This window comes from Pseudomonas sp. S2_H10, from assembly GCF_054668285.1.
Genome location: NZ_CP162754.1, coordinates 5,119,440 through 5,176,935 on the forward strand (window position 1 = coordinate 5,119,440; position 57,496 = coordinate 5,176,935).

Annotated in this window: 50 protein-coding genes and 1 pseudogene (1 of these 51 running past the window's edge); 27 read left to right on the plus strand and 24 right to left on the minus strand. The window is 61.0% G+C overall.

The genetic code is table 11. The annotated features are described in order from the left end of the window. Positions 1-7 precede the first annotated feature (7 nt). On the plus strand, positions 8-1,105 hold the full coding sequence (locus AB4O16_RS22925) for a PLP-dependent cysteine synthase family protein (protein ID WP_371925999.1): 1,098 nt from the start codon (positions 8-10) through the stop codon (positions 1,103-1,105). A 68-nt stretch (positions 1,106-1,173) separates the two neighbouring features. Here AB4O16_RS22925 and AB4O16_RS22930 read toward each other — a convergent pair whose 3' ends face one another. From AB4O16_RS22930 to AB4O16_RS22940, 3 genes are all read right to left on the minus strand, one after another. Then, positions 1,174-2,787 (minus strand): NAD(P)/FAD-dependent oxidoreductase, encoded by a 1,614-nt coding sequence (locus AB4O16_RS22930; RefSeq protein ID WP_460155877.1) that lies wholly within the window; start codon positions 2,785-2,787, stop codon positions 1,174-1,176. A gap of 95 nt (positions 2,788-2,882) precedes the next feature. Next, positions 2,883-3,551 (minus strand): COG3650 family protein, encoded by a 669-nt coding sequence (locus tag AB4O16_RS22935; RefSeq protein ID WP_460155878.1) that lies wholly within the window; start codon positions 3,549-3,551, stop codon positions 2,883-2,885. Between the two features lie 110 nt (positions 3,552-3,661). Further along, positions 3,662-4,258: a short chain dehydrogenase gene (locus AB4O16_RS22940; RefSeq protein WP_160389051.1), complete on the minus strand. Its 597-nt coding sequence runs from the start codon at positions 4,256-4,258 to the stop codon at positions 3,662-3,664. 106 nt (positions 4,259-4,364) lie between these two features. Here AB4O16_RS22940 and AB4O16_RS22945 point away from each other — a divergent pair, with 106 nt between their 5' ends. After that, entirely contained in the window at positions 4,365-5,273 is a 909-nt protein-coding gene (locus tag AB4O16_RS22945; RefSeq protein ID WP_460155879.1) for a LysR family transcriptional regulator, read from the plus strand. Between the two features lie 167 nt (positions 5,274-5,440). On the opposite strand, the gene AB4O16_RS22950 is transcribed toward AB4O16_RS22945, so the two are convergent. The 5 genes from AB4O16_RS22950 to AB4O16_RS22970 all read right to left on the minus strand — a co-directional run bounded on the left by AB4O16_RS22950 (position 5,441) and on the right by AB4O16_RS22970 (position 10,444). Then, positions 5,441-6,142, minus strand: coding sequence for an ABC transporter ATP-binding protein (locus AB4O16_RS22950; protein ID WP_034146751.1), 702 nt, complete (start codon positions 6,140-6,142; stop codon positions 5,441-5,443). Beyond that, positions 6,143-6,910 (minus strand): high-affinity branched-chain amino acid ABC transporter ATP-binding protein LivG, encoded by a 768-nt coding sequence (gene livG, locus AB4O16_RS22955; RefSeq protein ID WP_150718601.1) that lies wholly within the window; start codon positions 6,908-6,910, stop codon positions 6,143-6,145. Beyond that, positions 6,907-8,163 carry a high-affinity branched-chain amino acid ABC transporter permease LivM gene (locus tag AB4O16_RS22960; RefSeq protein ID WP_460155880.1) on the minus strand — a complete coding sequence of 419 codons (1,257 nt, stop codon included), beginning with the start codon at positions 8,161-8,163 and terminating at the stop codon, positions 6,907-6,909. The genes livG and AB4O16_RS22960 overlap by 4 nt, the downstream gene beginning before the upstream one ends. Beyond that, a complete protein-coding gene (gene livH / locus AB4O16_RS22965) occupies positions 8,160-9,083 on the minus strand; it encodes a high-affinity branched-chain amino acid ABC transporter permease LivH (protein ID WP_007947264.1) in 924 nt (307 codons plus the stop codon). Before livH ends, AB4O16_RS22960 begins: the two co-directional genes overlap by 4 nt. 233 nt (positions 9,084-9,316) lie before the next feature. Further along, positions 9,317-10,444 carry a branched-chain amino acid ABC transporter substrate-binding protein gene (locus tag AB4O16_RS22970; protein ID WP_160389056.1) on the minus strand — a complete coding sequence of 376 codons (1,128 nt, stop codon included), beginning with the start codon at positions 10,442-10,444 and terminating at the stop codon, positions 9,317-9,319. Positions 10,445-10,796: 352 nt separating this feature from the next. Between AB4O16_RS22970 and AB4O16_RS22975 the strand changes: the two genes are divergently transcribed. Continuing rightward, complete coding sequence (locus AB4O16_RS22975) at positions 10,797-11,102, plus strand: DUF2288 domain-containing protein (protein WP_460155881.1); 306 nt, start codon at positions 10,797-10,799, stop codon at positions 11,100-11,102. Positions 11,103-11,409: 307 nt separating this feature from the next. On the opposite strand, the gene AB4O16_RS22980 is transcribed toward AB4O16_RS22975, so the two are convergent. Then, complete coding sequence (locus AB4O16_RS22980; RefSeq protein ID WP_460155882.1) at positions 11,410-13,611, minus strand: hypothetical protein; 2,202 nt, start codon at positions 13,609-13,611, stop codon at positions 11,410-11,412. Positions 13,612-13,807: 196 nt separating this feature from the next. Here AB4O16_RS22980 and AB4O16_RS22985 point away from each other — a divergent pair, with 196 nt between their 5' ends. Further along, on the plus strand, positions 13,808-14,704 hold the full coding sequence (locus AB4O16_RS22985; RefSeq protein WP_460155883.1) for an NAD(P)-dependent oxidoreductase: 897 nt from the start codon (positions 13,808-13,810) through the stop codon (positions 14,702-14,704). On the opposite strand, the gene AB4O16_RS22990 is transcribed toward AB4O16_RS22985, so the two are convergent. Further along, positions 14,661-16,877, minus strand: coding sequence for a putative bifunctional diguanylate cyclase/phosphodiesterase (locus AB4O16_RS22990; protein ID WP_460155884.1), 2,217 nt, complete (start codon positions 16,875-16,877; stop codon positions 14,661-14,663). The genes AB4O16_RS22985 and AB4O16_RS22990 overlap by 44 nt on opposite strands. Before the next feature lie 146 nt (positions 16,878-17,023). After that, positions 17,024-17,388 (minus strand): annotated as a pseudogene (locus AB4O16_RS22995) (YkgJ family cysteine cluster protein). Between the two features lie 253 nt (positions 17,389-17,641). On the opposite strand from AB4O16_RS22995, the gene AB4O16_RS23000 reads away from it, so the two are divergent. Next, on the plus strand, positions 17,642-18,991 hold the full coding sequence (locus AB4O16_RS23000; RefSeq protein ID WP_160389061.1) for a spinster family MFS transporter: 1,350 nt from the start codon (positions 17,642-17,644) through the stop codon (positions 18,989-18,991). A gap of 211 nt (positions 18,992-19,202) precedes the next feature. On the opposite strand, the gene rapA is transcribed toward AB4O16_RS23000, so the two are convergent. Beyond that, on the minus strand, positions 19,203-22,049 hold the full coding sequence (gene rapA / locus AB4O16_RS23005) for an RNA polymerase-associated protein RapA (RefSeq protein ID WP_160389062.1): 2,847 nt from the start codon (positions 22,047-22,049) through the stop codon (positions 19,203-19,205). Between the two features lie 218 nt (positions 22,050-22,267). On the opposite strand from rapA, the gene AB4O16_RS23010 reads away from it, so the two are divergent. The 3 genes from AB4O16_RS23010 (at position 22,268) to ccoM (ending at position 23,125) form a co-directional block, all read left to right on the plus strand. Next, positions 22,268-22,609: a hypothetical protein gene (locus AB4O16_RS23010; RefSeq protein ID WP_008054180.1), complete on the plus strand. Its 342-nt coding sequence runs from the start codon at positions 22,268-22,270 to the stop codon at positions 22,607-22,609. A gap of 99 nt (positions 22,610-22,708) precedes the next feature. Next, positions 22,709-22,870 carry a hypothetical protein gene (locus tag AB4O16_RS23015; RefSeq protein ID WP_008016476.1) on the plus strand — a complete coding sequence of 54 codons (162 nt, stop codon included), beginning with the start codon at positions 22,709-22,711 and terminating at the stop codon, positions 22,868-22,870. Positions 22,871-23,014: 144 nt separating this feature from the next. Then, positions 23,015-23,125, plus strand: a complete 111-nt coding sequence (ccoM, locus tag AB4O16_RS23020; protein WP_007976669.1) for a cytochrome c oxidase subunit CcoM — start codon at positions 23,015-23,017, stop codon at positions 23,123-23,125. A gap of 275 nt (positions 23,126-23,400) precedes the next feature. Here ccoM and AB4O16_RS23025 read toward each other — a convergent pair whose 3' ends face one another. Beyond that, positions 23,401-24,876, minus strand: a complete 1,476-nt coding sequence (locus tag AB4O16_RS23025) for an inorganic phosphate transporter (RefSeq protein WP_160389063.1) — start codon at positions 24,874-24,876, stop codon at positions 23,401-23,403. 375 nt (positions 24,877-25,251) lie between these two features. Further along, on the minus strand, positions 25,252-25,452 hold the full coding sequence (locus AB4O16_RS23030; protein ID WP_007986337.1) for a hypothetical protein: 201 nt from the start codon (positions 25,450-25,452) through the stop codon (positions 25,252-25,254). 676 nt (positions 25,453-26,128) lie between these two features. Here AB4O16_RS23030 and pcaR point away from each other — a divergent pair. The 11 genes from pcaR to pcaC all read left to right on the plus strand — a co-directional run bounded on the left by pcaR (position 26,129) and on the right by pcaC (position 36,943). Then, entirely contained in the window at positions 26,129-26,971 is an 843-nt protein-coding gene (pcaR, locus tag AB4O16_RS23035; protein WP_095945396.1) for a pca regulon transcriptional regulator PcaR, read from the plus strand. A gap of 124 nt (positions 26,972-27,095) precedes the next feature. Then, positions 27,096-28,442, plus strand: a complete 1,347-nt coding sequence (locus AB4O16_RS23040; RefSeq protein WP_460155885.1) for an aromatic acid/H+ symport family MFS transporter — start codon at positions 27,096-27,098, stop codon at positions 28,440-28,442. 267 nt (positions 28,443-28,709) lie between these two features. After that, complete coding sequence (locus AB4O16_RS23045) at positions 28,710-29,567, plus strand: CoA transferase subunit A (protein ID WP_020798340.1); 858 nt, start codon at positions 28,710-28,712, stop codon at positions 29,565-29,567. Continuing rightward, positions 29,567-30,346, plus strand: a complete 780-nt coding sequence (locus AB4O16_RS23050) for a CoA-transferase subunit beta (RefSeq protein ID WP_460155886.1) — start codon at positions 29,567-29,569, stop codon at positions 30,344-30,346. Before AB4O16_RS23045 ends, AB4O16_RS23050 begins: the two co-directional genes overlap by 1 nt. Continuing rightward, the gene (pcaF, locus tag AB4O16_RS23055; protein WP_460155887.1) at positions 30,343-31,548 is read left to right on the plus strand and encodes a 3-oxoadipyl-CoA thiolase; all 1,206 of its coding nucleotides are present in this window, start codon (positions 30,343-30,345) and stop codon (positions 31,546-31,548) included. The genes AB4O16_RS23050 and pcaF overlap by 4 nt, the downstream gene beginning before the upstream one ends. Positions 31,549-31,577: 29 nt before the next feature. Beyond that, a complete protein-coding gene (pcaH, locus tag AB4O16_RS23060) occupies positions 31,578-32,282 on the plus strand; it encodes a protocatechuate 3,4-dioxygenase subunit beta (RefSeq protein ID WP_160389066.1) in 705 nt (234 codons plus the stop codon). A 1-nt stretch (position 32,283) separates the two neighbouring features. Beyond that, complete coding sequence (pcaG, locus tag AB4O16_RS23065) at positions 32,284-32,850, plus strand: protocatechuate 3,4-dioxygenase subunit alpha (RefSeq protein ID WP_160389067.1); 567 nt, start codon at positions 32,284-32,286, stop codon at positions 32,848-32,850. A 173-nt stretch (positions 32,851-33,023) separates the two neighbouring features. After that, on the plus strand, positions 33,024-34,328 hold the full coding sequence (locus AB4O16_RS23070; protein WP_160389068.1) for an MFS family transporter: 1,305 nt from the start codon (positions 33,024-33,026) through the stop codon (positions 34,326-34,328). A 43-nt stretch (positions 34,329-34,371) separates the two neighbouring features. After that, positions 34,372-35,736 carry a 3-carboxy-cis,cis-muconate cycloisomerase gene (locus AB4O16_RS23075; RefSeq protein ID WP_460155888.1) on the plus strand — a complete coding sequence of 455 codons (1,365 nt, stop codon included), beginning with the start codon at positions 34,372-34,374 and terminating at the stop codon, positions 35,734-35,736. 12 nt (positions 35,737-35,748) lie between these two features. After that, on the plus strand, positions 35,749-36,540 hold the full coding sequence (gene pcaD, locus AB4O16_RS23080) for a 3-oxoadipate enol-lactonase (protein WP_460155889.1): 792 nt from the start codon (positions 35,749-35,751) through the stop codon (positions 36,538-36,540). 10 nt (positions 36,541-36,550) lie between these two features. Further along, the gene (gene pcaC, locus AB4O16_RS23085) at positions 36,551-36,943 is read left to right on the plus strand and encodes a 4-carboxymuconolactone decarboxylase (protein WP_034146727.1); all 393 of its coding nucleotides are present in this window, start codon (positions 36,551-36,553) and stop codon (positions 36,941-36,943) included. Positions 36,944-37,080: 137 nt separating this feature from the next. Here the strand turns inward: pcaC and AB4O16_RS23090 are convergent, their stop codons facing one another. Further along, on the minus strand, positions 37,081-38,340 hold the full coding sequence (locus tag AB4O16_RS23090; protein WP_460155890.1) for an OprD family porin: 1,260 nt from the start codon (positions 38,338-38,340) through the stop codon (positions 37,081-37,083). A gap of 418 nt (positions 38,341-38,758) precedes the next feature. On the opposite strand from AB4O16_RS23090, the gene AB4O16_RS23095 reads away from it, so the two are divergent. After that, a complete protein-coding gene (locus tag AB4O16_RS23095) occupies positions 38,759-39,280 on the plus strand; it encodes a hypothetical protein (RefSeq protein ID WP_460155891.1) in 522 nt (173 codons plus the stop codon). Between the two features lie 130 nt (positions 39,281-39,410). On the opposite strand, the gene emhC is transcribed toward AB4O16_RS23095, so the two are convergent. From emhC to AB4O16_RS23110, 3 genes are read right to left on the minus strand one after another with little or no spacing between them, the layout of a single operon-like run. Continuing rightward, positions 39,411-40,871, minus strand: coding sequence for an efflux RND transporter outer membrane subunit EmhC (emhC, locus tag AB4O16_RS23100; RefSeq protein WP_160389072.1), 1,461 nt, complete (start codon positions 40,869-40,871; stop codon positions 39,411-39,413). Beyond that, a complete protein-coding gene (gene emhB / locus AB4O16_RS23105) occupies positions 40,868-44,032 on the minus strand; it encodes an efflux RND transporter permease subunit EmhB (RefSeq protein ID WP_160389073.1) in 3,165 nt (1,054 codons plus the stop codon). Before emhB ends, emhC begins: the two co-directional genes overlap by 4 nt. Before the next feature lie 3 nt (positions 44,033-44,035). After that, complete coding sequence (locus AB4O16_RS23110; RefSeq protein WP_160389074.1) at positions 44,036-45,193, minus strand: efflux RND transporter periplasmic adaptor subunit; 1,158 nt, start codon at positions 45,191-45,193, stop codon at positions 44,036-44,038. A gap of 265 nt (positions 45,194-45,458) precedes the next feature. Here AB4O16_RS23110 and emhR point away from each other — a divergent pair, with 265 nt between their 5' ends. Next, the gene (emhR, locus tag AB4O16_RS23115) at positions 45,459-46,091 is read left to right on the plus strand and encodes an efflux system transcriptional repressor EmhR (RefSeq protein ID WP_460155892.1); all 633 of its coding nucleotides are present in this window, start codon (positions 45,459-45,461) and stop codon (positions 46,089-46,091) included. 250 nt (positions 46,092-46,341) lie between these two features. On the opposite strand, the gene AB4O16_RS23120 is transcribed toward emhR, so the two are convergent. From AB4O16_RS23120 to AB4O16_RS23130, 3 genes are read right to left on the minus strand one after another with little or no spacing between them, the layout of a single operon-like run. Then, complete coding sequence (locus tag AB4O16_RS23120; protein WP_460155893.1) at positions 46,342-47,391, minus strand: alkene reductase; 1,050 nt, start codon at positions 47,389-47,391, stop codon at positions 46,342-46,344. Positions 47,392-47,421: 30 nt separating this feature from the next. After that, complete coding sequence (locus AB4O16_RS23125; protein ID WP_460155894.1) at positions 47,422-48,588, minus strand: MFS transporter; 1,167 nt, start codon at positions 48,586-48,588, stop codon at positions 47,422-47,424. Between the two features lie 20 nt (positions 48,589-48,608). Continuing rightward, positions 48,609-48,911 (minus strand): ArsR/SmtB family transcription factor, encoded by a 303-nt coding sequence (locus AB4O16_RS23130; protein ID WP_116262187.1) that lies wholly within the window; start codon positions 48,909-48,911, stop codon positions 48,609-48,611. Positions 48,912-49,081: 170 nt separating this feature from the next. Here AB4O16_RS23130 and AB4O16_RS23135 point away from each other — a divergent pair, with 170 nt between their 5' ends. After that, positions 49,082-49,660, plus strand: a complete 579-nt coding sequence (locus tag AB4O16_RS23135; protein ID WP_160389078.1) for an acyl carrier protein phosphodiesterase — start codon at positions 49,082-49,084, stop codon at positions 49,658-49,660. A gap of 106 nt (positions 49,661-49,766) precedes the next feature. On the opposite strand, the gene AB4O16_RS23140 is transcribed toward AB4O16_RS23135, so the two are convergent. After that, positions 49,767-50,558: a lysophospholipid acyltransferase family protein gene (locus AB4O16_RS23140; protein WP_460155895.1), complete on the minus strand. Its 792-nt coding sequence runs from the start codon at positions 50,556-50,558 to the stop codon at positions 49,767-49,769. Further along, positions 50,558-51,313: an L-ornithine N(alpha)-acyltransferase gene (olsB, locus tag AB4O16_RS23145; protein ID WP_103394524.1), complete on the minus strand. Its 756-nt coding sequence runs from the start codon at positions 51,311-51,313 to the stop codon at positions 50,558-50,560. Before olsB ends, AB4O16_RS23140 begins: the two co-directional genes overlap by 1 nt. Positions 51,314-51,468: 155 nt before the next feature. Between olsB and AB4O16_RS23150 the strand changes: the two genes are divergently transcribed. From AB4O16_RS23150 to AB4O16_RS23170, 5 genes are all read left to right on the plus strand, one after another. Continuing rightward, a complete protein-coding gene (locus tag AB4O16_RS23150) occupies positions 51,469-52,356 on the plus strand; it encodes an acyl-CoA dehydrogenase family protein (protein WP_160389080.1) in 888 nt (295 codons plus the stop codon). Between the two features lie 165 nt (positions 52,357-52,521). Continuing rightward, positions 52,522-53,616, plus strand: coding sequence for a serine hydrolase domain-containing protein (locus AB4O16_RS23155; protein WP_460155896.1), 1,095 nt, complete (start codon positions 52,522-52,524; stop codon positions 53,614-53,616). After that, positions 53,613-53,936 carry an amidase gene (locus tag AB4O16_RS23160; RefSeq protein WP_460155897.1) on the plus strand — a complete coding sequence of 108 codons (324 nt, stop codon included), beginning with the start codon at positions 53,613-53,615 and terminating at the stop codon, positions 53,934-53,936. The genes AB4O16_RS23155 and AB4O16_RS23160 overlap by 4 nt, the downstream gene beginning before the upstream one ends. Positions 53,937-54,054: 118 nt before the next feature. Then, the gene (locus tag AB4O16_RS23165; RefSeq protein WP_160389086.1) at positions 54,055-54,645 is read left to right on the plus strand and encodes a YceI family protein; all 591 of its coding nucleotides are present in this window, start codon (positions 54,055-54,057) and stop codon (positions 54,643-54,645) included. Position 54,646: 1 nt separating this feature from the next. Beyond that, positions 54,647-55,804 (plus strand): phospholipase D-like domain-containing protein, encoded by a 1,158-nt coding sequence (locus AB4O16_RS23170; RefSeq protein WP_460155898.1) that lies wholly within the window; start codon positions 54,647-54,649, stop codon positions 55,802-55,804. Between the two features lie 140 nt (positions 55,805-55,944). On the opposite strand, the gene bglX is transcribed toward AB4O16_RS23170, so the two are convergent. Next, positions 55,945-57,496, minus strand: partial view of a beta-glucosidase BglX gene (gene bglX / locus AB4O16_RS23175; protein ID WP_460155899.1) — the 3' portion only. The gene runs 740 nt beyond the window's last position; the window shows 1,552 of its 2,292 coding nt (coding positions 741-2,292); the start codon falls outside the window, past its right edge — the gene reads right to left on this strand; it ends in the stop codon at positions 55,945-55,947.

Genomic DNA, 57,496 nt, shown 5'->3' on the forward strand with positions numbered 1-57,496 from the left:
GAAAACCATCATGAGCGACAACCGACAGTGGTCCCGCGAAGCGATCCGGATCATCGAAGCCGATTTCCAGCGCAGCGCCGATACCCATCTGATCCCCTTGCCGCTACCGGGTTTTCCGGGCATCGAGTTGTATTTCAAGGATGAGTCCAGCCACCCCACGGGCAGCCTCAAGCACCGCCTGGCCCGTTCGCTGTTTCTGTATGCACTGTGCAACGGCTGGCTCAAGCCTGGCGCGCCGGTCATTGAAGCTTCCAGTGGTTCCACGGCGATTTCCGAGGCGTACTTCGCGCGCATGCTGGGCTTGCCGTTCATTGCGGTGATGCCGGCGACTACCTCAAAGGAGAAGATCGCGCAGATCGCCTTCTACGGTGGCCAAAGTCATCTGGTGGACGACCCGACCCAGATCTACGCCGAGTCCGAGCGCCTGGCTCGCGAACACGACGGGCACTTCATCGATCAGTTCACCTACGCCGAGCGCGCCACCGACTGGCGGGCGAACAACAACATCGCCGAGTCGATTTTCCAGCAGATGCGATTCGAGCGGCATCCCGAACCGAGCTGGCTGATTTCCAGCCCCGGTACCGGTGGCACCACGGCCACCCTGGGCCGATACGTGCGGTATCGCCAGCATTGCACCCGTGTGCTATGTGCCGATGCCGAGCGATCGGTGTTCTTTGATTATTACCAGACCGGCGATGCCAGCCTGCGCCTGGATCATGGCTCGCGCATTGAAGGCATCGGCCGGCCGCGTGTGGAAGCGTCGTTTCTGCCCAAGGTGATTGACGCGATGGTCAAGGTGCCCGATGCCTTGTCGCTGGCGGCCATGCACTACCTGGCGGAGCATCTGGGACGCCATGTAGGCGGGTCGAGCGGGACCAACCTGATCGGCGCACTGATGGCCGCCCTGCACATGAAAGCGGCGGGGGAGACGGGGTCGATGGTGGCGATTCTGTGTGACAGCGGCGAGCGTTATGCCACGACCTATTACGATCAGGACTGGCTCAAGGCTCAGGGGTATGACTTGGGTGACTTGATGGCTGCGGTAGCGGCGACGGTGGAGCGCGGTGAGGCGCTGCCGGCGAGCGTGCTGCGCGCCAATATCTAAGGCGCTGAATACCAATGTGGGAGCAAGCTCGCTCCCACAGGGTTTTGCATTGTTTCCGGGATCGCGTATCAGGCTTCCAGGCCAAGGATATCCCGAGCCACAGCCTCTGCAATGCGAATCCCGTCAACACCCGCCGACAGAATCCCGCCCGCATAACCGGCACCTTCGCCGGCCGGGAACAAGCCTTTCACGTTCAGGCTCTGCATCGACTCGTTACGGGTAATGCGCAGCGGCGAGGAAGTGCGGGTTTCGATCCCGGTCAACACCGCATCGTGCAGCGAATAACCACGAATCTGCTTTTCGAACGCCGGCAAGGCTTCGCGAATCGCTTCGATGGCGAACGCCGGCAGTGCCAGCGCCAGATCGCCCAAGGCAACGCCCGGCTTGTAGGATGGCTCGACGCTGCCCAGTTCGGTGGACGGTTTGCCTGCGATAAAGTCGCCGACCAGTTGCGCCGGGGCTTCGTAGTTGCTGCCACCGAGCACGAATGCGTGGGATTCCAGGCGTTCCTGCAGCTCGATACCGGCCAGCGGGCCGCCCGGATAATCGACTTCCGGGGTGATGCCGACGACGATCCCGGAGTTGGCGTTGCGCTCGTTACGCGAATACTGGCTCATGCCGTTGGTCACGACACGGTTCGGCTCGGATGTCGCCGCGACCACCGTACCGCCCGGGCACATGCAGAAGCTGTAGACCGAACGGCCGTTCTTGGCGTGGTGCACCAGTTTGTAGTCGGCGGCGCCCAGTTTCGGGTGGCCGGCGTACTTGCCCAGGCGCGCACGGTCGATCAGCGACTGTGGGTGTTCGATGCGGAAACCCACCGAGAACGGCTTGGCTTCCATGAACACGCCACGGCCGTGAAGCATGCGGAAGGTGTCGCGGGCGCTGTGGCCGAGGGCCAGGACCACGTGTTTCGAGTGAATCTGCTCGCCGCCATTGAGTTCGACGCCGACCAGTTGGCCGTCCTCGATCAACACGTCGGTGACACGCTGCTGGAAGCGCACTTCACCGCCGAGGGCGCGAATCTGCTCACGCATGTTTTCCACCACACCGGTCAGACGGAACGTACCGATGTGCGGTTTGCTGACGTAGAGGATTTCTTCCGGCGCGCCGGCCTTTACGAACTCGTGCAGGACCTTGCGACCGATGAACTTCGGGTCCTTGATCTGGCTGTAGAGCTTGCCGTCGGAGAATGTCCCCGCGCCGCCTTCGCCGAACTGTACGTTGGACTCGGGGTTGAGCACGCTTTTACGCCACAGGCCCCAGGTGTCCTTGGTGCGCTGGCGTACTTCGGTGCCGCGCTCGAGGATGATCGGCTTGAAGCCCATTTGCGCCAGCAGCAGTCCGGCAAAAATCCCGCACGGACCGAACCCGACGACAATCGGCCGCGCGCTCAGGTCGGTCGGTGCCTGGCCTACCGCTTTGTAGCTGACATCCGGCGCCACGTTGACGTTACGGTCATCGGCGAACTTGTGCAGCACCGCCGCCTCGTCGCGAACTTCGAGGTCGATGGTGTAGATGAAACACAGTTCGGAGGACTTTTTACGCGCATCGTAGCTGCGCTTGAACAAGGTGAAATCGAGCAGGTCATCGCTGGCTAGCCCTAAGCGCTGCACGATGGCAGGGCGCAGGTCTTCATCGGGATGGTCGATCGGCAACTTGAGTTCGGTGATTCGTAACATGGCGGGATCCGGTTCGCGGGGCGCACAACTGCGCCAGGGCGTTTGAAGCCCGCGATTATAAGCCCCAAAGGCGCAGGCCTGTGAGGCTTAAACGATCAGTCGTCGCGCGAGCCGCCGAAATACCCGCATCCACGCTGGACCTGACCGTCAACCCGCAGCTCGGCACTCATGTGCTGGATGCTGCCGGTGCTGCTGTCGACGCAGCGTTGCGGTGCAACCCACAGTTCGATGTGCTGGTTGTTGGCTTCGGTGCTGAGGTTGAAACGGCCGTCGCCCAGTTGTTCCTCGACGTACGGCACGGCGAGGGCCGGCTGGCTGGCGCGCTCGATGACCATGCCTTTGCCGCTGACTTTCACGTTCCATTCCGGGGAGTGGCCGGCGGCGCGCAAAATCAGCAGCTTGAAGTTCGGATCATCGCACGCGCTGCCCGAGCGCTCGACGCGGTACAGCTGCTCCAGATCGAGCTGGCCGTCACCACCGCTACCGGCCACAACCCGTCCGCGCACGTCGGCAAACAGCTTGCCCTGCTTGTCCGCCAGGCTCGCAGCCTGCTGCAGGACGCTGGTGCCGCCCGTGTCGTTGACCACGTAGCGGGCAGGCTGGTTGCACGGCTGGAACAGCAGTTTGCCGTCCACCGCGGTCAACTGGCCTTGCATGCGTGTCTGGCCGACATGGGAGGCGCTCTGCCGTTCACCGTCGAACAACTGGCAAGCGGCGAACAGCGGAAGCAAGGCAACGAGGACTAGGGAACGGGCAACACGCATCTTGGGGTCTCCTGACAAGTGCCGCCACGTTACTCAGCCTGACCGTTCATCACAACCCGTTATCGTCTGCGCTTTGTATTGGCGCTGACGCAGGCTGCGTTTTTTCATCTTCAGATGTGAAAGGTCTGACCTGTTTGCAGGCCTTCCACACTCTTGGCGTAGGCCAACGCCACATCCGCCGCAGGAACCGGCTTGAAGCCACGGAAGTACGGTGCGTATTTGCCCATGGCTTCGACCAGGACGTTCGGGCTGATCGAGTTCACCCGCAGGCCGCGCGGCAGTTCGATGGCGGCGGCGCGGACAAAGCTGTCCAGTGCACCGTTGACCAACGCTGCCGAGGCGCCGCTGTAGATCGGATCGTGGCTGAGCACGCCAGTGGTGAAGGTGAACGAAGCGCCGTCGTTGGCGAACTCGCGGCCGATCAACAGCAGGTTGACCTGGCCCATGAGTTTGTCTTTCAGGCCCAGGGCAAAACTCTCTTCGGTCATCTCGTTGAGCGGGGCGAAGGTCACGTTGCCCGCGGCGCACACCAGCGCATCGAATTTGCCGGTCTGCTCGAACAGTTTGCGAATCGAGGCGCTGTCACTGATGTCCACGTGGAAGTCGCCGCTGGTGCGACCGATGCGGATGATTTCGTGGCGTGGCGACAGCTCTTTGTCGACGGCCGAACCGATGGTGCCGTTTGCGCCGATCAAAAGAATTTTCATGGAGGCTGATCTCGTGGTGGGTTGAACGAGGTATCAGTCTAGGGTGGTTTTTTCTGTAGATAAGCGCACTAATAGGCAACCTTTGGTTTTCAAATGGAAACAATCAATGAGCGAAATGGATGACCTTGCCGCGTTCGCCGTATTGATCGAAGCGGGAAGTTTCACCCTGGCGGCACAGCAGCTCGGTTGCAGCAAAGGCCAGCTGTCCAAGCGCATCAGCCAGTTGGAAGCGCAGTTTTCCGTGGTGCTGCTGCAGCGCACCACCCGCCGCTTGAGCCTGACCGCCGCCGGTGCTGCGTTGTTGCCGCAGGCCCAGGCGCTGGTGGTGCAAGTCGAGCGGGCGCGTCAGGCGCTGGCGAGATTGAAGGACGACATGGTCGGCCCGGTGCGGATGACGGTGCCGGTGTCGCTCGGCGAAACCTTCTTCGATGGCCTGCTGCTGGAGTTCTCCGCCAAGTATCCCCAGGTACAGATCGAGCTGGAGCTCAACAACAGCTACCGCGAACTGTCCCGCGACGGCTTCGACCTGGCGATTCGCTCGGAGGTGGCCGTTGACCAGCGACTGGTGGCGCGCCCGCTGCTGGCGTGGCAAGAGCTGACCTGTGCCAGCCCGGCTTACCTGGAGCAATACGGTGAACCGCAAACGCCCCAGGCGCTGGCCGGGCATCGCTGCCTGCTCAACAGCCACTACAGCGGCCGCGAAGAGTGGCTGTATCACCAGCAGCACGAGTTGTTGCGTGTGCGGGTGTCGGGGCCGTTTGCCAGTAATCACTACAACCTGCTGAAGAAAGCCGCGCTGGCCGGCGCGGGTATCGCACGATTGCCGTCCTATTGCTTGTCGGCGGAATTGGCTGACGGGCGTTTGCGATGGCTCCTGCGCGATTATCAGACCCGGACCATGCCGATGTACCTGGTGCACCCGTATCAGGGCGGATTGCCCAAGCGCACGCAGGTGCTGGCGGATTATTTGATGGGGTGGTTCAAGCGCAGTGGGGAGGCGCTGGACAGGCTATAGGCCAGAACACGACCCTTTGTAGGAGCCGGCTTGCTGGCGATGGCGGTGTAACCTTCAAAAGAGATGTTGACTGATACGCCGCTATCGCCAGCAAGCCGGCTCCTACAGGGGTTGATGGCATAAAAAAAACGGCCCGCGAAGGCCGTTTTTTTATTTACCGCAATGGCTTAGCCGCCGAGGTACGCTTCGCGCACTTTCGGGTCGGTCAGCAGGGCTTCACCGGTGCCTTGCATCACCACCCGGCCGTTCTCCAGAACGTAGGCGCGGTCGGCGATTTTCAGTGCCTGGTTGGCGTTCTGCTCAACCAGGAACACCGTTACACCGTCCTTGCGCAGTTGTTCGATGATGTCGAAGATCTGCTGGATGATGATCGGTGCCAGGCCCAGGGAGGGCTCGTCGAGCAGCAACAGCTTGGGCTTGCTCATCAGCGCACGGCCGATGGCGAGCATTTGCTGTTCGCCACCGGACATGGTGCCGCCACGCTGGCTGAAGCGCTCTTTCAGGCGTGGGAAAAGTCCGAGGACCTTGTCCATCTGTTCCTGATAGTCACCCTTGGCCGTGAAGAATCCGCCCATGGACAGGTTTTCTTCCACGGTCAGGCGGGAAAACACCCGACGACCTTCCGGCACCACGGCAATGCTCTTGCGCATGATCTGCGAAGAGTCCTGGCCGACCAGTTCCTCACCCATGTAGCGGATGCTGCCGCTGTGGGCGCGCGGCGAACCGCAAAGCGTCATCAGCAGCGTGGACTTGCCGGCACCGTTGGCGCCGATCAGGGTCACGATCTCGCCCTGGCGGACTTCGACGTTGACGCTGTGCAGGGCCTGGATCTTGCCATAGAAGGTGGAAACGTTTTCGAACTGCAGCATTTACGCTTCCCCCAGGTAGGCTTTGATCACTTCAGGATTGTCGCGGATCTGTTCCGGCGTGCCGTCGGCCAGGGGCGTGCCCTGGTTGATCACGACGATGTGGTCGGAAATGCTCATGACCAGCTTCATGTCGTGTTCGATCAGCAGAACGGTGACGTTGTGCTCTTCACGCAGCATGCTGATCAGCGCCTTGAGGTCCTCGGTTTCCTTCGGGTTCAGGCCTGCGGCCGGTTCGTCGAGCATGAGGATCCGCGGGCGGGTCATCATGCAGCGGGCGATTTCCAGGCGACGTTGCTGACCGTAGGCCAGGGTGCCGGCCGGGCGGTTGGCGAACTCTTTCAGGTTGACCTTTTCCAGCCAGAACTCGGCGAAGTCCATGGCCTCGCGCTCGCTTTTGCGGAACGACGGGGTCTTGAACAGGCCGGACAGGAAGTTGGTGTTCAGGTGACGGTGCTGGGCGATCAAGAGGTTCTCGACCGCGGTCATGTCCTTGAACAACCGTACGTTCTGGAAGGTACGCACCACGCCCTTGAGGGCGATCTTGTGGCCGGGCAGGCCTTCGATCGGCTCGCCGTCCAGCAGGATGCTGCCGCCGCTCGGCTTGTAGAAGCCGGTCAGGCAGTTGAACACGGTGGTCTTGCCGGCGCCGTTGGGGCCGATCAGTGCAACCACTTGTTTCTCTTTCACGCTCAAGGCAACGCCGTTGACCGCCAGCAAACCGCCGAAGCGCATGCTCAGGTTTTCTACTTTAAGGATCTCGCGGCTCATTTGCGCAGCTCCATGTGAGGACGTTGCATGGGCAGCAGACCCTGAGGGCGCCAGATCATCATCAGTACCATCAAGGCACCGAACATCAACATGCGGTACTCACTGAACTCACGCATCATTTCCGGCAGCAGGATCATCACCACGGCAGCGAGGATCACACCCAGCTGCGAGCCCATGCCACCCAGCACCACGATGGCGAGGATGATCGCCGACTCGATGAAGGTGAAGGACTCCGGCGTCACCAGGCCTTGGCGGGCAGCGAAGAAACTACCGGCGAAACCGGCGAAGCTCGCGCCCAGGGTGAAGGCCGACAGCTTGATGATGGTCGGGTTCAGGCCCAGCGCGCGGCAGGCGATTTCGTCCTCACGCAGCGCTTCCCAGGCACGGCCCAACGGCATGCGCAGCAAACGGTTGATGACGAACAGCGCACCCAACGCAAGCAACAGCGCAACCAGGTACAGGAAAATCACCTTGTTGATCGAGTTGTATTCCAGGCCGAAATACTCATGGAAGGTTTGCAGGCCTTCCGCGGCCTTGCGTTCGAAGCTCAGGCCGAAGAACGTCGGTTTCTCGATGTTGCTGATGCCGTTCGGACCGCCAGTGAGGCCGGTCAGGTTACGCAGGAACAGACGGATGATTTCACCGAAGCCCAGGGTCACGATCGCCAGGTAGTCACCACGCAAACGCAGCACCGGGAAGCCCAGCAGGAAGCCGAAGGTGGCCGCCATCAGGCCGGCGATCGGCAGGCAGATCCAGAAGCTCAGGCCGTAGTAGTGCGACAGCAGCGCGTAGCTGTAGGCGCCGACGGCGTAGAAGCCGACGTAACCGAGGTCGAGCAGACCGGCCAGACCGACCACGATGTTCAGGCCCAGGCCGAGCATCACGTAGATCAGCACCAGGGTGGCGATATCCACCGCACCGCGGGAGCCGAAGAACGGCCAGACCAGCGCACCGGCGATCAGCGCGATGATGATCCAGCGTTGTGTGGTCGGCAGGGTCAGGAAGTTGCTGGCCTTGGCCGGAATCAGCGGCATGCTTGGCGAAGAACGCCAGGCCGAGCTGATCTGCTGGTCGAACAAGACACGCAGGAACATCAGCACCGAGCACACCGCGATGGTGATCAGGGTGGTGTCGCTGGTGCCATGAACTTCGAGGTTGATGCCGACGATGGTCAGCTTCAGACCGAGTACCGGGTAGGCCACGGCCCACACCAGCAAGGCGCTGAACAGCGCCTGTTTAAGATTCCTAGTCATACCTTCTCAACCTCCGGACGGCCCAGCAGGCCGGTTGGCCGGAACAACAGCACCAGAACCAGCAGGCCGAACGCCACGACGTCCTTGTACTGGTCGCCGAAGATATCGGCACCAAAGGCTTCCGCCACTCCCAATACGAGCCCGCCGAGCATGGCGCCCGGAATGCTGCCGATACCGCCCAGTACCGCTGCGGTGAAGGCCTTGAGGCCGACCAGGAAACCGGCGTTCGGGTTGATCACGCCGTATTGCATGCTCAGCAGCACGGCCGCGATGGCCGCCAGCGCAGCACCGATGACGAAGGTCAGGGCGATGATGTTGTTGGTGTTGATACCCAGCAGGTTGGCCATCTTGATGTCTTCGGCGCAGGCGCGGCAGGCGCGGCCCAGGCGGGAGCGGGAGATGAACAGGGTCAGGCCGAGCATGGCGACCAGGGTCACCACGAACACCACGATTTGCATGTAGGAAATCAGCACTTCATGTGCGCCACCTGGCCCGAAGGCAAAGTTGCCCGGAATCAGGTTGGGGATGGATTTGTCCTTGGAGTCTTGCGCCAGCAGAACGGTGTTCTGCAGGAAGATCGACATGCCGATGGCGGAGATCAGCGGGATCAGACGGTTGCTGCCGCGCAAGGGGCGGTAGGCGATCCGTTCGATGCTGTAGCCGTAGGCACTGGTGACGACGATGGTTGCCAGGAAAGCGGCGGTCATCAACAGCGGAACGCTGTCGAGTCCCAGCATGGCCAGCCCGGCGATGGCGATGAACGCCACGTAGGAGCCGATCATGTACACCTCGCCGTGGGCGAAGTTGATCATTCCAATGATGCCGTAAACCATCGTATAGCCGATGGCGATCAGGGCATACGTGCTGCCAATGGTCAGGCCATTAACCAGCTGTTGGAAAAAGTGATAGATGTCAGGCATTACAGCGCTCCTAAAAACCTGATACGCATTTCACTGGTGGAGTCATTTTCCCGCCCGGGCCCCGTGGATCTGCATCCACTTCGAATCCGGGGTTTGCCAGCGAACCGCTGATGACGGTTTTGAGATTTTCAGGTGGGGAGACTGGCGGATCACGCCAGCGCGGCCCAAATACGTTCGTAAAACAAAGCCCACGGCACGCCGTGGGCTTTGTTGGCAGTCAGTCAGGCAACGCCTTACTGAGGCTTGGCTTCAGTTTTTGGTTTGCCGAAGTGCCACTCGTAAACCACGAATTTGAAGTCTTTCAGGTCGCCTTTCTCGTCGAAGCTCAGGTCGCCGGTCGGGGTCTTGAAGGTGCCTTTGTGGATAGCTTCAGCCACTTTGGCGGAGTCTTCGGACTTGGCAGCCTTGATACCTTCGGCGATCACTTCCACAGCCGAGTAGGCCGGGAACACGAACGGACCGCTTGGATCTTCTTTCTTGGCCTTGAACGCGTCAGCCAGGGCGATGTTGGCCGGATCCTGGTCGAAGGATTTCGGCAGGGTCACTAGCAGGCCTTCGGATGCGTCCTTGGCGATCTGCGAAATGGAGTCGTTACCCACGCCTTCCGGACCCATGAACTTGGCTTTCAGGCCTTTCTCCTGGGATTGACGCAGGATCAGGCCCAGTTCCGGGTGGTAGCCGCCGTAGTAGACGAAGTCGACGTTGGCTTGCTTGAGCTTGGCGATCATCGAGGAGAAGTCCTTGTCGCCGGCGTTGACGCCTTCGAACACGGCAACCTTGACGCCTTTGCCTTCCAGGGTTTTCTTCACGGCGGTGGCGATGCCTTCACCGTATTGTTGCTTGTCGTGCAGGACAGCAACGATCTTCGGCTTGACGAAGTCGGCGATGTAGTTACCGGCGGCAGGGCCCTGGGCGCTGTCCAGGCCGATGGTGCGGAACACCATTTTGTAACCACGGGCGGTGATGTCCGGGCTGGTGGCAGCCGGGGTGATCATGATCACGCCTTCGTCTTCGTAGATGTCCGAAGCCGGTTGAGTGGAGCTGGAGCACAGGTGACCGACCACGAACTTGACGCCGTCGTTGACGACCTTGTTCGCTACAGCCACGGCTTGTTTCGGATCACAGGCGTCATCGTATTCAACGGCTTCGAGTTTCTTGCCGTCTACGCCGCCTTTGGCGTTGATCTGTTCGATGGCCATTTTGGCGCCACTGAACTGCATGTCGCCGTATTGGGCTACAGGGCCGGTTTTAGGGCCGGCGATGCCGATCTTGATGGTGTCAGCTGCGAACGAATGGCTGGCAACCCCGGCCAGAACCATAGCGGCAAACAGTTTGGAAATCTGCTTAGTAGCCTTAGTCATAGTGCTCCACTCTTACTGTTGTAGTTTTTATAGTCCTGGCGCCGAAAGCAGCAGAACCGGGTCAGATATCTGCGACATTCCCCGGAAAAGTCCCTCGGCAACTGTACCGGTACAGTGTAGAGCGCCGATTGTCAGCCTGGGAAGGCAGCGCCGGGGGACAAAACCTGCAAGTGTCGCTTTATTGAAAGTAAAAGACAGAATTGCGGCGGGGGCGTTGAGGGGCTTATAGCCGGATTCGGTGCATTCCCTGGCTTTCCTGCGCTTTTCATTTCGGTCACTCAATTGCATCCGGGTTTTTCTGCCAGACCACCGACGTTATCATTCGCCGTCGATTTCTTTTCCGGACAGTCCCATGAATCAAGAACCTAGCACCCTCTATGCCAAGCTGCTTGGTGAAACCGCATCTATTACCTGGAAAGAGCTGGAACCGTTCTTCGCCAAGGGTGCCCTATTGTGGGTCGATCCCGGCCTGGATTTGATCGCTGCCGCCGAGGCCGTGGCCCAGGATGAGGGGGAGAAAGTGGCTGCCTGGCTGGTCGCTGACAAACTCGCCAAGCTCTCTGAAACGCGGGCGCTGGATCTTTTTGAGCGTAATCCGCCGTTGTGGGCCGTGGTGGTTTCGCCGTGGATTCTGATCCAGGAAAGGGCGCAGGCTTAAAGGTCGCACCTTATTGGTGCGCGCCTTTCAAAGGGAAAAGTGTGTAGCCGAGTAGCGTGATGGCAGGTTGCCGTAGAGAAAGGCCACAGCCTCACGGTGACGTAAACGTAACGGGAACAGTTGGGAGGGTAGTTGAACGGCTGCTCAATTGTTTCTGGATGTTGGGATGGCTGAACTCCTCAGCGAATTTCAGGGCCTTATCGCTGGCAAGCCAGCTCCCACAATGTCCGGGACGTTCACAATTAATGTGTCCGCCACGAACCTGTGGGAGCTGGCTTGCCAGCGATTGGAGCAACTCGGTTCTGGATCAGACCGAGAAAGTCTTGCCTGTGTGGTTATTCAACGAAATCACCTTGGTCTTGCCGATGCGGTGACGGTAGATCTCGCGCAGGTACTTGATCGCTTTCTTCACGCAATCGCGGGACAAGCGGATGTCGTTGATCGAGACGAACTTTTCCTTGTCGTTGATCAGCTCGCGGTACTTCTTCTCGTACATCGGTTTGATCGCGTACCAGTTGGTATCGAGGATCTTCGCCGGGTTCTCGAATTCGTTGAGCAAGTCGTCGATACGGTCTTCGTCGAATTCTTCCTGGACGATGAAGTCCAGGATCGAGTTGTCCAGGGTTTCGTCGAAACGGTACGGCGTCTTCGCGAAGCAGCGCTTGATGAAGGCCACGATCAGCGTCAGGAAATCGTCCGACAGGCACGGGCTCTTGGCGATCAGGGTGGTCAACGACAGGTTGGCCGAAGCACCGATCACCAGCGCGTAACGCTTGAGCGTGGTGTTGGGGAACAGGCTGTTGAGGTGAGTCTTCAACCGGTTCAGGTCCATGTAGGACAGCTTGTAGTCCTTGGGCAGGGACACGATCGACACCACCGACGAGCAGTTCTTGAAGAAGTGCAGGTCGTGCAGCGCGGCCGCGTCGTAGCCCGAATTCTTGTATTGCTCCAGCGACGCGCGATAGCGCTTGGACTCGATCGGCAGCAGGCTGATGCCTTCGATGGCCTGGGTGACCTTGTTGAAGTGCGGCAGGTCGATCGAGCGGAAGAACAGGTCGTCGATGTTCAGGCGCTGCGGCTCTTTCTCGAACACTTTGAACTTGTCACTGCTCGGCGGCGGGGTTTCCGGCACCACGGACTCGGCGTAGGCAATCGCCACCGGGCCGGCCAGGCTCATGAACAGATCGTTGGCGTCCAGGCGGATGGTTTCGCCGATGTCGATGCCGGCGCGACGGAAATAGTTCTGGTCGTAGTCGGTGGTCACCGCCTGGGCCGTCAGAATGTTGAAGATCTGCTGCGAGATGTATTGGTTGGCATGCTTCTCCATGGCATTGACATCAATGTTCTGGATGTTGCCGTCATCGTTCTCTTCGGCGTAACGCATGATGTCGTTGGATATCAGCATCATCGCGTTCCACGGGCGGATGCGGCCCATGACGCTGGCTTCGCTGCTGTCTTCGTTGGCGAAGTTGTAGGAAAAATCCCACTCTTCCGACAGGTATTTGCACAGCAGGCGGCCGGCGTTGATGTGCAGCGCCTCGGACATTTCACTGCGGTGGTCGGAAATGTTCGGCAGCACGCAGATGCCACTGGTGAAGATCGGTTCGAAGACGAAGGAGTGACCGCTCTTGCTGTCGTGCTCGTCCATCGGTTTGGTGTCGAACGTCTTGTTCATGTACGAGTGCTGCTGGGCCAGGCCGAACTCCGAGGCCATGCCCGAGCCGGTACCGCCGCCGGCACTGAAGATCGAGAAATACAGGCGCGACTGGTTGGCCTTGATGCCGCAGCTGTCGATCAGGTACGAGTGAATCATCTTCCAGTCAGGGCTGGAGAAACGCTGGGTGTCCTTGTTCAGGATGATCTTGGCCAGGTACTGGCCGAGGATCGGCGCGTTACCGGCGCCACCGGCGTGGACTTCCGACAAATCCATGATTTTCATCTTGCTGTAGTCGCGCAGGAAGCCGCTTTTTTCGCCCTTGCGCGAGAAGCGGATGCGTCCGGCGATGTCCTTGTCCAGGTCGCCGAGCATCACCAGCGGCTCGACCAGGAACACCGGCTTGGTGTTCTTGTTCTGGCCCAGGCGCAGGTTGTTGCGGATCCATCGGGCCGGGCTGTAGCCCTTTTCGGCAAAACGCTTGTCCGGCGACAGGCGATCTTCGTTGTTGAATTCGTTGAGGTAGAACTTGCGGGCGTTGTACACCAGTTCCGCCACGTCCAGCGCGATGTTCGAGCCGCAACGGCCCAGGCCGATCAGGCACACCGACGGGAATTCCTGATCGTTGTGCTGTTCGCTGTCGCCTTCCAGATGCGGTGCGCGCGGGAACACCATGTCGCGCAGGCCGTCGAGGTTGTCGAGGATACGGTCGGTGTTGGTTTCGGTGAAGTACAGGTATTGCTGGGTCGCCAGCGGGCGCGATTGAATCAATGGCTTCGGTGATGACGGGCTGTTGGCCGCTGGGCTCAACGTCAGATCGGTTACCGCAGTGGCCGGGTTGTTTTTAGAAGTCATTGTTCGCCATCTACCTGGGCTGATTGGTTGGCCGACTCACTGTCGTCGAACCGTCACGGAATACAATCGCGTCTTTTTTCAGCGCGTACTTGGACCTTGCCTTGGTCTTTGACCTGAGCATTGCTCGGGGTGAATCCTTTCCTAAGTCATGATGAATCGGCCAATATTTGGCGATCTTTAATCAAAAGGAGGCTAAATGATGTCAACGCTACCTTCGTTGGGGTTTGCCGGGATCGGCCTGATGGGGTTGCCGATGTGCCGCCGCCTGCTGGCCGCGGGTTATCAGCTGGCGGTATGGAATCGCAATCCGGACAAGTGCAAGCCGCTGGTGGAGGCGGGTGCACGCCAGGTCTCCAGCCCGGCAGAACTGTGCCGGCACGCTGATGTGGTGATGTTGTGTCTGGCGGATACGTCGGTGGTGCGCGAGGTGGTGTTTGCTCCGACAGGCATTGTCGAGGGGGCAAAAAAGGGCCAGTTGCTGGTGGATTTTTCCAGTCTGGAACCCAACGCCACGCGGGAAATGGCCGCGGAGCTTGCCGCTAAAACCGGCATGGGCTGGCTCGACACGCCGGTCTCCGGTGGAGTGGTCGGCGCCGAGGCTGGAAGCCTGGCGATCATGGTCGGCGGTGAAGCGCAGGACCTGGAACGGGTCCGGCCTGTCCTGTTGCGCCTGGGGCAGCGCGTGACGCACATGGGCGGCGTCGGGGCAGGGCAGGTGACCAAGGCGTGCAACCAGATGATCGTCGCCTGCAATGCCTTGGTGATTGCCGAAGTGGTCGCGTTGGCGGAACGTTCCGGGGTAGATGCCAGCCGGATCGCCGAAGCGCTGGCCGGTGGTTTTGCCGATTCGAAACCCTTGCAGTTCCTTGCCCCGCAGATGGCGGAAAACCGTTTCGAACCGGTCAAGTGGCACGTGCGCACGTTGCTCAAGGATCTGGACGCGGCGGTGAAGTTTTCCCGCGAGCAAGGCTCGGCGACACCGATCAGCGGGCTGGCCGCGCAGCTGATGCGCCTGCACGGGAGTCAGGGTTTCCTCGAAAAAGACCCGTCTACATTAGTGCAGATGTACCGTGAGCCAGGCTCAGCGTCGTGACGGTGTAGGCGTGCTTGCGCTGGTTGATTTCGTCTAGCACCGGAAGCAGTTCGGTCAGCGGCACCGGCCGGCTGAGCAGATAGCCCTGGACGAAGTCACAGCCATGGTCTTCCAGGAACTGGTATTGCTCGAAGGTTTCGACCCCTTCGGTGACCACTTGCAGTTGCAGGGTGTGGGCCATGACGATAATCGCCTGGACAATCTCCATGTCCTGGGTCGCCTTGGGGATGTCCTGGATGAACGAGCGGTCGATTTTCAGTGTGTTGAGCGGCAAGCGCTTGAGGTAGGCCAGGGATGAATAGCCGGTGCCGAAGTCGTCGATGGACAGCGATACGCCGAGGGCGCGTATCTGTCGCAGCAACACCAGTGTGTTGGCGATATTGCCCATCAAGGCATTTTCCGTGACTTCCAGTTCCAGCCGCTGGGGGGCCACCCCGGCCACCCGCAATGCGAACTCGATTTCATCGGCCAGTTCTTCGCGCGCCAGGTTCAGGGGCGAGCAATTCACGGCGATCTTCAGGTCTTCACAGCCCTGGCGCGACAACTCGGCCAGATCCTCGCAGGCCTTGCGCAGCACCCAGTTGTCCAGCTCGGCGATCAGGCCGTTGGCCTCGGCGATGGCGATAAAACGATCCGGTACAAGGAAACCGTGGACCGGGTGCTGCCAGCGGATCAAGGCTTCGAGCTTGCTGACCTGACCGGTCTTGAGGTCGTATATCGGTTGGTAGTAGAGCATCAGGCCGGAGTCTTCACGCAGGGCGTGGCGCAACTCTTCTTCCAGTTGCAGCTCCAGCGTGGCACGGGTTTTCAGGTTGGCGCTGAAAAAATTCAGGCCGTTGCGGCCGCTGCCCTTGGACTGATACAGCGCCAGGTCGGCGTTCTTCAGCAGTTCTTCACAGGTCTTGCCGTCTTCCGGAAACAGGCTGATGCCGATGCTGGTGGTCATCACCATGCGCCGTCCGGCCAGCTCGATGGGATCCTTCATTTTAAGCATGATCCGTTGCGCCAGCTGGCGCGCCTCGTCACGGTCATGCAGGTCGATGAGCAGGCAGAACTCGTCGCCGCCGAAGCGTGCGACCACATCTTCGTGACTGCGAACCGAGCTCTTGATGTGCCCGGCAAGCACTTTGAGCAACTCGTCGCCGGCATCGTGGCCAAGGCTGTCGTTGATCCGCTTGAAATGGTCGATGTCCAGGAACAGGACCGCCAGCATTCCGCCTTCGTTGGTTTTCTCGATGAGTTTTTCGGCGAAGATCTGATTGAACCCTCGGCGGTTGATCAGGTTGGTCAGCGCGTCGTAGTGCGCCACCTGTTGCAGCGACATGCGCGCCTGATCCAGCTGGCTGAGCAGGGAGTTGACCCGTTGCAGGTCGTGGTCCTTGTGTTGCAGTTTCTTGTCCGCCAGTGCAGCGCTGATGCTGCTGCCGATGATCAGCAGCGTCATGACCGTCACGGTCAGCGCCAGTTGCAGGTGACTGTGCTCGCCGTTCTGCGCAGGCAGGCTGCCTTCGGGCAGCACCAGGTTGAAGGCGGCCATGGCCGTGAGGTGCATGCCGAGGATGCCCGCCCCGAGCAACAGGCTGGCGCAGTATTTGAAGAGCTGATGCAGCATGCCGGCGCCGTTGCGCAGATACCAGGCCAGCAACAAGGCTGCCAGCGCGGCGCCGATCGCGATCGCGATGGACAGGGCAAACAGGCCTGGGTGGTAATAGACCGAAGCACTGGAGTGCATGGCCGTCATGCCCACGTAATGCATGGTCGCGATACCCAGGCCAACCCCGATGGATGCCTTCAGGCACCGTTGAAAACTCAAATCAGGACGACTGAGGGTCTGCATGGCCAGCCACGCGGCGAGCAGCGCGATGGTCAGCGAGAACACCGTGACAGGCAGTTGATAGTGCAGGTCGACGGGCGCCTGGAATGCCAGCATCCCGACGAAGTGCATGGCCCAGATACCGCCGGCCAGGCACCCGCTGCCCACCCAGCGCCAGCGCGTCTGGGATGCGGATTTTTCAGCGTGAGCAACCCGCTCGGCCATGTCCAGCGTCGCGAAACAGCCGACACAGGCGACCAGATAAGCCAGCAGCACCAGAAAAGGGTCATGTGTGCAATTGAGTATGACCTGTCCACTCTCTGGTAGCTCGGCAATGAAATGCGCACCAAGCCACTCCATAGCATGCCCCATCGTTATCCCTCAGGCCGGCGCAAGAGCGCCGACGAATGTCTTGGAGTATAGAGGGCATGGGTGGAGCGCAAGCGGTAGTGGCACATTGGTGCCAATCATTTTTACATTAGCCTAATAGCGATTGGTGCTAATACTCAGGCGATTTGCTTCTGAGGCGTCTCGAACGCGGGTTGCAGGGCCGGCAAGCCGAAGGCGGCGCGGGCGGCGTCGCAATCGGGGTTGGCCAGGCCATCGACCCAGGACGCATCGAACTCCCGACAGGTGCTGGAGCGTTTTTCGTAGATCGAGCACTGCACCGTACTGCCGACATCTCCCACCAGACTGGTGCAGCGCACGGGTTTGCAGCCGGTGCCGATCATCGCGACCCGGCTGGGGCTGATTTGCTCGACAAGCTCATCGGGTACCGTCCCCCCGGACGAGCGCACTCACCCCAGAAAAATGACACGCGAAAATGAGAACAGCAGGCACCGCAATTCAGACACGGACTGGCTTCGGACATGGGCGATTATCGTAAGGAGGAGTGGAGACACAGGGGGGGGAATCAAGGCCGCTATTCTAGGCTTCGCCATCGGCTTGGGAAGGGGGGGCGAGAGGTATTTTTCATCAACCGGACGGGCTGCGAAATACCCTGTGAGTGTGCGCCATGGGCAGGTATCAGCCTGGCGAATAATGAAAGACAGTTGTGCCTGGCCTGTCTAGATTGCAAAGTCCGGGGGCAGTGACGCCCCAATAACAATAAAAGAGACGGATCCATGCAGAACTCGACCCAAGCGGCCAATGCCTGGCGCATCCTGTTCCTGTTGTTCCTGGCCAACCTGTTCAATTTTTTCGACCGCACCATCCCGGCCATCATCATCGAGCCCATTCGCATGGAGTGGCACCTCAGTGATTTCCAGTTGGGGATCATCGGGACGGCATTCACCCTCGTCTACGCCATTGCCGGCTTGCCGCTCGGACGCATGGCCGATACCGGCTCGCGCAGCAAACTGATGGGGTGGGGGTTGGCGGTGTGGAGCGGGTTGACCGCCGTCAACGGCATGGTGGGCAGTTTCTGGAGTTTCCTGATCGTGCGCATGGGCGTGGGCATTGGCGAGGCCAGTTACGCGCCAGCCGCCAACTCGCTGATCGGCGACTTGTTCCCGGCGCACCGCCGGGCCCGGGCCATGGGTATCTTCATGCTCGGGCTGCCATTGGGGCTGTTGCTGGCGTTCTTCACCATCGGCGCGATGGTCAAGGCCTTCGACAGCTGGCGCGCACCGTTCTTTATCGCGGCGGTGCCCGGGCTGATCCTTGCGATCTTCATGTTTTTCATCAAGGAACCGAAGCGCGGCGCCGCCGAGAGCGTTCAGGTCTCGCAGGAAAAGATCGATCGGCCGATCCGACGGGTATTGGCGGTGCCGACCTTCCTGTGGCTGGTGATGGCCGGCCTGTGTTTCAACTTCGCCACCTATGCCTGCAACTCGTTCCTGGTGCCGATGCTGCAGCGTTATTTCCTGATGCCATTGCAGGAAGCGGCGGTCGCTACCGGGGTTATCGTCGGCGTGACCGGGTTGGTCGGCCTGACCCTGGGCGGCTGGATCGCGGACAAGATTCACCAGCGAGTCGCCAACGGTCGACTGTTGTTTGCGGCGTTCAGCCTGGTGATTTCGACGGTGTGCACCGCGTGGGCGCTGCATTCCGGGCGGATCGAGATCGGCGTTTTTGTCGCCGTGTTCAGTCTGGGCTGGCTGTTTGCCTACAACTTCTATACCTGCGTCTATACGGCGATTCAGGATGTAGTCGAGCCGCGTCTGCGGGCGACGGCCATGGCGTTGTTCTTCGCCGGACTGTATCTGTTGGGCGGTGGTCTTGGCCCGGTAGTGGTCGGCGCGTTGTCCGATCACTTCGCCCACACGGCGATGCTCGCGGCGGGTGCCGAACAGATGACCGAGGCCTTCAAGGCGGTCGGCCTGCATGACGCGATGTACCTGATTCCGGTGGCGCTGCTGTTCACCGTGGTGTTTCTGTTCCTGGCTTCGCGGTGTTTCGTGCGGGATGCCAAGCGGATGAAGGAAGGGTTGGTGGCGGTGGTTGAGCCTGATGGTTCTGCAGTGACTGCCTAGCCGCCATCGCGGGCAAGTCGGATCGCCGCACCGCCGCTCCCACAGTGGTTAGTGTTGTTCACAAGTTATGTGGTCAATTCTAAACCTGTGGGAGCGGCGGTGCGGCGATCCGACTTGCCCGCGATGAGGCCATCGGCATCACCACAAAAATCAGATAAAAAAAGGCCCGCATCACTGCGGGCCTTCTTTTTAGCAGGGTAGAGCAGGGGACTTAACCCGCCACCAACACCCGAATCGCTTCCAGTCGCAGCGCAGCCTTGTCGAGCATGGCCAGGCCTTGCTCGCGTTGTTTGCGCAGGGCCACCAGTTCGCTGTCACGCACGGTCGGGTTGACCGCTTGCAAGGCGGTCAGGCGCGCCAGTTCTTCGTCGGTATCGGCTGCCAGGCGACGCTGCGCCTCGGCGACACGTTCGGTGTGGCGAGGCAGGATCTTCGCTTCACCGGCGTTGATCCGCGGCGTCAACTGGTCGCGCTGGGCCTGGATGAACTTGTTGGCGCTGGCACGCGGCACGCTTTCGAGCTGGTCGTTCAAGGTTTCGAACGCCACGCGGGCCGACAGGTCGTTGCCGTTGGTATCGAGCAGGCAGCGCAGGGCGGCCGGCGGCAGGTAGCGGCCCAGTTGCAGCGAGCGCGGGGCAACCACTTCGCTGACATACAGCAGTTCCAGCAACACGGTGCCCGGCTTGAGCGCCTTGTTCTTGATCAGCGCCACGGCGGTGTTGCCCATCGAGCCGGACAGCACCAGATCCATGCCGCCCTGCACCATCGGGTGTTCCCAGGTGATGAACTGCATGTCTTCGCGAGACAGCGCCTGGTTACGGTCGTACGTGATGGTCACGCCTTCGTCGTCGCCCAGCGGGAAGCTGGCGTCGAGCATTTTTTCGCTCGGCTTGAGGATCAGCGCGTTTTCCGAATGGTCTTCGCTGTCGATGCCGAAGGCGTCGAACAGGGTTTCCATGTAGATCGGCAGGGCGAACTGATCGTCTTGCTCGAGGATATCTTCCACCAGCGCAACGCCTTCGCCCGCGCCACCGGAGTTCAGCTCCAGCAAACGGTCACGGCCGGTGTGCAACTCGGCTTCCAGGCGCTCGCGTTCGGTGCGGGCTTCGTCGATCAGCGCTTGCCACTCGCCGTCGTCGGCTTCTTCGAGCAGCGGCAGCAGGCGCGGGCCGAACTGGTGCTGCAGGGCGTTGCCGGTCGGGCAGGTGTTGAGGAAGGCGTTCAGCGCTTCGTGGTACCACTGGAACAGGCGCTCTTGCGGGCTGGTTTCCAGGTACGGCACGTGCAGTTCGATGATGTGCTTCTGGCCGATCCGGTCCAGACGCCCGATACGTTGCTCAAGCAGGTCCGGGTGGGACGGCAGGTCGAACAGCACCAGGTGATGGGAGAACTGGAAGTTGCGGCCTTCACTGCCGATTTCCGAGCAGATCAGCACTTGCGCGCCAAATTCTTCGTCGGCGAAGTAGGCGGCGGCGCGGTCACGCTCGAGGATGTTCATGCCCTCGTGGAACACCGTGGCCGGGATGCCGGAACGCACGCGCAGGGCGTCTTCCAGGTCCATGGCGGTTTCGGCGTGGGCGCAGATCACCAGCACTTTGGTGCGCTTGAGCATCTTCAACTGGTCGATCAGCCATTCGACGCGCGGGTCGAATTTCCACCAGCGTTCTTCTTCGTTGGCATCCGGCTGGGCCTGGAAGCTGACTTCCGGGTACAGCTCGGCGTGATCGCCCAGGGGCAGTTCGAGGTATTCGTCCGGGCACGGCAACGGATACGGGTGCAGCTTGCGCTCCGGGAAACCCTGCACAGCGGCGCGGGTGTTGCGGAACAGCACGCGGCCGGTGCCGTGGCGGTCGAGCAGTTCGCGCACCAGGCGCGCGCTGGCTTCGGTGTCGCCATCGTTGACGGCGGCCAGCAGGGCTTCGCCTTCGTTGCCGAGGAAACCGTGGATGGTCTTGTGCGCTTGCGGCGACAGGCGACCCTGGTCCAGCAACTCCTGAACGGCTTCGGCCACCGGGCGATAGTTTTCGCTTTCGGCACGGAAGGCGTGCAGGTCATGGAAACGGTTCGGGTCGAGCAGGCGCAGACGGGCGAAGTGGCTGTCCTGGCCGAGTTGTTCCGGGGTGGCGGTCAACAGCAGTACGCCGGGAATGGTTTCAGCGAGTTGCTCGACCAAGGTGTATTCAGGGCTGGCCTGATCTTCGTGCCACACCAGGTGGTGAGCTTCGTCGACCACCAGCAAGTCCCAGCCGGCGGCGAACAGCGCGTCCTGGGCTTTTTCGTCGTCCACCAGCCATTCGAGCGCGACCAGCGCGAGCTGGGTGTCTTCGAACGGGTTGCTGGCATCGCTTTCGATGAAGCGCTCTTCGTCGAACAGCGCGACCTGCAGGTTGAAGCGGCGGCGCATTTCTACCAGCCACTGGTGCTGCAGGTTTTCCGGAACCAGGATCAGCACACGGCTGGCGCGGCCCGAGAGCAATTGGCGATGGATCACCAGGCCGGCTTCGATGGTTTTGCCCAGGCCCACTTCGTCGGCCAGCAGAACCCGTGGTGCGATACGGTCGGCGACTTCGCGGGCGATGTGCAACTGGTGCGCGATGGGTTGCGCACGCACGCCGCCCAGGCCCCAAAGGGAGGACTGCAACTGGCGGCTGGTGTGTTCCAGGGTGTGGTAACGCAGGGAGAACCAGGCCAGCGGGTCGATCTGGCCGGCGAACAGACGGTCGCTGGCCAGGCGGAACTGGATGAAGTTCGACAGTTGGGTTTCCGGCAGGGTGACCACTTCGTTCTGCGCGTTGAGGCCGTGGTAAACCAGCAGGCCATCAATGTCGTCGACTTCGCGAACGGTCAGTTTCCAGCCTTCGAAATGAGTGATGGAGTCACCCGGCGAAAACCGCACGCGGGTAAGGGGCGCATTCCGTAGCGCGTACTGGCGAGTGTCGCCAGTGGCCGGGTAGAGCACGGTCAACAAGCGGCCGTCCTGTGCCAGAACGGTGCCTAAACCCAGCTCGGCTTCGCTGTCACTGATCCAGCGTTGCCCCGGTTGATACTGCTGCGCCATGCTGCCTGACTCCCACCTTGAAAAAGCGGGCTATCTTAACGGAATGAGGGCTTCAGGGCCAAAGGACTCTCAGAAAAACTCACAGTCATACGTTAGACCACCTGTGCATGACGCGCCGCCCGGTCCACTAATGAGTGCCGATTGGGTCACAGTTTGCGACCGATGGCTCAAGTCGCCATCGCCGCAGCCGACAGCCTGCTGACAGGAGACCGAAAACCATGCTGCCACCGATGCTCCCCTTGAGTGCCGTGCCGATCACTTCACAGACGGATCCGATCCGCCAGCGTCCGGATATTCCCCCGGTGGTGCCGGTGCAGGAAAGCTCCAGCGAAAGCACCATCGACCTGCAAAAACGCAATCCCGAAGAGGACGGCCTGGTGCTGCGCGAGGAACAGCGCCGCAGACAGGAGCAGGAGCGCCGTCGCCACGAAGCCGACAATGACCCTGAGGCTCACCTGGCGATTCCCGGCGACGAACTCAATGCCGACAACACCGTACCGGTGGCGCCGCTGATGGAAGATCAGCCGCGGCAGGGGTTGTGGGTCGATATCGAGATTTGAGCGCAGGCTGGTCAGCGCGGCCGTCAGGCCGCATTATTGGCGCAGGGTTGCCGAACGCCACGGCGGCCGAATTTCATTTCAAGCGATGCACTGACTGCCATGAGCCAAGACGACAAGCTGATTGACCTCAACGCCGAACGCGCCAAGCGTGTTCATGACCTCAATGACAAACGGCTCAATGAAGTTCGCCAGGCGTTCGAACAGGCCATGCCGTTGGGCAAGGCCAAGAAGAAGCCGAAAAACAAACCGAAAAAGCGCTGAACCTCCCCCGCATTCATTGATGCGGGTCAAACTTCTCCCTTCCTCTTGCCCAGCCTCGGGCGACATTGATCCCGGTCAATATTCTCTCCTGCCCGTTTGGTTAACTTAGCCCTATCGCAACAGGGCAAGTTCAGGAGACGCGTCATGTTTTTCGACAACGTGGTGATCGCCGGAGTGCTGACTGTCAGCCTCATGTTTGTGTTTTTTGCAGGGTTCGGACTTTTTATCTGGAAGGATTCGCACAAGCGCAAGTAACCGTAGTTCCTTCTGGATGTAATGAGCACGCAAGGCATTTTGGGCAACTTCGGTTGCCCTTTTTTTGCCTGCGAAAAACTATCGGTAAACACGTAACCCTGTAGGAGCGAGCTCTGCTCGCGATGGACGCCAACGTTGACGCGGGCTGCCTGAATGTACGCGTTGTCCTTGCGGTCTTCGCGAGCAGAGCTCGCTCCTACAGTGATTTTTTGCGATTGGCGGCAATAAAAAAGGCGCGGTCCTCACGGAACGCGCCTTTTTCGTTTGGCTGCCTGTCAGCTGCCAAGTGCCTTCGAAGCGAGCCAGAACAACCCGGCCGACAGGGCCACCGTGGCTGGCAGGGTCAATACCCAGGCCAGCAGGATGGTTTTGACGGTGCCGCCTTGCAGGCCGCTTTTGTTGGCGACCATGGTGCCCGCCACGCCGGAAGACAGCACGTGGGTAGTGGAAACCGGCAGGCTGAAGATGTTCGCCAGGCCGATCAGGCTGGCGGTGGTGATCTGCGCCGACATGCCTTGGGAGTAAGTCATGCCTTGCTTGCCGATCTTCTCGCCAATGGTCAGGACCACGCGTTTCCAGCCGACCATGGTGCCCAGGCCCAAGGCCAGTGCAACCGCGAGGATCACCCAGAACGGGGCGTACTCAGTGGTGGTGGTCAGGTCTTTGCGCAGCTTGTCCAGGTCAGCCTTTTCACGGGCGCCGAGCGTTGGCAGCTTGCTGACTTTCTTCGCGGTGTCGTCCAGGCAGAGCAGGTAGCGACGGACTTCGATGCGGCTTTCCGACGACAGCGAGTGGTAGTCCGCTACACCCTTGAGGGTGCCGAGCAGGGCGGCGATGGTCGGTTCGGTCTGTTGCGGGTTGCAACGGAATTTCTCCGGCAGATCGCCTTCCACGCTCTTGCCCAGGGCCAGGAACTCGCCCAGGGTTTCCGAGTTGCGCTGGTAGAACTGGCTCAGGTGCAGCGTGGCGTCGCGGGTCCGCTCGATCTGATAGGTCGTGCTGTTCAGGTCGAGGACGAACTGCGCCGGCACGATACCGATCAGGACCAGCATGATCAGGCCGATACCTTTCTGGCCATCGTTGGAACCGTGCACGAAACTCACGGCCATGGCCGAAATCACCAATACCAGGCGATTCCAGAACGGCGGGTGTTTCTTGTCGTCGATCTTGCGGCGCTGCTCCGGTGTCTTGTGCATCTTCGACAGCGGACGCCACCATTTAAGACCGATCAGGATCAGCGCGGCGATCAGGAAACCGGCCATTGGCGAGAACACCAGCGACATGCCGATATCGATCGCCTTCTGCCAGTTCACGCCATCGGCCAACGGAATTTCGTTGATCAAGGCGTTCGCCAGGCCCACGCCGAGGATCGAACCGATCAAGGTATGGGAGCTGGAGGCGGGGATACCGAAGTACCAGGTGCCCAGGTTCCAGGTGATGGCTGCGGCGAGCAACGAGAACACCATCGCCAGGCCATGGCCGGTGTTCACATTGATCAGCAGCTCCACCGGCAGCAGGTGAACGATGGCATACGCCACGCCAACGCCGCCCAGCAGCACGCCGAGGAAGTTGAACACACCGGAGAAGAACACCGCCAGGTGAGGCGGCATGGCTTTGGTGTAGATAACGGTGGCCACCGCGTTAGCGGTGTCATGAAAGCCGTTGATGAACTCGAAGGCGAGGACAAAGGCCAGGGCGAGCAAGAGGCTCACAAGCACCCAAGCATCCAGTCCGCTGAATAAATCGATCATGAAGGTTTTCTGACCCGGTCATAAGGGGGCGCGATTATGCCAGAAAAGAGTGTCAATCAATGCACTAGCTGCTCGTCGGTAACATTCTTCAATGATTTTTTTGGTCGCAACACCCAAAACCCAAGGGTTTTGCTGCGTTTTTTAAGTTATTGATTTTCTTCGAAAAAATCGCAATCGTTAGCCATTCGAGCCGCAGGGGCGGGGGCTTGAAAGCTTGTATGAAAAATCTGAGAAATAGGTCAGATATCAAAAAACCGCCTGATTCGACGACGGTGGGGCCGCTGCCCGCTCGTAGCGGGCGCGCAAGGCGACATCCATACATCCCGCTTTTAACAGGTGTACAGGCAGGCCCTTGTAAGGATCGGGCCGAAGCAGTCACGGCTCTTCGGCTTTGAGTTCCTTTTCCATTTTCTGAAGTTCTTGCTGGAAAACCTGATCCTGAACGGTGGCGCGCTTACGCCAGGGTTTGCGTTCCGGTTCGGGTTGAGCGGCGTAAGTGGTGACTTCTCCGCCGTAAACTTCCTTGTAACGTTGTTCCTGGCGCTCTAGTTCCGCGCGCAGTTCGTCTTTCGTCACAGTGCTACCTGTTTGAGTTGGGATAAATTCTGGTGAAAACGCGCTGCATCAAATCGATTGATCACATTTGTCGAATGGGCAATGCCGGCAAAGGCATCGTTTTGGCAACAACGTGAGCAATACTTCCATGTCACAGGCGGCCACGACACCAGAGATAAACAGCTGACGCAGCTTCAGTTTCCTGTTCTGCAAGCGCACTGGCAAGGCAGTGCAATGCGGATCTTGCGCTTGCAACGGGCAATGGCGATGGAACATCGCATTGCCGGGTAGCGGGTCCGGCAAGTAAAAAAACCGGGGCGCTACTGAATTGTATTATAGCGGCCGATTTGCAGAACACTATCACCAAAGAGTTAAAAGCGGGTCTTGAGGGGTGACAGTTTTGTTGCCCGCTACTTTGCGATCAATTAGAACGTCGACTGATAGCAGATTGCGGCGATGCCTTTCTGACGCCATTAAGTCGAACAAGTTACGGTATTTGTATTGCTCCATTAAGTCCTGTGTCGAATGGCTGGGTGAGCGAAAAAAACCGTGCATCAACGGATCGGGTGATTGATACAACGGATTGCGATTATCGGTCGAGCGTTCGATAATCGCCCGGAGTTGGCAGGTCGGGCTTGAGCCTCAGGCGGTAGACCTTTGTAATAGTCGCTGAACCGATTGGGTAAAAGGACCTTGTATGAACGATCAATTGCGCAATTCCTTCGCTTCAGTGGCTCCACCCATCGTTGCCTCACCGGCCAAACGGATCCAGGCACTGACCGGCGACCCGGACTTCATGACGTCCCTGGCCCGTGGCCTTGCCGTGGTGCAGGCGTTCCAGGAGCGCAAACGGCACCTGACCATTGCCCAGATCAGCCACCGCACGGAAATTCCCCGCGCCGCCGTGCGCCGTTGCCTGCACACCCTGATCAAACTCGGCTACGCCACCACCGACGGCCGCACCTATTCGTTGCTGCCCAAAGTGCTGACCCTCGGCCATGCCTATGTGTCATCGACGCCGCTGGCGGTTTCCGCGCAGCCTTACCTTGACCGCATGAGCGAACAACTGCACGAGGCCTGCAACATGGCCACGCTGGAAGGCGACGACATTCTCTACATCGCCCGCTCCGCGACTACCCAGCGCCTGATTTCGGTGGACCTGTCAGTGGGCGGGCGCCTGCCGGCCTATTGCACGTCGATGGGACGGATTCTGCTGGCCGCGCTGGATGACACTTCGCTGGGCGAATACCTCGATCACGCCGAATTGCAGGCCAAGACCAGCCGTACGATCCACACCCCCGAGGCATTGCTCGAATGCCTGCAAGAGGTGCGACAGCAAGGCTGGTGCATCGTCGACCAGGAACTCGAGCAAGGGCTGCGCTCGATTGCGGTACCGGTGTACGACGCGTCCGGCCAGGTGGTCGCGGCCCTCAACGTCAGCACCCACGCCGGGCGAGTCAGCCGCAACGAGCTGGAACAACGTTTCCTGCCCGGCCTGCTCAGTGCCAGCCGCGACCTCAGTACCCAGTTGTTCACCTAAGGTGTTCGATAAACGCACAGAGTTACGTTTGGCGAATTGACGCTGTTTCCTGTGGATCATTAATGTCGCGACTGCGTCAGCCCTGGCTGGCCCCTTCTCGACTGTGATCCATGGAATAAAAATAATGAACCAGCCCCAGTCTGCTGTCGGCAACTGCCTCGACGTGCAGTCCTTCATCAATGCTCAGCCCATTTCGCGCTACCAGTGGCGGGTAGTGATCCTGTGTTTCCTGATTGTCTTTCTCGATGGCCTCGATACCGCGGCCATGGGGTTCATCGCGCCGGCCCTTTCCCAGGATTGGGGTATCGATCGCGCCAGCCTCGGCCCGGTGATGAGTGCCGCCCTGATCGGCATGGTCTTTGGTGCACTGGGCTCCGGGCCATTGGCTGACCGCTTCGGGCGAAAAGTCGTACTGGTCGGGGCGGTGTTGTTGTTCGGCGCCTTCAGCCTGGCTTCGGCCTACAGCACCAATGTCGAGCAATTGTTGGTATTGCGCTTCCTGACCGGCCTGGGTCTGGGCGCCGGCATGCCGAACGCCACGACGCTGCTGTCGGAGTACACCCCGGAGCGCAAGAAGTCCTTGCTGGTGACCAGCATGTTCTGCGGTTTCAACCTCGGCATGGCCGGCGGCGGGTTTATCTCGGCCAAGCTCATTCCGGCTTTTGGCTGGCACAGCCTGCTGTTGATCGGCGGAATCCTGCCGCTGATCCTCGCCGTCGTTTTGCTGTTCTGGCTGCCGGAGTCGGCGCGTTACCTGGTGGTGCGCAACCGCGGCACCGACAAAGTGCGCAAGGCCCTGGCGCCGATCGACCCGACGGTGGTGGCCCAGGCGTCCGGTTTCAGTGTGCCGGAACAGAAAACCGTGAAGGCGCGCAATGTGTTCGCGGTGATCTTCTCCGGCACCTATAGCACCGGCACCTTGCTGTTGTGGCTGACTTACTTCATGGGCCTGGTCATCGTCTACCTGCTGACCAGTTGGTTGCCGACGCTGATGCGTGACAGTGGCGCGAGCATGGAGCAGGCCGCCTTCATCGGCGCGCTGTTCCAGTTCGGCGGGGTGTTGAGTGCGGTGGGCGTGGGCTGGGCGATGGACCGGTTCAATCCGCACAAGGTCATCGGCACTTTCTACCTGCTGGCCGGGGTGTTTGCCTACGCGGTAGGGCAGAGCCTGGGCAACATTACGCTGTTGGCGACGCTGGTGCTGGTCGCCGGGATGTGTGTCAACGGTGCGCAATCGGCGATGCCGTCGCTGGCGGCGCGGTTTTATCCGACTCAAGGGCGGGCCACCGGGGTGTCGTGGATGCTCGGGATCGGCCGCTTCGGCGCCATCCTGGGTGCCTGGATGGGCGCGACTCTGCTGGGGTTGGGCTGGAACTTCGAGCAGGTGCTGACGGCGCTGGTGATTCCGGCGGCGCTGGCAACCACGGCGGTGGTGATCAAGGGCATGGTCAGTCATGCGGATGCGACCTGAGGGCACCATTCAGACTCTTTAGTGAATGTGCGGGCCTCTTCGCGAGCAGGCTCGCTCCCACAGGTGATCACATTCCTCTGTGGGAGCGAGCCTGCTCGCGAAGCTTTTGGAGATCGGTAGTCAAGCAACAATGTGTTCGATAATCGAACGCTCAGTCGATTATCGGATTGTTTGGCGTTAGGCGCGGGCTTAACCTTCAGTCATTCCGGCGCTGCGCATCGGCGCCTTCTTCCACTGTCGGTTAACAACAAACGGGAGCCTGCCCCAATGGCTGAAATCCTTTCGCTGCACGACGCGGTGAAGCAATTCGTAAACGACGGCGATACGGTCGCGCTCGAAGGCTTTACCCACCTGATCCCAACGGCGGCGGGTCACGAAATCATTCGCCAGGGCAAGAAAGACCTGACCCTGGTGCGGATGACCCCTGACCTGATCTACGACCAGTTGATCGGTGCCGGTTGTGCCCGCAAGCTGATTTTCTCCTGGGGTGGCAACCCGGGCGTCGGTTCCCTGCATCGCCTGCGTGACGCTGTCGAGAAGCAGTGGCCGCACCCGCTGGAAATCGAAGAACACAGCCACGCCGACCTGGCCAATGCCTACGTCGCCGGCGCTTCCGGCCTACCGTTCGCGGTGCTGCGTGCCTACGCCGGTTCCGACCTGCCGAAGGTCAACCCATTGATCAAGTCCGTTACCTGCCCGTTCACGGGTGAAGTGCTGGCCGCCGTGCCTTCGGTGCGCCCGGACATCACCGTGATCCATGCGCAGAAAGCCGACCGCAAGGGCAACGTATTGCTCTGGGGCATTCTCGGTGTGCAGAAAGAAGCCGCACTGGCCGCCAAGCGCTGCATCGTCACCGTTGAAGAAATCGTCGACGACCTCAACGCACCGATGAATTCCTGTGTATTGCCAACCTGGGCCTTGAGCGCGGTTTGCCACGTACCTGGCGGTGCGCATCCGTCCTACGCCCACGGTTACAACGAGCGCGACAACCGCTTCTACCAGGCCTGGGACCCGATTGCCCGCGACCGTGAAACTTTCACCGCGTGGATCAACGAATACATCCACGGCAGCGCTGACTTCAGCGAGTTCCAGGCCAAACTGGCCGCCGCTTCGGAGGCGAAGTAATGACTTACACCACCAATGAAATGATGACCGTCGCCGCCGCTCGCCGCCTGAAGAACGGATCGGTGTGCTTCGTCGGTATCGGCCTGCCGTCGAAAGCGGCCAACCTGGCGCGCCTGACGTCTTCGCCCGATGTGGTGCTGATCTACGAGTCGGGTCCGATCGGTGCCAAGCCGAGCGTACTGCCACTGTCGATTGGTGACGGTGAGTTGGCGGAAACGGCCGACACCGTGGTGCCGACCGGCGAGATTTTCCGCTACTGGCTGCAGGGCGGGCGCATCGACGTCGGCTTCCTCGGCGCGGCGCAGGTCGACCGCTTCGGCAACATCAACACCACAGTGGTCGGCGATTACCACTCGCCGAAAGTCCGTCTGCCGGGCGCCGGTGGCGCACCGGAGATTGCCGGTTCGGCCAAGAGCGTGCTGATCATCCTCAAGCAATCGTCGCGTTCCTTCGTCGACAAACTCGACTTCATTACCTCGGTCGGCCACGGTGAAGGCGGCGACTCGCGCAAGCGCCTCGGCCTGCCGGGCGCCGGTCCGGTCGGGATCATCACCGACCTGTGCATCATGGAGCCGGAAGCCGGCACCCATGAGTTCGTGGTCACCGCGCTGCACCCGGGCGTGTCCCGCGAGCAAGTGGTTGCCGCCACCGGCTGGGCCATTCGCTTTGCCGATCATGTAGAGCAAACTGCGGAGCCAACGGACGTCGAGTTGACCGCGCTGCGTGACCTCGAAGCCCGCACTGCGGCCGCCCACGGCCAGGCCCCCGGAGAAGCGTGATGCGTGACGTTTATATCTGCGACGCGATTCGTACCCCCATCGGCCGTTTCGGCGGCGGCCTGTCGACGGTACGTGCCGACGACCTGGCTGCCGTGCCGATCAAGGCCTTGATGGAACGCAACCCGTCGGTCGACTGGAACGCCGTGGACGAGGTGTTCCTCGGCTGTGCGAACCAGGCCGGTGAAGACAACCGCAACGTGGCGCGCATGGCGCTGCTGCTGGCGGGGCTGCCGGAAAGCATTCCCGGCGTGACCCTCAACCGCCTCTGCGCTTCGGGCATGGACGCCATCGGCACCGCGTTCCGCGCCATCGCCAGCGGCGAGATGGAGCTGGCGATTGCCGGCGGCGTCGAATCGATGTCCCGCGCGCCGTTCGTGATGGGCAAGGCCGACGCTGCTTTCTCGCGCAACATGAAACTGGAAGACACCACCATCGGCTGGCGCTTCATCAACCCGTTGATGAAGGCGCAGTACGGCGTGGACGCGATGCCGCAGACCGCCGACAACGTCGCCGACGACTACAAGGTCTCTCGCGAAGATCAGGACGCGTTCGCCCTGCGCAGCCAGCAACGCACCGCCGCCGCGCAAGCCGCAGGCTTTTTCGCCGAGGAAATCGTCGAGGTGCGCATTGCCCACAAGAAGGGTGAAACCGTGGTCAGCCAGGACGAGCATCCTCGCGCCGACACCACGCTCGAAGCGCTGACCAAACTCAAGCCGGTCAACGGTCCCGACAAAACCGTCACCGCCGGCAACGCCTCCGGTGTGAACGATGGCGCCGCCGCGTTGATTCTGGCTTCGGCTGAAGCGGTGAAGAAACACGGCCTGACCGCTCGCGCCAAAGTGCTGGGCATGGCCAGCGCCGGCGTTGCCCCTCGGGTGATGGGCATCGGCCCGGTGCCGGCAGTGCGCAAACTGATCGAGCGCCTCGGTGTGGCGGTCAGCGATTTCGACGTGATCGAACTCAACGAAGCCTTCGCCAGCCAGGGCCTGGCGGTGCTGCGTGAACTGGGGATCGCCGACGACGCGGCCCAGGTCAACCCGAACGGTGGCGCGATTGCCTTGGGCCATCCCTTGGGCATGAGCGGCGCGCGACTGGTGTTGACCGCGTTGCATCAGCTGGAAAAAACAGGTGGCAAGAAAGGTCTGGCGACCATGTGTGTAGGCGTCGGCCAGGGCCTGGCCCTGGCAATCGAACGCGTCTGACACAGCCAACAAGAACTGAGGAAAGCGTAATGACTGACAAGCCTGGATACCGTCGCCCGCAGGCGGGCACTCAGCCGGAATACCTGCACCCGACCTATCAATCCACCAACCTGCGCTCGCCATCCAAGCCGTTGGTGTTTCTGCCGCATTCGTTGTCGGAGATCACCGGTCCGACCATCGGCGCCGACCGCGTCAACGAGAAGGACAACGACCTGACGGCCCAACATGACGCGCAACCTCAGGGTGAACGCATCATCATCCACGGCCGCGTACTGGACGAAAACGGCTCGCCGGTGCCCGGGATTCTGGTAGAGATCTGGCAGGCCAATGCCGCCGGTCGCTACGCCCATGCCCGTGACCTGCACGACGCACCGCTGGACCCGAACTTCACCGGCACCGGCCGCACCGTGACCGACGCCGATGGCTGGTATCAGTTCCAGACCATCAAGCCCGGCGCCTATCCGTGGGGCAACCACCACAACGCCTGGCGCCCGGCGCACATTCACTTCTCGTTGTTCGGGCCGAGCATCCTGACGCGCCTGGTGACGCAGATGTATTTCCCGGGCGACCCGCTGCTGGCATACGACCCGATCTACAACTGCGTACCCGATACCGGTGCCAAAGAGCGTTTGATCGCCACGTTCGATCTGGAAAAAACCATCCCTTCCTATGCCCTCGGTTATCGCTGGGACATCGTATTGCGCGGCCGCGACGCCACGCCGATGGAGAAATAAGATGACGCTGACTGCGACCACGTCCCACACCGTCGGGCCGTACTACCACATCGGCCTGACCTGGCTGAACCGCGAAAACCTGACCGTCGAACAAACCCTGGGCGAGCGCGTGGCGATCACCGGGCAAGTGGTCGACGGCAACGGCGATGTCGTCAACGACGCGATGCTGGAAGTCTGGCAGGCCAACGCCGCCGGCAAGTACGATCACCCCGAAGACGACCAGGACAAACCCCTGGACCCGAACTTCGAAGGTTTTGGCCGGGTGCCGGTGGATGCCGAAGGGCGCTTCCGTTTCACTACCATCAAGCCGGGCACGGTCGAAGGCCTCAAGGGCACGACCCAGGCGCCGCACTTGGTGGTGCTGGTGTTTGCCCGCGGCCTGGTGAAGCACCTGCTGACGCGTATCTACTTTGATGGCGAGCCGGCCAACGTCGACGATCCGCTGCTCGAGTGCGTGCCGGCCGAGCGCCGCGCTACGTTGCTGGCCAAGCAGGATGCGTCGGGCGTGTACCAGTGGAATGTGATCCTGCAGGGCACCGATGCCGAGACGGTGTTCTTCGACTACTAGCAAATCACTGTAGGAGCCGGCTTGCTGGCGATTGCGGTGTGTCAGCGTCATCAATGTTGAATGACACACCGTAAATCGCCAGCAAGCCGGCTCCTACAGAGCTGATGTATCTGCGGAACGGGACTGTTGCAAAGTGTGTCTAGACTCTCACTGTCCCCATTGAGTGAAAAACAATGACAACTGACACCGCTACACAACCGCTATACACCGGTGAGGAGCGCAGCAAGCGGATCTTCGCCATCGTCGGTGCCTCGTCCGGCAACCTGGTCGAATGGTTCGACTTCTACGTCTACGCCTTCTGCGCGATCTATTTCGCCCCGGCGTTTTTCCCGTCCGACAACCCGACCGTGCAGTTGGTCAACACCGCAGGCGTGTTCGCCGCCGGGTTCCTGATGCGGCCGATCGGCGGCTGGATTTTCGGGCGGTTGGCGGACAAGCACGGGCGCAAGAACTCGATGCTGATCTCGATTCTGATGATGTGCTTCGGCTCGTTGCTCATCGCCTGCCTGCCGACCTACAACAGCATCGGGGTCTGGGCGCCGATCCTGTTGCTCTTCGCCCGTTTGCTGCAAGGCTTGTCGGTGGGCGGTGAGTACGGCACCACCGCGACCTACATGAGCGAAGTGGCGCTCAAGGGCCAGCGCGGCTTCTTCGCTTCATTCCAGTACGTGACCCTGATCGGTGGCCAACTGCTCGCGGTGTCGCTGGTGGTGATCCTGCAACAGTTCCTCAACGAAGACGAATTGCGTGCCTACGGCTGGCGGATTCCCTTTGTGGTCGGTGCCATGGCGGCGCTGGTTTCGCTGTATCTGCGTCGTTCGCTGAAAGAAACCTCCAGCAAGGAAATGCGCGAAAACAAGGACGCCGGCAGCATCAGCGCGCTGTTTCGTGACCATAAAGCCGCGTTCATCACCGTGCTGGGCTACACCGCCGGTGGCTCGCTGATTTTCTACACCTTCACCACTTACATGCAGAAGTACCTGGTGAACACCGCCGGCATGCCGGCCAAGACCGCCAGCTACATCATGACCGGCGCGCTGTTCTTCTATATGTGCATGCAGCCGATCTTCGGCATGCTCGCCGACAAGATCGGCCGGCGTAACTCGATGCTCTGGTTCGGCGCACTGGGCACGTTGTGCACCGTGCCGATCTTGCTGAGCCTGAAAAGCGTGAGCAGTCCATTTCTGGCTTTCGTGCTGATCACCCTGGCGCTGGCGATTGTCAGTTTCTACACGTCCATCAGTGGTTTGGTGAAAGCCGAGATGTTTCCGCCGGAGGTACGTGCCCTGGGTGTTGGCCTGGCGTATGCGGTGGCGAATGCAATCTTCGGCGGTTCGGCAGAGTATGTTGCCTTGAGCCTCAAGGCCGTGGGCATGGAGAACTCCTTCTACTGGTACGTGACGGTCATGATGGCGATAGCGTTCCTGTTCAGCCTGCGTCTGCCGAAACAAGCGAAGTATCTGCACCACGATCTGTGATCTTTACGCGGGCCTCACCGGCCCGCGCCTCCAGGAATTATTTATGAACCAGCGACCGGGCAATCAGTTGTTCGATGCCTATTTCACCGCCCGCGATATGCGCGCCGTGTTCTGCGATCAGGGCCGGGTCCAGGCCATGCTCGACTTTGAAGCGGCACTGGCCCGGGCTGAAGCGCGGGTCGGGTTGGTCCCGTCGAGTGCGGTCGCGCCGATCGAGGCGGCTTGCAGCGCCGGGCTTTATGATTTCGCGGCATTGGGCGAGGCGATTGCCACGGCGGGAAATTCGGCGATTCCGCTGGTCAAGGCGTTGGGCAAACAGATCGCTTCGCATAATGCCGAGGCCGAGCGTTACGTGCATCTGGGCGCGACCAGCCAGGATGTGATGGACAGCGGCTTGGTGCTGCAATTGCGCCGCGCACTGGAACTGATCGAAAGCGATCTGGCGCAACTGGGGCGGATCCTCGCTACCCAGGCCCAGCGCTATGTGGCCACGCCATTGGCCGGCCGCACCTGGTTGCAACATGCGACGCCAGTGACCCTGGGCATGAAAATCGCCGGCTGGCTGGGCGCCGTGACCCGCAGTCGGCAACGCCTGGTCGAGTTGAAACCGCGTCTGTTGGTGCTGCAATTCGGCGGAGCGTCCGGAACCCTGGCGGCACTTGGCGAGCAGGCCATGCCGGTTGCCCGGGCACTGGCCGAAGAGCTGCAACTGGCCTTGCCCGATCAGCCGTGGCATACCCAGCGTGACCGTGTGGTTGAGTTCGCTGCGGTACTCGGCCTGATCGCCGGCAGTCTCGGCAAACTCGGGCGCGATATCAGCCTGTTGATGCAGACCGAGGCCGCCGAAGTGTTCGAACCTTCGGCGCCGGGCAAGGGCGGTTCTTCGACCATGCCGCACAAGCGCAATCCGGTCGGCGCAGCGGTGCTGATCGGCGCGGCGACGCGCGTCCCCGGTCTGCTCTCGACAATGTTCAGCGCCATGCCCCAGGAGCACGAGCGCAGCCTCGGCCTGTGGCATGCCGAATGGGAAACCCTGCCGGAAATCTGCTGCCTGGTGTCGGGCAGCCTGCAGCAAGCGCTGTTGATCGCCCAAGGACTGGAAGTGGATGCGGAGCGCATGGCGCGCAACCTCGATCTGACCCAGGGCCTGGTCCTTGCCGAAGCGGTAAGCATCGTCCTTGCGCAGCGGGTCGGCCGCGATAGCGCACACCATCTGCTCGAACAATGCTGCAAACGCGCGGTGGCCGAACAACGTCATCTGCGTGCGGTCCTCGGCGACGAACCGCAAGTGACCGCCGAACTGTCGGCGGCTGAACTCGATCATCTGCTGGACCCTGCCCACTATCTCGGCCAGGCCCGTACCTGGGTCGAGAGGGCGGTGGCTGAACATTCTGCTTTGACTGCCTGAAGGAGACTTGCTGTGGCTTTTGTACAACTCGCCGAGGGCGAACTGCATTACCAACTCGATGGACCGGTCGATGCGCCGGTGCTGGTGCTGTCCAACTCCCTGGGCACGGACCTGCACATGTGGGACGCGCAGATCCCGGCGTTCACCGAGCATTTTCGCGTGTTGCGTTTTGACACCCGTGGCCACGGCCAATCCCTGGTGACGCCGGGCCCGTACAGCATCGAGCAACTGGGCCACGACGTGCTGGCGCTGCTGGATGCCTTGCACATCGAGCGCGCGCATTTTTGTGGTTTATCCATGGGCGGGCTGATCGGCCAGTGGCTGGGGATCAATGCCGGCAATCGCCTGAACAAGCTGATCGTGTGCAACACCGCAGCGAAAATCGGCGATCCGTCGGTGTGGAACCCGCGCATTGAGATGGTGCTGCGCGATGGTCAGGCCGCCATGGTCGCCCTGCGCGATGCGTCGATTGCCCGCTGGTTCACGCCGGACTTTTCTGCGGCCAACCCGGCGGCAGCCAAGCAGATTACCGACATGCTCGCGGCCACATCGCCCGAAGGTTATGCAGCCAACTGCGCAGCGGTGCGTGATGCTGACTTCCGTGATCAGTTGTCTTCGATCAAGGCGCCGTTGCTGGTGATCGCCGGGACCGAAGATGCGGTGACGCCGCCGTCCGGCGGGCACTTCATCCAGGAGCATGTGCCGGGCGCCGAGTACGCCGAGTTCCATGCGGCGCACTTGTCCAACGTCCAGGCAGGCAACGCGTTCAGCGAGCGGGTACTGGCGTTTTTGTCGGCTCATTAAGGGGATTGTTGTGGACGAGAAACAACGTTACGACGAGGGCATGAACGTCCGTCGCGCGGTACTGGGCGACGCCCACGTCGACCGCAGCCTGACCACCCTGACCGAGTTCAACTCGGAGTTCCAGGAGATGATCACCCGCCACGCCTGGGGTGACATCTGGACCCGCCCGGGCCTGCCGCGCCACACGCGCAGCCTGATCACCATCGCCATGCTGATCGGCATGAACCGCGAGGGCGAACTCAAACTGCACCTGCGTGCCGCCGCCAACAACGGCGTGAGCCGCGGCGAGATCAAGGAAGTGATCATGCAGAGCGCCATCTACTGCGGGATCCCGGCGGCCAATGCGACCTTCCACCTGGCCGAGTCGGTGTGGGATGAGTTGGGGGTTGAATCGCGGGAGTGATCCCGGTGATTTTGCGTTGATTGAACTGACGCCATCGCGGGCAAGCCCGCTCCCACAAAGTTTTATGTCATGCCCAAATCTTGGGGCACACACAAAACCTGTGGGAGCGGGCTTGCCCGCGATGGCGTATTTGAGATTTACAACAAGCTGATCGGATAGCTGATGATCACGCGGTTCTCATCGAACTCGGTGTTGCTGTAGTCCCGGCGCATGGTCGAATTGCGCCACTTCACGTTCAAGTCTTTCAGCGCACCGCTCTGCACGGTGTAGCCCAGTTCCGATTCCCGTCCCCATTCCTTGCCGTCGGTGATGCTGCCGGTGTGCACATTGTCGCCGCTGATGTAGCGGTTCATCAGGGTCAGGCCCGGTACGCCGAGGGCGGCGAAGTTGTAGTCGTGGCGTACTTGCCAGGATTTCTCCTGGGCGTTGTCGTAGCTGGAGTTGTAGCTGTCGTTGGCCAGGGTGCCGCCGCTGGTGCCGTTGACCCGCATCCAGGCATTGTCGCCAGTGAGTTTTTGCAGGCCGACGTAAAAGGTGTTGCCGCCGTACTTGGCCGAGAACAAGCCGTACATGGTTTTGTTGTCCAGCTCGCCGGCCCGGGCGCTGCCGTCGTCCTTGCCGTAGAAGAAGCCGAGGTTCGCGCCCAGGGTCCAGTCGCCAAGCGGCTGGCTGTGGATCAGGTTGACGAATTGCTGGCTGTAGATGTCCTTGAGCACAGCGTTCCACAGACCGATCTGGGTGCGTTTGTCGTTGAACACGTACTCGCCGCCCTGGAAGTTGAAACGGTCGGAGGTGAACGCGGCTTTGCCGGTCATCGACATGTCGTCCATGCTGCTGTCGTCGCGCGGGCTGTTCTGGCGGAACTGGCCGCCGTAGAGCGCCAGGCCATTGATTTCCTTCGAGGTGATCTGGCCGCCACGGAAGGTTTGCGGCAGCGAACGACCATCGTCCGAACGCAGGATCGGCAGCACCGGCATCCATTCGCCGACCTTCACTTCGGTCTGCGACAGCTTGGCCTTGAACGCCACGTTGGTGCGGCCGAAGTTGTCCGCCGGGCGGCCGTCGTGGTCCAGCGGCAGCAGTTGCGTGCCTGCGGTGCCTTTGCCGCCGTCGAGCTTCACCGAATACAAGCCGAGCACATCCATGCCGAACCCGACGGTGCCCTGGGTGAACCCGGACTTGGCGTCGAGGATGAAGCTCTGCGTCCACTCTTCAGCCTTGCCCTGGGTCTTGGTCGGGTTGGTGAAGTTGCGGTTGATGTAGAAGTTGCGCAGGTTCAGGTTGACCTTGGCCCCTTCGACAAAACCCGATTCCTCGGCGTAGGCGGGCAGGGCGGCACTGGCCAGGGCGGCGGCGATCAGGCCGGGAACGAAATACTGCGCGGTGGAAGGCGTCATGAGCTCGGGTCTCTCTAATTCTTGGGGATGAAGCGGGGTGATGCCGCAACCCGGGGTTGCAGACGAACAGTCGAAATCAGCACAAACGAAGCGGATCAGCCGGAGAGGGCGGGGCGCGGGGGCATGGTGTCGAACCTGTTGTTATTGGTTTTGTGGTTCGGATGGTGAATTGAATGTACTAGATGGTTCAATTGTAAAAAGCGGGTTTTGGGCGATTATCGAACAGAAGCGGCAGTCGAGTTTTCCGAGTTGGAATAGAGCGGATTTTAGAGGGCAATAGTTTTTAAAAACTTAAACCACGTGAATGTCAACCTGACATATCTGACAGTTGTTTGCATGAAATTTAGGGCTTAGCCTGTTTTTCGCTGAGTTGGAGCTTTTTTGTTTTTTATTTTATTTGAAGCAAGGAGTAACGGCGATGAGCACTTTAGAGGCAAATAATGTAATTAATTCGGAGTCTGAGTGGGATAGCAATCAAGGAAGGAGAGGCGGGTTATCCTCAGAAACATCAGAGGTTGAAGTTGTAAGCGGGAGGGTAAATGCGACCCTTCGGATTGAAGGCGAACCGGATGCCGATATTCAGCTAAGAAAGGTTCGGTTTCATTTGAATAAGGAGATGCCTGCTTTTTTCCTCTACGCCGAAGGTGAGGGTGAGTATGCCGGTATGGAAGTGCTCATCAGGGGCGATGATTTGGTAGTCGGCAAGCTATACAAGATATCGCATGGCCTCAGGGATGTGGATGCGCGGTTTGATAAAGCGGGGATTACAATCTATCCGCGAACGGTTCCGGAAGGAACACTGTCAATCAGGTATCTTGACTCTCAATCAATAGAGGGTTATTTCAGATTTGATTTTTCAAATTTTGGTCGGGAGGATAAGAGGAAAATTGATTTTTATTGCACGCGTTTTGTAGTGAATTTTCAAACTAAAGCTGATTAAGTATTATTTTCGATCTGTTGATGTATGCATGTTTTTTGTAGGAGGCTAAGTTGGCAGGAGAGGTTGTCTTTAATATAAAAAACCGCGCCACGGGAGTTCAGTCCATGACGCGGTTTTTTTTAGCTAAAGATCAGAAATACTTCATCTTCGGCGCTTCTTCTTTCAACGGCTCGTTCTTCGCCGTCTGTTCGTTCCAGCCACCACCCAGCGCCTTGTACAGGTTGACCTGGCTGACCAGCTGCGCCAGACGGTCGGTGATCAGTACCTGTTGCGCACTGAACAGCTGACGCTGGGCATCGAGGAAGGTCAGGTTGCTGTCGACACCGATGCGGTAGCGACGCTCGGCCAGGCGGTAGTAGTCCTGGTTGGCACTGACGAAATCTTTCTGTGCCTGCAACTGCTGGACGTAGGTCTGGCGGGCGGCCAGGCCGTCGGCGACTTCCTGGAAGGCCGTTTGAATGGACTTCTCGTAGTTCGCCACGCCGATGTCTTTCTGGATTTTCGAGTAATCCAGGCTGGCACGCAGGCTGCCGGCGTTGAAGATCGGCAGGTTGATCTGCGGCTGGAACAGCCAGGTGCCCGAACCACCCTTGAACAGACCGGACAGATCCGGGCTCAGGGTACCGGCATTGGCCGTGAGGCTGATGCTCGGGAAGAACGCAGCCCGCGCCGCGCCGATGTTGGCGTTGGCGGCCTTCAAGTTGTATTCGGCCTGGAGGATGTCCGGACGACGGTGCAGCAGGTCCGACGGCAAGCCCGGCGGAACGTCGCTCAGCAGGTCGTCGGCAAGCGGTTTGGCCGCTTGCAGGTTGGCCGGGATACCGGTGCCGAGCAGCAGCACCAGGCTGTTCTCGTCCTGGGCGACCTGACGGGTGTACTTGGCCAGTTGTGCACGGGCGTTTTCCACCGAGGTGCGCGACTGCGCGAGGTCCAGGGCCGAGGCGACACCGACTTCGTTGCTGCGGGCGGTGAGCTTGTAGCTCTCCTCGAACGCGGCGAGGGTGTCCTGGGTCAGCTTGTACAGTTCCTTGTCGGCCTGCCAGGTCAGGTAGGCATTGGCCACGCTGGCCACCAGGCTGATCTGCGTGCTGCGGCGGCCTTCTTCGGTGGCGAAGTACTTCTGCAGGGCTTCTTCGTTCAGGCTGCGAACCCGACCGAACAGGTCGAGTTCGTAGGCGCTGACGCCAACAGTTGCCGAGTAGGAACTGGTGATGCCGGCTTCGCCGGTCTGCGAAGCGTCAGCCGGAAGGCGCTGGCGGCTGCCGCTGCCGTTGGCCGAGACGGCCGGGAACAGATCGGCACGGGAGATGCGGTATTGAGCCGCGAACGCGTCGATGTTCAGGGCCGCGACACGCAGGTCACGGTTGTTTTCCAGGGCCACCTGGATCAGCTGTTGCAGCGCCGGGTCATGGAAAAACTGCTTCCAGCCCTGCTCGGCAGCCGCCTGCGCCGGTGCCTGGGCCGGCGAGTACGCCAGGCCCTGCGGGTACTGGCCCGCCACCGGTGCTTCGGGCTGCTGATAATCAGGTATCAGCGAGCAGCCACCGAGCACGAAGGCGGCGACTGCCAGGGAGAGTAGCGACTTGCTCATTGGCCAGCCTCTTTAGGAGTTTCAGTAGCGTCATCCTGGTCGACCTTTTTACGCTGGCCAATGGACGACACGGTGACGAAGAACAGCGGGACCCAGAAGATCGCCAGCACTGTGGCGGTGATCATACCGCCGATCACGCCGGTACCGATTGCATGCTGGCTACCGGAACCTGCGCCCGTGGATATCGCCAGTGGTACCACACCCAGAACGAAGGCGAGCGAGGTCATGATGATCGGTCGCAGACGCATGCGGCAGGCTTCGATTGCCGCATCGCGCAGGCTACGCCCCTGTTCGTGCAGCTCCTTGGCAAATTCGACAATCAGAATGGCGTTTTTCGCCGCCAGACCGATAGTCGTCAACAGACCCACCTGGAAGTACACGTCGTTGGACAAACCGCGCAGGCTGGTGGCCATCAGTGCACCGATGATCCCCAGCGGCACGACCAACATCACCGCGATCGGAATCGACCAGCTTTCATACAGCGCCGCCAGGCACAGGAACACCATCAGCAGCGACAGGGCGTACAGCGCCGGCGCTTGCGAACCGGACAGACGCTCTTCGTACGACAGGCCGGTCCAGGAAATACCGACACCCGCCGGCAGTTTCTTGGCAATGGCCTCGACTTCGGCCATGGCTTCACCGGTGGAGTAACCCGGTGCCGGAGCGCCGAGGATTTCCATCGCTTCCACGCCGTTGTAGCGGGCCAGTTTCGGCGAACCGTAGATCCACTCGCCCTTGGCGAATGCCGAGAACGGCACCATGGTTCCCTGGGCGTTGCGCACGTACCACTTCTGCAGGTCTTCAGGGCCCATTCGCGAGCCTGGTATGCCTTGCACGTAGACCTTCTTCACCCGACCACGGTCGATGAAGTCGTTGACGTAGCTACTGCCCAGCGCAATCGACAGGGTGTTGTTGATGTCGGCGATGGTAATGCCCAGGGCACTGGCCTTCTCGTCATCGATTTCCAGCTGGTATTGCGGTTCGTCGTTCAGGCCGTTCGGACGCACCTGAGTCAGGATCTTGCTTTGCGCGGCCATACCGAGGAACTGGTTGCGCGCTTCCATCAGTTTTTCGTGGCCGATGCCGGCGCGGTCCTGCAGGAACACGTCGAAACCGGTGGCGTTACCCAATTCCAGTACCGCCGGTGGCGCGAAGGCGAACACCATGGCATCGCGGAAGGTGAAGAAGTGCTGCTGGGCACGGGCCGCCACCTTGAACACGTTGTTGTCGGCGTTACGTTCGTCCCACGGACGCAGCATGATGAACGCCATGCCCGAACTCTGGCCGCGGCCGGCGAAGTTGAAGCCGGTCACGGTAAACACCGAGTTCACCGCATCGCCTTCACCGCCGTCCTTGCCCGGACGCAGCAGGAACTCACGCATTTCGTCGACGACCACCTGGGTACGCTGAGCCGTGGAGCCTGCCGGGGTTTGCACCTGGGCGAACAGTACACCCTGGTCTTCTTCCGGCAGGAACGCCGTTGGAATGCGGGTGAACAGCCAGATCATGCCCACCACGATCAGCAGGTACGCCAGCAGATACGGGATCTTGCGCTGCAGGATGTTGCCGACACCGCGCTCGTAGCCGCGAACGCCGCGGTCGAAGTTACGGTTGAACCAGCCAAAGAAGCCGCGTTTCGGCGTGCCGTGCTCGCCTTTCGGAATCGGCTTGAGCATGGTCGCGCAGAGCGCCGGGGTGAAGATCAGCGCAACCAGTACCGACAGGGCCATGGCCGAGACGATGGTGATCGAGAACTGCTTGTAGATCACACCGGTGGAACCGCTGAAGAACGCCATTGGCAGCAGAACCGCCGACAGCACCAGGGCGATACCGACCAGTGCGCCCTGGATCTGGCCCATGGACTTCTTGGTGGCTTCCTTGGGTGACAGGCCTTCCTCGCTCATCACCCGTTCGACGTTTTCCACCACGACGATGGCGTCGTCCACCAGCAAGCCGATGGCCAGCACCATGCCGAACATGGTCAGGGTGTTGATGCTGAATCCAGCGGCCGCGAGGATGCCGAACGTACCGAGCAATACCACCGGTACGGTCATCGTGGTGATCACCGTGGCGCGGAAGTTTTGCAGGAACAGGAACATCACCAGGAACACCAGTGCGATCGCTTCGACCAGGGTGTGAACCACACCTTTGATCGACTCGGTCACCACCGGCGTGGTGTCGTACGGGAACACCACTTCCATCCCTTGCGGGAAGAACGGCTTGAGGCTGTCGATGGTCGTGCGCAGGGCCTTGGCGGTATCGAGCGCGTTGGCACCGGTGGCCAGTTTCACCGCCAGGCCGGAAGCCGGGGCGCCGTTGAACTGGGCGTTGATGCTGTAGTTCTCGCCACCCAGGCCGACTTCGGCAACATCTTTGAGGCGAACCTGGGAGCCGTCCTTGTTGACCTTGAGCAGGATCTTGTCGAATTGCTCGGCGGTCTGCAGGCGGGTCTTGCCGATGATCGTCGCGTTCAGCTGGGTGCCGGGCAGGGCAGGCAGGCCGCCGAGCTGGCCGGACGACACCTGGACGTTCTGCGCGGCGATGGCGGTCTTGACGTCGATCGGGGTCAGGTTGTAGTTGTTCAACTTGGCCGGGTCGAGCCAGATACGCATGGCGTACTGCGAACCGAACACCTGGAAGTCACCGACACCGGCGGTCCGCGAGATCGGGTCCTGCATGTTCGACACGATGTAGTTGGACAGGTCGTCCTTGGTCATGCTGCCGTCACGCGACACCACGCCGATCACCAACAGGAAGTTCTTCACGGCCTTGGTGACGCGGATACCTTGCTGTTGCACTTCCTGCGGCAGCAGCGGGGTGGCCAGGTTCAGCTTGTTCTGGACCTGAACCTGCGCGGTGTCGGAGTTGGTGCCTTGCTCGAAGGTCGCGGTAATGGTCATGGTGCCGTCGGAGTTACTTTCCGACGAGACATAACGCAGGTTGTCGATACCGTTGAGCTGTTGCTCGATCACCTGGACCACGGTGTCCTGTACCGTTTGTGCCGAAGCACCCGGGTAGGTCACGGAGATGGCGATCGCGGGTGGTGCGATGCTCGGGTACTGGTTGATCGGCAACCGCAGGATCGATAGTGCCCCGACCAACATGATCACCAGGGCAATTACCCAGGCGAAAATCGGACGGTCGATAAAAAATTTCGACATGGTTTACTCCCCTTTGCCGCCAGAGGCTTTGTCAGCTGCCTGGGCGGGGGCCGGGTTCTTTACGGCTACGTTGGTCGCTTCACTGGCCTTGACTTCGATGCCAGGTTTGACGAATTGCAGACCTTCGGTAATCAGGCGATCGCCGGCCTTGAGGCCGTCTTCGATCAGCCACTGGTTACCGACGGTGCGGTTGGCCTTGAGTTGACGCAGTTCGACCTTGTTGTCCGGGCCGACGACCAGTGCGGTCGGGGAACCCTTGAGGTCGCGGGTCACGCCTTGCTGCGGGGCCAGGATCGCCGCGCTGTTCACACCGGCCAGCAACTTGGCGTGCACGAACATGCCAGGCAGAAGGGTGTGGTCAGGGTTGGGGAAAATGGCGCGCAGGGTGACGGAACCGGTGGTCTGGTCAACCGAGATTTCCGAGAACTCCAGCTTGCCGTCCAGCTTGTACTCGCTGCCGTCTTCGAGGGTCAGCTTGACCGAAGCGGCGTTGTCACCGGCCTTTTGCAGGCGACCGCTTTCCAGCTCACGACGCAGTTGCAACAGCTCGACCGAGGACTGCGTCACGTCGACGTAGATCGGGTCGATCTGCTGGATCACCGCCATCGCATCGACCTGGGCATTGCTGACCAGCGCGCCTTCGGTCACCGAGGAGCGGCCGATGCGGCCGGTCAGCGGGGCATAGACCTTGGTGTAGCGCACGTTGATCTGGGCAGATTGCAGCGCGGCTTCCGATTGCAGGCGGTTGGCGACTGCGGTGTCGTATTCCTGACGGCTTACAGCCTGCTCGTCGACCAATTGCTTGTAGCGGTCGGAAATCGACTTGGTCGAACGCAGGTTGGCTTCGGCGCTTTTCAAGGTCGCGTCATAGACCGACGGATCGATCTGATACAGCTGCTGGCCGGCCTTGACGTCGCTGCCTTCCTTGAACAGGCGCTTGAGAATGATGCCGTTGACCTGCGGGCGGACTTCGGCGATGCGGAACGCACTGGTACGGCCGGGCAGATCGGAGGTCAGGGTGAAAGCTTGCGGTTGCAGAGTCACGACGCCGACCTGAGGGGGTGGGGCGACCGGTGCTGCCTCTTCCTTTTTGCATCCGCTGAGTAGCGATGCCAGGGCGACGGCGGCGACCAGAGCGGTAACAGCTGGCTTGAATTGCATGAAAATCCTCGGGTCAGGCGCGCAAGGAGCGCACCGGAAAGGTGGAAGGTTGAAATTTGTTTACCGAGTGGATAAGTAGCTTGCTAAGGAATATACTTACGTACATGGTTGTTTGTAAAGACCCAAGCTGCGTATCACCGTCGTTACACAAGACGTTGAAAGGTAGAAATTGTAGGCCGGGGACGAACCCCCAGAACGTTCGCCCCACTTTTATTCAGCTGATATTCATACATCGCTGAAGCACCCTGATTGAGGTTGTACTGCCATGGTCCGTCGTACCAAAGAGGAAGCTCAGGAAACCCGCGCGCAAATTCTCGTGGCGGCCGAAAAGGCCTTTTACGAGCGAGGCGTGGCGCGCACGACCCTGGCGGACATCGCGACCCTGGCCGGCGTCACTCGCGGGGCTATCTACTGGCATTTCAGCAACAAGGCGGATCTGGTGCAGGCCATGCTCGACACCCTGCATGAGCCGCTGGAAGAAATGGCCAAGGCCAGCGAGAGCGAAGACGAGCTCGATCCCTTGGGCTGCATGCGCAAACTGCTGATTCATTTGTTTCATCAGATTGCGCTGGACCCGAAAACCCGACGCATCAATGAGATTCTTTTTCATAAGTGCGAATTCACCGATGAAATGTGCGACCTGCGCCAGCAACGGGTGTCAGCCAGCCTCGAATGCAATGTGCGGATCGGCCTGGCCCTGAGTAATGCGGTGAATCGTGGCCAGTTGCCGGAAAACCTCGACACCGCCCGCGCTGCGATCAGCCTGCATGCTTATATCGATGGCATCCTGTACCAGTGGTTGCTGGCCCCCGACAGCTTTGAGTTACACACCGAAGCCGCGCGTTGGGTCGATACAGGGCTGGACATGCTGCGCTTGAGCCCCAGCCTGCGCAAATGAAACAAAATTCGTAATTGGGGCCGCGTTTTGCCAACCGACGACCTTTTTGTCACTCGACGTGCCGTAATGGGGTGCTTTTATATACGCACCCTTGGCGGGATAACAGGTAGCACGCTCAGTATTTTGTAGGGAATTTGTGTCGAATTGGTGAGAAACCTATCCAGACCTTGTGGGGCAAGTGCTAAACCTTCAGATATAAAAAAGCCCCGGCTCTTTCGAGTCGGGGCTTTTGCGTTTCAATGGCAACTGCTTACAGCGTCGGGTAGTCGATGTAGCCGACCGGGCCCTTGGCGTAGAACAGTTCCGGGCGCGCTTCGTTCAGCGGCGCATCGGCTTTCAAGCGGGCCGGCAAGTCCGGGTTGGCAATGAACGGCACGCCAAAGGCGACCGCATCGGCCTTGCCGCTGGCCAGCCAGGCATTGGCGCTGTCCTTGGTGAAGCGCTCGTTGGCGATGTAAGGGCCGCCGAAGGCTTCCTTGAGTTGTGGGCCGAGGCTGTCCGCACCTTCTTTCTCGCGGGAGCAGATGAAGGCGATGCCACGCTTGCCCAGTTCACGAGCCACGTAGGTGAAGGTTTCGGACAGGTTGTCATCGCCCATGTCATGGGAATCGGCGCGTGGTGCCAGGTGCACACCGACGCGGCCGGCGCCCCAGATTTCGATGGCGGCGTCAGTCACTTCCAGCAGCAGGCGGGCACGGTTTTCCAGGGAACCGCCGTAGTTGTCGGTGCGCTGGTTGGTGCTGCTTTGCAGGAACTGGTCGAGCAGGTAGCCGTTGGCGCCGTGGATTTCCACGCCGTCGAAGCCGGCGGCCTTGGCGTTCTCGGCACCGACGCGGTAAGCGTCGACGATGTCGGCGATTTCAGCGGTTTCCAGGGCGCGCGGCGTCGGGTAGTCGGCCATCGGGCGCACCAGGCTGACGTGGCCCTTTGGCTGTATGGCGCTCGGCGCGACCGGGGCATCACCGTTCAGGTACGACGGGTGCGACACCCGGCCCACGTGCCACAGTTGCAGGAAGATCTTGCCGCCCGCGCCATGGACCGCCTTGGTCACGTTGGACCAGCCACGCACCTGGTCGTTGGACCAGATGCCCGGGGTGTCCGGGTAGCCGACGCCCATCGGGGTGACCGAAGTGGCTTCGCTGAGGATCAGGCCGGCGGAGGCGCGCTGCACGTAGTACTCGGCCATCAGCGCGTTCGGCACGCGGCCTTCGTCGGCGCGGCAGCGGGTCAGCGGCGCCATGATGATGCGGTTGGCCAACTCGAGGTCGCCCAGTTTGATCGGATCGAAAATAGTCGTCATCTAATACAACCCTCGTGAGGTAATGGTGAATCAGTGGGTAGCAGGTGCCAGATCGGGATTGCCGCTCTGACGGAAAGTGATCAGGGTGACCAGCAGGGCGAGTACTGCCAGTGCGGCTGCGGCGAGCGGCACGCTGGTCAGGCCGAAGCCGTGGGCGATCACACTGCCGCCGACCCAGGCACCCAAGGCGTTGCCGACATTGAAAGCGCCGATGTTCAGGGTCGACACCAGGTTCGGTGCGGCCTTGCCGAAGGTCACTACGTTCACTTGCAGCGCAGGTACGGCGGCAAAACACGCGGTGGCCCAGAGGAACAGGGTGATTTCGGTCGGGATCAGCGCGACGCTGGTCCAGGTCAGCACGGTGGACACCACGGCCATGGTGACGAACACGCCGATCAGGGTCGCGGCCATGCCTTTGTCAGCCAGCTTGCCGCCGATGATGTTGCCCACCGTCAGGCCCAGGCCGATCAGCATCAGGGTCCAGGTCACGCCACGGGGCGAGACGCCGGTGACTTCGCCCAGCAGCGGCGCAACGTAGGTGAACAGGCTGAACACCGAGGCGGCGAACAGCGCGGTCATGCTCAGGGACAGCCAGATGCCGGCGCCCTTGAGTGCGGCCAGTTCGGCGCGCATGTCGAGTTTTTCTTCATCACGCTGTGCCGGCAGGAAGCGGATCAGACCGATCAGGGCGATCACACCGATCACGGTCACGGCCCAGAAGGTCGAGCGCCAGCCGGCTTCCTGACCGAGGGCGGTGCCCAACGGCACGCCGAGGACGTTGGCCAGGGTCAGGCCGGTGAACATCAGGGCCACGGCCGAAGCGCGTTTGTTCGCAGGCACCAGGCCGGCGGCTACCACTGAACCGATGCCGAAGAAGGCGCCATGGCACAGGGCGGTGACCACACGGGCAAACATCAGCACGTTGTAGTCGCCGGCCACTGCGCAGAGCAGGTTGCCGATAATGAAGATGCCCATCAGCGCCACCAGGGCTGCCTTGCGCGGCAGTCTGGCCGTGGCCAGCGCCATGAACGGCGCACCGATGGCCACGCCCAGGGCGTAACCGGTCACCAGCCAGCCGGCACCGGGAATCGACACACCGAGGTCGGCTGCCACGTTGGGCAGCAGGCCCATGATGACGAACTCGGTGGTGCCGATGGCGAAGGCGCTCAAGGCGAGGATGAGTAGCGAGAGGGGCATTATCTAATTCCTTTTCGGCTTCAGAGCTCTTGGCTGAAGGTCTTGAGGAATTCCTGGATGGTTTCCTCGTTGCGTTTGAAAAAGTGCCACTGGCCGACTTTGCGGCTGCTGATCAGGCCGGCGCGTTGCAGGGTCGCCAGGTGTGCGGACACCGTGGACTGCGACAGGCCGCAACGTTGATCGATCTGCCCGGCGCAAACGCCGTGCTCGTTGCTGTGGGACTGGTCGGGAAATTCGACTGTCGGGTCCTTGAGCCAGTGCAGGATTTCTCGCCGTACCGGGTGTGCCAGGGCTTTTATTATTTCGTCGAGGTTGATGGTCATGATGTGGGCTCGTGATGTTTAAAACGCTATATCGCGATGAGGCGAACTTTAAATCGGTATTTCGCGATATACAAATATGATTTAGCTCTGAGCCGCTCACATTTCGGTATATCGAGTTATAACGATACGTTGAGTGTAACAAGACAAGGGGGCAGTGCTAAGCTGCGCCCATGAACTATCTCGCACATCTTCACCTCGGTGGCCAGCGTCCCGGCCAATTGCTCGGCAGCCTGTATGGCGATTTCGTCAAGGGACGGCTGCAAGGGCAGTTCGCTCCGGAAATCGAGGGGGCTATCCAGTTGCATCGCAGCATCGACGTGTTCACCGATCGCCATCCGCTGGTGGATGTCGCGTTGTCGCGTTTCTCCCTGACCCGTCGGCGCTACGCGGGGATCGTCCTCGACGTGTTTTTCGACCATTGCCTGGCTCGGGACTGGGCGCTGTATGCCGACCGGCCTCTGGCGTTGTTCACCTCGGACGTCTATCGGGCATTGTCCAGCGAACGGCAACTGCCGGAGCGGCTGGCGAAGATCGCGCCGCACATGGTGGCCAATGACTGGTTGGGTTCGTATCAGCAGTTCGAAGTGCTGGAGCAGGTGTTGCGCGGGATCTCGCGGCGCCTGACCCGGCCGGAAGAGCTGGCGGCGGCGATGCAGGAGTTGCGGCGGTTGTATGAACCGTTGAGCGAGGACTTCCGGTTGTTCTATCCGCAGCTGCAGGATTTTGCCCGGAACTATCCAACACCATAAGTAACTGTGGGAGCGGGCTTGCCAGCGATTGCGATAGTTCATTCAACATCACAGTTGAATGTTTAGCCGCCATCGCGGGCAAGCCCGCTCCCACAGGGATGTGTGTTTACGCAGCAATTGCGGGGCGCATTGGAACTTGCTGTTTTTCCGGAATCGCCCCGAACAACACCTTCTGCACCGCCTGCTGCGCCTCGAACGCCAATGCCGCGCGTTCCCGACCTTCGCAAGCGATCGGCTTGAGCAGATGAATCTCCACGCCGCCACGGTCGTTGCCGAACAGGCGCATCAGGTGCGAGAGCAGATCATCGTCGCCAATGAATGGCGCCAGTGCGCAAGGCCTGCCGTCACGCACGTAACGAATCGCCACCGGCTGCATCGCCACTTGGGAATCGATGGCGGCGGACAACAGGCGGCCATGGAACGTACGCAGCGAACGGCCATCGGTGGTGGTGCCTTCCGGGAACATCAGCAGTGGGTGTGCCTGTTCCAGATGACGGGTCATCTGCTTGCGGATCAACTGGCTGTCACCCGAGCCACGACGGATGAACAGGCTGCCGGCCTTGGCCGCCAACCAACCGGCCACAGGCCAGGTGCGCACTTCGGCCTTGGACAGGAACGACAGCGGCGTGAGCATGCCCAGCAGCGGGATGTCGGTCCAGGACACGTGGTTGCTGACCCAGAGCATCGGCGCCTTCGGCAACTCGCCGTGGACGGTCACGTCGAAGGGTAGGGCGTTGCTCAGGCGGGCCATGAAAAAACGCGACCAGCGCTGCCGGCGCGCCATCGAATGGGCCAGTCCCAGGCGCTCGAACACCCCGAACACACTGGCCATGCCCAGCCCCAGCGTCACCACCAGCAGCACTCGCGCGACTCGCGCGTACACGCGCAACCGGCTCATTACACCGCCGCCTTGAAGTGTTTGGCGTAGCGCGGGCAGAGTTCGTCGCGCTTGAGCAGGATGAACACGTCGGCGACCTGGAAGTCTTCGTCCCAGCAAGGCTCGCCGCAAATCTTCGCGCCCAGGCGCATGTAGGCCTTGAGCAGCGGTGGCATTTCGGCAATCACGTTCGACGGGATGTCCAGGCTCGGCAGCGGTTTTTTCGGCTCGGCGCGCAGGTGTTCGGTGCACAGGTAGCGCTCGCGCAGACGCTGCATGATCGCGTGGGCCTGCACGCCGCCATCCTGCATCGGAATGCTCGCGCAACCCATCAGGTAGCTGTAGCCACCCTGGTTCAGGACTTCCGCCAGTTCGCCCCAGAGCACAGCGATGGTGCCGCCGTTACGGTAGGCCGGGTCGACGCAGGTGCGACCGATTTCCAGGATCGGGCCTTGCAGGTGCACCAGGCCGTGGAGGCTGAATTCTTCTTCGCTGTAGAACCTGCCCAGGCTGCTGGCCGCCGTGTGGTCGAGCAAACGGGTGGTCGCCACCAGACGCCCGGTGTTCAGGTCACGCACGCCGATGTGAGCGCAGTGAACGTCGTAGTCATCCATGTCCAGACCCAGCTCGGCACCCTTGAGTTTGGCGTTGAATTCGCCGCTGAACACGTTGAAGCGCAAGGCCTGGGCTTCCTGCAAAGCCTCGGCACCCACCAGGCGTTCGGCTTGCAGGCGGCGTTCGTTGCCGGTGTCGCTGATGCGGGCGATCTGAGTCATGACGAATCTCCGTGCGGGCTGCTCACCCGTCTTTGGGCTACAGCGAATCGACTTTCTTTGTCTAGCCGTGTTGTGCAAAGTCAGGCTATGTAGCCCCGGTGTCATCGCCATTAAGCTTTGGTGATGCTTATATGACAGCCCACAAGGAGCCTCTTATGCCCTGGCAAACCCTGTTGAACCGCCGTGATCGCTTGCCCGCCAACCCGGACCTGGCCGAAGGTTTCGCGACCTTGTTGCAGCAGTTGGGTACGGTTACGCCGTTTGAATTGGCGGTGCTGGGCGGGCGGTTGATGGCGACACCGGGGCTGGCGTTTCTGGTGGGCTACCAAGCGGCATTGCGCATGCTCTGGCCGAGCGCGCCGCTGAGCCTCGGCGCGTTGTGCGCCACCGAACAGCGCAGCCTGCGCCCGGCGGACATGCAGACCCGACTGAGTGGCTTGCGCCTGAGCGGACGCAAGGATTTCGTCACCGCCGGCGACGCCGCCGACTGGTTGCTGGTGGCGGCGCGTAATGAGGAAGCCGACGCCGACCCACGCTTGAGCCTGGCGGTGATCTATCGCGATGAGCCGGGTGTGCGCGTGGAAAAACTGACGCCGATCCCGTTGATGCCGGACATCAGCCATGGCCGGTTGATTTTGGATAATGCGTTGTGCGAGCTGCTCGCGGGGGATGGTTGGGATGCGTACGTCAAACCGTTCCGCACGCTGGAAGACATCTATGTGCTGAGTGCGATGACAGCGTGGTTGTATGGCGTCGGTCAGGAATGCGATTGGCCGCAGGGCCTGCAATTGCGCTTGCTGGGGCTTTTGGCCGGGTGTGCGGAAACCAGTCGCCAGCCACCGACCAGCCTGGCCGGGCATGTGGTGCTGGGCGGGTTGTTTGCACAGTTCGAAGGGCTCAAGGCCGAGGTGAATGAGGCGCTGGCTGGAGGGCCTCCAGAGTGGGCGACGATGTGGCAGCGGGATCAGGCGGTGATGGAGTTGGCGGCGGGGGCTCGGGGGAAGCGGTTGGCCAAGGCACTGGCGCAATATTCGTTGAATTGACTGGCCTCATCGCTGGCAAGCCAGCTCCCACAGGGGATCTTTGGTGTGAGCGAGATCCCTGTGGGAGCTGGCTTGCCAGCGATGAGGCCCTCACAGGCAGCACACACTTCAGAACTGTCATCAACCTCGACTAGGCTCAGCAGGTTCAATCTCCGAGCCCTCGCCATGCCCAAAGGCTTGTCCCTGATGTTCCTGCTGTTGCTCAGCTTCACGGCCCGGGCCGAATCCTGGCCCGCGGAGCAATGGCTGACCACCCCGACGCCGACCGGTCCGGCGCTGCAAGCACTGGAGGCCTACGCCTTCCCGTCCCGCGATGACGCCACTCGCCAGGGTGTTCGTACCGATGCCTTGCTGGTGATCCGCGACGGCCGGTTGATCTACGAACGCTACGCCGGCCCGACGACGGCCGAGACGCCGCACCTGGCCTGGTCGATCAGCAAGAGCCTGATGGCCACGGTCCTTGGTGTGGCCTACGGCGAAGGGTTGTTCAAGCTCGACGACCCTGTGGCGAAGTTTTATCCGCCACTGCAAAAATCTCCCGGCCTGACCATGGCCGACCTGATGCACTGGGCCTCGGGCCTGGATTGGCAAGAAGACTACGAATACGCGCCGCTGAAATCGTCGGTGGTGGCCATGCTCTACACCCGCGGGCACCACGACATGGCCGCGTTCACCGCGGACCATGCGGAGTACGCAGCGCCCGGCCAGGCATTTCGCTACTCCAGCGGCGACAGCAACCTGTTGTCCGCCGCGCTGAAAACCATCGTCGGTCCCGGCCGTTATCCCGACTTTCCGTGGACTGCATTGTTCGAACCGCTGGGCATTCGCCACGCGATCTGGGAAACAGATGCCACGGGCACTTTCGTCGCGTCGTCCTATGCCTACCTCACTGCACGGGACCTGGCCCGGGTCGGTCTGTTGATGGCCCGCGAGGGTCGCTGGGCAGACAAGCAACTGCTGCCCAAGGATTGGGTGGCGTTCAACCGCGAGCCGTTCGCTCACTATCACGCACACGAAGACGATGCCGTCCCCGGCGGCCAATGGTGGCTCAATCGAGCCGTTGAGGGCGCGGCACGCCCCTGGCCCGATGCCCCCGCCGATACCTTTTCCGCACTGGGTCATTGGGGGCAGGCGATGTACGTGATCCCCAGTGAACAGCTGGTGATCGTGCGCTACGGCGATGACCGCGACGGCAGCTACCGGCACAACGAATTGCTCAAATTCGCGCTCAAGGCCTTTGCCGGGAAAGTGCAGCCATGAGCGGATTCATTCGCCGTCGACCAGTCAGCTCCCTGTTGCTGATCCTCCTGATCGCCTTGCTCGGCTGGATCTGGCACGAACGGGTGGCGCTGTGGGCGTTCCCCGACATCATCAGCGCTTACACCGCCAAGGAGTACTGTTCGTGCCGCTACGTGATGAACAACGATGCCGAGTACTGCCACGGTTATGTGCAACAGTGGCTACCCGCCAGCGGCTTTGCCGATGATGTTGCTGGCAAGCGGGTAACGGTCAGCGGCATGGGCCGCAGCAACAGCGCAGTGTGGATCGGCGAGCGCCAGGGCTGTCGCTTGCAGCCCTGAGTGCGATGAAGTGCCTGGGTGAGAGGAGGGCTTTTGTGGCGATGGGGTAACGGATGGCTTGCAATGCGCTGAAGGCCAGTTAAGGTTCAGCACAGGTTTATCTGCCCCACGAGTCTCTATGTTCAAGCGCTCCACCCTCCAAACCCTCACTTTCCTGCTGCTGACCGGCGCCGCGTTGTCGGCCCGCGCCGACTGGTACCTCGACGGCGAGTCTTCGCGCCTGTCATTCGTCAGCACCAAGAGTGCCAATGTTTCCGAAGTGCAGCGCTTTCTGGTGTTGCACGGCAAGGTCGATCCCGAGGGGCTGGCGCGGGTGGAAGTCGAGCTGGAGTCGATCAACAGCGGCATTGCGCTGCGCGACGAGCGCATGCGCAAGGAGCTGTTCCAGATCGACCGGTTTGCCGAGGCCTTGATCACCACGAAAATCGATCTGCGCCCGATCAACGACCTCGCTCCCGGTGCGCAGCTGGAATTGCGCCTGCCGCTGACGGTCGACCTGCACGGCAAACAACATGAGTACAACGCCCAACTGCTGGCGACCCGTCTCGATGACCGGCGCTTTCAGGTGGTGACCCTCGAGCCGCTGGTGATCAACGCCGAAGATTTCGATTTGGCTCCCGGCCTGGAAGCGTTGCGCAAAATGGCCGGTTTGTCGGCGATCAGCCTGTCGGTACCGGTGAGTGCGGTACTGATTTTCGCGGCGCGCTGACATGGCCGGAGCGATTTTTCCATGGCGTGAAGGCAACCACTTCGAACTGCTGGTCGATGGTCCGCAGTTTTTTCCGCGCATGCTGGTGGCGATTGCCCGGGCTGAAGAACAGGTCGAACTGGAGCTGTATCTGGTGGAGGCGGGCGCCTGCGCCGAAGCCATGGTCCAGGCCTTGGTGCAGGCCGCCGAGCGCGGTGTGCGGGTGCGCTGCCTGTTCGATGATTACGGCAGCCTCGCCTTCACCCTGGCCTTGCGTCAGCGGCTGTTGTCCGCCGGTGTGGAGCTGCGTTTTTACAATCGCCTGAGTTGGCGACGTTGGGTCGGCAACTTCTACCGCGATCACCGCAAGCTGCTGCTGGTGGACCAGAGCCTGGCCGTGGTCGGCGGTACGGGTGTGACGGATGAGTTCTGGACACCGGGCGAAGACGTCAGCGAATGGCATGAGGTGATGGTAAAAATCACCGGCCCGCTGGTGCTCGACTGGCAGTTGCTGTTCGACCGTCAGTGGATCGCCAACCGCCATCGTCGCGCCTGGCGACCGGCCTCGCATTTCGGCTTGCCGCGCCTGCCACGGGTGCCGTCCATAGGCGAGGGCATGGGCCGGGTGGCCTATGCCGACGCCCGCCAGCACCGGGACATACTGCAATCGCTGGTGCGTGCCCTGAACAGCGGCCAGCGCCGGATCTGGCTGGCCACACCGTACTTTCTGCCGACCTGGAAAGTCCGCCGTTCCCTGCGCCGGGCCGCCGCCCGGGGCGTCGATGTGCGGTTGCTGCTGACCGGCCCGCGAACCGATCACCCGTCCGTGCGCTACGCCGGGCATCGCTACTACCCGCGACTGCTCAAGGCCGGGGTGAAGATCTTCGAGTACCAGCCATGTTTCCTGCACCTGAAAATGGTCCTGATCGATGACTGGGTGAGCATCGGCTCGTGCAATTTCGATCACTGGAACCTGCGTTTCAACCTGGAAGCCAACCTGGAAGCGCTGGACCCCGGACTGACCCGGGCGGTAGCGACGAGTTTCGAACGGGACTTCGGGTTGAGCGAGCAAGTCAGCCTGGAAGAGTGGCGGCGCCGGCCACTGTGGCGACGGGTCAAGCAGCGGGTGTGGGGATGGGTGGATCGGGTGGTGGTGAATCTGCTGGATCGACGGGGTTGACGCCGATCTTTTGAACACCACAAACCACTGTGGGAGCGGGCTTGCCCGCGATGGCGGCTTAACAGGCAACTTGGATGTTGGATGTTATGGCCTCATCGCGGGCAAGCCCGCTCCCACAGGTTTTTGCAGTGTTTGAACGGTTACAGCAACTCAAAACTCTGCTGCGTCACGTCCTCTGAATCCAGGCCGATCTGCACGTTGAACTTGCCCGGTTCCGCCGCGTATTTGAGCTGGGCGTTGTAGAACTTCAGGTCGTCCTCGGTGATGGTGAAGTGCACGACTTTCTGCTCGCCGGCCTTGATCATCACTTTCTGGAAGTTCTTCAGTTCCTTGATCGGGCGGATCATCGAACCGGCCACATCCTGGATGTACAACTGCACCACGGTCTCGCCGTCACGCTTGCCGGTGTTTTTCACCGTGACACTGGCGTCGAGCTTGCCGGTCTTGTTCAGCGTGGTCGACGACAGGGCCATGTCGCTCAGGGCGAAATCGGTGTAGCTCAGGCCGTAACCGAACGGGTACAGGGGGCCTGTGGTGTCATCGAAGTACTGCGAGGTGTAGTTGCCCGGTTTGCCGGGGGTGAACGGCCGGCCGATGGTCAGGTGGTTGTAGTAGGTCGGAATCTGGCCCACCGAGCGCGGGATGCTGATCGGCAGTTTGCCCGACGGGTTGTAGTCGCCGAACAGCACGTCGGCGATGGCGTTGCCGCCCTCGGTGCCGCTGAACCAGGTTTCCAGGATCGCGTCAGCCTGTTCCTTCTCTTCGAGGATCGTCAGCGGGCGGCCGTTCATCAACACCAGCACCAGCGGTTTGCCGGTGGCTTTCAGGGCGCGGATCAGCTCGCGCTGGTTTTCCGGGATGTTCAGGTCGGTGCGGCTCGACGACTCGTGGGACATGCCACGGGATTCGCCGACGGCGGCAACGACCACATCGGCATCCTTGGCCGCTTTCACCGCTTCGTCGATCAATACGTTGGCCGGGCGCGGGTCATCCACCACTTCCGGCGCGTCGAAGTTGAGGAAGTTCAGGTAACCGAGGATTTTCGGGTCGCTGGTGATGTTGGCGCCACGGGCGTAGATCAGTGTCGATTTGTCGCCCAGGGCGTTGGTCATGCCGTCGAACAGGGTCACCGATTGAGCAGGTTTACCGGCGGCGGCCCAACTGCCCATCATGTCGATTGGCGCCTTGGCCAGCGGACCGACCAAGGCGATTTTCGCGGTCTTCTTCAGTGGCAGGGTTTCATTGCTGTTTTTCAGCAGCACCTGGCTGCGGCGCGCCACATCACGGGCCTCGGCACGATGCAGGCGGCTGTCGGCGTAGGTGTCGACCGGATCGTCTTCGGCCTTGCCGATGCGCAGGTACGGGTCCTTGAACAGGCCCATGTCGTACTTGGCGCCGAGCACCGCACGCACGGCGTTGTCGATATCGCTCTGCTGGATCTCGCCGGACTTGAGCAGCCCTGGCAGCTCTTTGCCGTACAGGGTGTCGTTCATGCTCATGTGGATGCCGGCCTTGATCGCCAGCTTCGCCGCTTCGCGACCGTCGGCGGCAACGCCGTGCTTGATCAGCTCGAAAATCGCCCCGTGGTCACTGACGGCCAGGCCCTTGAAGCCCCATTCCTTGCGCAGCAGGTCGTTCATCAGCCAGGTGTTGGCGGTGGCCGGTACGCCGTTGATCGAGTTCAGCGCGACC

Coding starts and splice junctions, on each gene's coding strand:
- AB4O16_RS22935 (WP_460155878.1), bottom strand. CDS start 3,551: ATGCGTGTTGCCCGTTCCCTAGTCCTCGTTGCCTTGCTTCCGCTGTTC.
- ccoM (WP_007976669.1), top strand. CDS start 23,015: ATGTTTTTCGACAACGTGGTGATCGCCGGAGTGCTGACTGTCAGCCTC.
- AB4O16_RS23170 (WP_460155898.1), top strand. CDS start 54,647: ATGGCCGGAGCGATTTTTCCATGGCGTGAAGGCAACCACTTCGAACTG.
- AB4O16_RS23125 (WP_460155894.1), bottom strand. CDS start 48,588: ATGCCCCTCTCGCTACTCATCCTCGCCTTGAGCGCCTTCGCCATCGGC.
- AB4O16_RS23070 (WP_160389068.1), top strand. CDS start 33,024: ATGACAACTGACACCGCTACACAACCGCTATACACCGGTGAGGAGCGC.
- AB4O16_RS23120 (WP_460155893.1), bottom strand. CDS start 47,391: ATGACGACTATTTTCGATCCGATCAAACTGGGCGACCTCGAGTTGGCC.
- AB4O16_RS22960 (WP_460155880.1), bottom strand. CDS start 8,163: ATGACTAGGAATCTTAAACAGGCGCTGTTCAGCGCCTTGCTGGTGTGG.
- AB4O16_RS22945 (WP_460155879.1), top strand. CDS start 4,365: ATGAGCGAAATGGATGACCTTGCCGCGTTCGCCGTATTGATCGAAGCG.
- AB4O16_RS23140 (WP_460155895.1), bottom strand. CDS start 50,558: ATGAGCCGGTTGCGCGTGTACGCGCGAGTCGCGCGAGTGCTGCTGGTG.
- AB4O16_RS23050 (WP_460155886.1), top strand. CDS start 29,567: ATGACTTACACCACCAATGAAATGATGACCGTCGCCGCCGCTCGCCGC.
- AB4O16_RS23150 (WP_160389080.1), top strand. CDS start 51,469: ATGCCCTGGCAAACCCTGTTGAACCGCCGTGATCGCTTGCCCGCCAAC.
- AB4O16_RS23130 (WP_116262187.1), bottom strand. CDS start 48,911: ATGACCATCAACCTCGACGAAATAATAAAAGCCCTGGCACACCCGGTA.
- AB4O16_RS23090 (WP_460155890.1), bottom strand. CDS start 38,340: ATGACGCCTTCCACCGCGCAGTATTTCGTTCCCGGCCTGATCGCCGCC.
- rapA (WP_160389062.1), bottom strand. CDS start 22,049: ATGGCGCAGCAGTATCAACCGGGGCAACGCTGGATCAGTGACAGCGAA.
- AB4O16_RS23045 (WP_020798340.1), top strand. CDS start 28,710: ATGGCTGAAATCCTTTCGCTGCACGACGCGGTGAAGCAATTCGTAAAC.
- AB4O16_RS23160 (WP_460155897.1), top strand. CDS start 53,613: ATGAGCGGATTCATTCGCCGTCGACCAGTCAGCTCCCTGTTGCTGATC.
- AB4O16_RS22985 (WP_460155883.1), top strand. CDS start 13,808: ATGATGTCAACGCTACCTTCGTTGGGGTTTGCCGGGATCGGCCTGATG.
- AB4O16_RS23095 (WP_460155891.1), top strand. CDS start 38,759: ATGAGCACTTTAGAGGCAAATAATGTAATTAATTCGGAGTCTGAGTGG.
- AB4O16_RS23155 (WP_460155896.1), top strand. CDS start 52,522: ATGCCCAAAGGCTTGTCCCTGATGTTCCTGCTGTTGCTCAGCTTCACG.
- pcaR (WP_095945396.1), top strand. CDS start 26,129: ATGAACGATCAATTGCGCAATTCCTTCGCTTCAGTGGCTCCACCCATC.
- AB4O16_RS22970 (WP_160389056.1), bottom strand. CDS start 10,444: ATGACTAAGGCTACTAAGCAGATTTCCAAACTGTTTGCCGCTATGGTT.
- emhR (WP_460155892.1), top strand. CDS start 45,459: ATGGTCCGTCGTACCAAAGAGGAAGCTCAGGAAACCCGCGCGCAAATT.
- pcaH (WP_160389066.1), top strand. CDS start 31,578: ATGACTGACAAGCCTGGATACCGTCGCCCGCAGGCGGGCACTCAGCCG.
- AB4O16_RS23110 (WP_160389074.1), bottom strand. CDS start 45,193: ATGCAATTCAAGCCAGCTGTTACCGCTCTGGTCGCCGCCGTCGCCCTG.
- AB4O16_RS22975 (WP_460155881.1), top strand. CDS start 10,797: ATGAATCAAGAACCTAGCACCCTCTATGCCAAGCTGCTTGGTGAAACC.
- AB4O16_RS22950 (WP_034146751.1), bottom strand. CDS start 6,142: ATGCTGCAGTTCGAAAACGTTTCCACCTTCTATGGCAAGATCCAGGCC.
- AB4O16_RS23015 (WP_008016476.1), top strand. CDS start 22,709: ATGAGCCAAGACGACAAGCTGATTGACCTCAACGCCGAACGCGCCAAG.
- AB4O16_RS22940 (WP_160389051.1), bottom strand. CDS start 4,258: ATGAAAATTCTTTTGATCGGCGCAAACGGCACCATCGGTTCGGCCGTC.
- livG (WP_150718601.1), bottom strand. CDS start 6,910: ATGAGCCGCGAGATCCTTAAAGTAGAAAACCTGAGCATGCGCTTCGGC.
- emhC (WP_160389072.1), bottom strand. CDS start 40,871: ATGAGCAAGTCGCTACTCTCCCTGGCAGTCGCCGCCTTCGTGCTCGGT.
- AB4O16_RS22990 (WP_460155884.1), bottom strand. CDS start 16,877: ATGGAGTGGCTTGGTGCGCATTTCATTGCCGAGCTACCAGAGAGTGGA.
- AB4O16_RS23025 (WP_160389063.1), bottom strand. CDS start 24,876: ATGATCGATTTATTCAGCGGACTGGATGCTTGGGTGCTTGTGAGCCTC.
- AB4O16_RS23135 (WP_160389078.1), top strand. CDS start 49,082: ATGAACTATCTCGCACATCTTCACCTCGGTGGCCAGCGTCCCGGCCAA.
- AB4O16_RS23075 (WP_460155888.1), top strand. CDS start 34,372: ATGAACCAGCGACCGGGCAATCAGTTGTTCGATGCCTATTTCACCGCC.
- livH (WP_007947264.1), bottom strand. CDS start 9,083: ATGCCTGACATCTATCACTTTTTCCAACAGCTGGTTAATGGCCTGACC.
- AB4O16_RS23040 (WP_460155885.1), top strand. CDS start 27,096: ATGAACCAGCCCCAGTCTGCTGTCGGCAACTGCCTCGACGTGCAGTCC.
- AB4O16_RS23165 (WP_160389086.1), top strand. CDS start 54,055: ATGTTCAAGCGCTCCACCCTCCAAACCCTCACTTTCCTGCTGCTGACC.
- pcaG (WP_160389067.1), top strand. CDS start 32,284: ATGACGCTGACTGCGACCACGTCCCACACCGTCGGGCCGTACTACCAC.
- AB4O16_RS23000 (WP_160389061.1), top strand. CDS start 17,642: ATGCAGAACTCGACCCAAGCGGCCAATGCCTGGCGCATCCTGTTCCTG.
- AB4O16_RS22980 (WP_460155882.1), bottom strand. CDS start 13,611: ATGACTTCTAAAAACAACCCGGCCACTGCGGTAACCGATCTGACGTTG.
- AB4O16_RS22930 (WP_460155877.1), bottom strand. CDS start 2,787: ATGTTACGAATCACCGAACTCAAGTTGCCGATCGACCATCCCGATGAA.
- emhB (WP_160389073.1), bottom strand. CDS start 44,032: ATGTCGAAATTTTTTATCGACCGTCCGATTTTCGCCTGGGTAATTGCC.
- olsB (WP_103394524.1), bottom strand. CDS start 51,313: ATGACTCAGATCGCCCGCATCAGCGACACCGGCAACGAACGCCGCCTG.
- AB4O16_RS23010 (WP_008054180.1), top strand. CDS start 22,268: ATGCTGCCACCGATGCTCCCCTTGAGTGCCGTGCCGATCACTTCACAG.